This is a genomic window from Paraburkholderia gardini (genome assembly GCF_907164545.1).
Lineage (GTDB): Bacteria > Pseudomonadota > Gammaproteobacteria > Burkholderiales > Burkholderiaceae > Paraburkholderia > Paraburkholderia gardini.
The window spans coordinates 115,344-157,292 of the sequence record NZ_CAJQZB010000009.1; the positions used below are offsets into that span (position 1 = coordinate 115,344).

At 64.1% G+C, this 41,949-nt stretch carries 41 protein-coding genes (1 of these 41 cut by a window edge); 13 read left to right on the forward strand and 28 right to left on the reverse strand.

Features of this window, described 5'->3' with window-relative positions:
- On the reverse strand, positions 1–116 hold the 5' portion of the coding sequence (locus LPA37_RS09240; RefSeq protein ID WP_228883678.1) for a hypothetical protein. 70 nt of this gene lie to the left of the window's left edge; 116 of the gene's 186 nt are visible here — the first part of the coding sequence; it begins with the start codon at positions 114–116; its stop codon lies beyond the left edge, outside the window.
- A 464-nt stretch (positions 117–580) separates the two neighbouring features.
- Complete coding sequence (locus tag LPA37_RS09245; protein ID WP_229012361.1) at positions 581–1,501, reverse strand: DMT family transporter; 921 nt, start codon at positions 1,499–1,501, stop codon at positions 581–583.
- A gap of 119 nt (positions 1,502–1,620) precedes the next feature.
- Here LPA37_RS09245 and LPA37_RS09250 point away from each other — a divergent pair, with 119 nt between their 5' ends.
- From LPA37_RS09250 to LPA37_RS09275, 6 genes are all read left to right on the forward strand, one after another.
- A complete protein-coding gene (locus tag LPA37_RS09250) occupies positions 1,621–2,547 on the forward strand; it encodes a LysR family transcriptional regulator (protein ID WP_229012387.1) in 927 nt (308 codons plus the stop codon).
- A 119-nt stretch (positions 2,548–2,666) separates the two neighbouring features.
- The gene (locus tag LPA37_RS09255) at positions 2,667–2,843 is read left to right on the forward strand and encodes a phage integrase Arm DNA-binding domain-containing protein (protein WP_229012362.1); all 177 of its coding nucleotides are present in this window, start codon (positions 2,667–2,669) and stop codon (positions 2,841–2,843) included.
- 168 nt (positions 2,844–3,011) lie between these two features.
- Entirely contained in the window at positions 3,012–4,076 is a 1,065-nt protein-coding gene (gene selD / locus LPA37_RS09260) for a selenide, water dikinase SelD (RefSeq protein ID WP_229012363.1), read from the forward strand.
- A gap of 132 nt (positions 4,077–4,208) precedes the next feature.
- Positions 4,209–5,276 carry a tRNA 2-selenouridine(34) synthase MnmH gene (gene mnmH / locus LPA37_RS09265; RefSeq protein WP_229012364.1) on the forward strand — a complete coding sequence of 356 codons (1,068 nt, stop codon included), beginning with the start codon at positions 4,209–4,211 and terminating at the stop codon, positions 5,274–5,276.
- A 24-nt stretch (positions 5,277–5,300) separates the two neighbouring features.
- Positions 5,301–6,356 carry a permease gene (locus LPA37_RS09270; RefSeq protein WP_228983326.1) on the forward strand — a complete coding sequence of 352 codons (1,056 nt, stop codon included), beginning with the start codon at positions 5,301–5,303 and terminating at the stop codon, positions 6,354–6,356.
- 262 nt (positions 6,357–6,618) lie between these two features.
- Positions 6,619–7,242 carry a LysE family translocator gene (locus LPA37_RS09275; RefSeq protein ID WP_229012365.1) on the forward strand — a complete coding sequence of 208 codons (624 nt, stop codon included), beginning with the start codon at positions 6,619–6,621 and terminating at the stop codon, positions 7,240–7,242.
- A gap of 5 nt (positions 7,243–7,247) precedes the next feature.
- Here the strand turns inward: LPA37_RS09275 and LPA37_RS09280 are convergent, their stop codons facing one another.
- On the reverse strand, positions 7,248–8,654 hold the full coding sequence (locus LPA37_RS09280; RefSeq protein ID WP_229012366.1) for an aminotransferase-like domain-containing protein: 1,407 nt from the start codon (positions 8,652–8,654) through the stop codon (positions 7,248–7,250).
- 158 nt (positions 8,655–8,812) lie between these two features.
- Here LPA37_RS09280 and LPA37_RS09285 point away from each other — a divergent pair, with 158 nt between their 5' ends.
- Complete coding sequence (locus LPA37_RS09285; RefSeq protein WP_228983335.1) at positions 8,813–10,141, forward strand: aspartate aminotransferase family protein; 1,329 nt, start codon at positions 8,813–8,815, stop codon at positions 10,139–10,141.
- 45 nt (positions 10,142–10,186) lie between these two features.
- On the opposite strand, the gene LPA37_RS09290 is transcribed toward LPA37_RS09285, so the two are convergent.
- Positions 10,187–10,711 (reverse strand): DUF6496 domain-containing protein, encoded by a 525-nt coding sequence (locus LPA37_RS09290; RefSeq protein ID WP_228983336.1) that lies wholly within the window; start codon positions 10,709–10,711, stop codon positions 10,187–10,189.
- 245 nt (positions 10,712–10,956) lie between these two features.
- On the opposite strand from LPA37_RS09290, the gene LPA37_RS09295 reads away from it, so the two are divergent.
- Positions 10,957–11,208, forward strand: coding sequence for a hypothetical protein (locus tag LPA37_RS09295; RefSeq protein WP_228983340.1), 252 nt, complete (start codon positions 10,957–10,959; stop codon positions 11,206–11,208).
- Positions 11,209–11,288: 80 nt separating this feature from the next.
- Here the strand turns inward: LPA37_RS09295 and LPA37_RS09300 are convergent, their stop codons facing one another.
- From LPA37_RS09300 to LPA37_RS09350, 11 genes are all read right to left on the reverse strand, one after another.
- On the reverse strand, positions 11,289–12,497 hold the full coding sequence (locus LPA37_RS09300; RefSeq protein ID WP_229012367.1) for an ABC transporter substrate-binding protein: 1,209 nt from the start codon (positions 12,495–12,497) through the stop codon (positions 11,289–11,291).
- A gap of 105 nt (positions 12,498–12,602) precedes the next feature.
- Positions 12,603–16,241 (reverse strand): molybdopterin cofactor-binding domain-containing protein, encoded by a 3,639-nt coding sequence (locus LPA37_RS09305; RefSeq protein ID WP_229012368.1) that lies wholly within the window; start codon positions 16,239–16,241, stop codon positions 12,603–12,605.
- A complete protein-coding gene (locus LPA37_RS09310) occupies positions 16,238–16,759 on the reverse strand; it encodes a (2Fe-2S)-binding protein (RefSeq protein WP_229012369.1) in 522 nt (173 codons plus the stop codon). Before LPA37_RS09310 ends, LPA37_RS09305 begins: the two co-directional genes overlap by 4 nt.
- Before the next feature lie 13 nt (positions 16,760–16,772).
- Positions 16,773–17,972: an amidohydrolase family protein gene (locus tag LPA37_RS09315; protein ID WP_228983352.1), complete on the reverse strand. Its 1,200-nt coding sequence runs from the start codon at positions 17,970–17,972 to the stop codon at positions 16,773–16,775.
- A 53-nt stretch (positions 17,973–18,025) separates the two neighbouring features.
- Positions 18,026–18,739: an ABC transporter ATP-binding protein gene (locus LPA37_RS09320; RefSeq protein WP_228983353.1), complete on the reverse strand. Its 714-nt coding sequence runs from the start codon at positions 18,737–18,739 to the stop codon at positions 18,026–18,028.
- Positions 18,736–19,533: an ABC transporter ATP-binding protein gene (locus LPA37_RS09325; RefSeq protein ID WP_229012370.1), complete on the reverse strand. Its 798-nt coding sequence runs from the start codon at positions 19,531–19,533 to the stop codon at positions 18,736–18,738. Before LPA37_RS09325 ends, LPA37_RS09320 begins: the two co-directional genes overlap by 4 nt.
- A complete protein-coding gene (locus tag LPA37_RS09330) occupies positions 19,530–21,470 on the reverse strand; it encodes an ABC transporter permease (protein ID WP_229012371.1) in 1,941 nt (646 codons plus the stop codon). The genes LPA37_RS09325 and LPA37_RS09330 overlap by 4 nt, the downstream gene beginning before the upstream one ends.
- 87 nt (positions 21,471–21,557) lie before the next feature.
- Positions 21,558–22,142 (reverse strand): amino acid synthesis family protein, encoded by a 585-nt coding sequence (locus LPA37_RS09335; protein WP_229012372.1) that lies wholly within the window; start codon positions 22,140–22,142, stop codon positions 21,558–21,560.
- 35 nt (positions 22,143–22,177) lie between these two features.
- Positions 22,178–22,768 carry an amino acid synthesis family protein gene (locus LPA37_RS09340; protein ID WP_229012373.1) on the reverse strand — a complete coding sequence of 197 codons (591 nt, stop codon included), beginning with the start codon at positions 22,766–22,768 and terminating at the stop codon, positions 22,178–22,180.
- Complete coding sequence (locus LPA37_RS09345) at positions 22,744–23,712, reverse strand: UPF0280 family protein (protein WP_229012374.1); 969 nt, start codon at positions 23,710–23,712, stop codon at positions 22,744–22,746. Before LPA37_RS09345 ends, LPA37_RS09340 begins: the two co-directional genes overlap by 25 nt.
- A 36-nt stretch (positions 23,713–23,748) precedes the next feature.
- Positions 23,749–25,359: a 6-hydroxynicotinate reductase gene (locus tag LPA37_RS09350; RefSeq protein WP_228983371.1), complete on the reverse strand. Its 1,611-nt coding sequence runs from the start codon at positions 25,357–25,359 to the stop codon at positions 23,749–23,751.
- A gap of 280 nt (positions 25,360–25,639) precedes the next feature.
- On the opposite strand from LPA37_RS09350, the gene LPA37_RS09355 reads away from it, so the two are divergent.
- The gene (locus tag LPA37_RS09355) at positions 25,640–26,350 is read left to right on the forward strand and encodes a TetR family transcriptional regulator (RefSeq protein WP_229012375.1); all 711 of its coding nucleotides are present in this window, start codon (positions 25,640–25,642) and stop codon (positions 26,348–26,350) included.
- Between the two features lie 6 nt (positions 26,351–26,356).
- Here LPA37_RS09355 and pcaC read toward each other — a convergent pair whose 3' ends face one another.
- The 5 genes from pcaC to LPA37_RS09380 form a co-directional block, all read right to left on the reverse strand.
- A complete protein-coding gene (gene pcaC, locus LPA37_RS09360; protein ID WP_229012376.1) occupies positions 26,357–26,755 on the reverse strand; it encodes a 4-carboxymuconolactone decarboxylase in 399 nt (132 codons plus the stop codon).
- Between the two features lie 2 nt (positions 26,756–26,757).
- A complete protein-coding gene (pcaD, locus tag LPA37_RS09365; RefSeq protein WP_229012377.1) occupies positions 26,758–27,543 on the reverse strand; it encodes a 3-oxoadipate enol-lactonase in 786 nt (261 codons plus the stop codon).
- Positions 27,544–27,548: 5 nt separating this feature from the next.
- Entirely contained in the window at positions 27,549–28,928 is a 1,380-nt protein-coding gene (locus LPA37_RS09370; RefSeq protein ID WP_229012378.1) for a 3-carboxy-cis,cis-muconate cycloisomerase, read from the reverse strand.
- 104 nt (positions 28,929–29,032) lie between these two features.
- On the reverse strand, positions 29,033–29,695 hold the full coding sequence (locus LPA37_RS09375; protein ID WP_228983383.1) for a 3-oxoacid CoA-transferase subunit B: 663 nt from the start codon (positions 29,693–29,695) through the stop codon (positions 29,033–29,035).
- A 13-nt stretch (positions 29,696–29,708) separates the two neighbouring features.
- The gene (locus tag LPA37_RS09380; protein ID WP_228983386.1) at positions 29,709–30,398 is read right to left on the reverse strand and encodes a 3-oxoacid CoA-transferase subunit A; all 690 of its coding nucleotides are present in this window, start codon (positions 30,396–30,398) and stop codon (positions 29,709–29,711) included.
- Between the two features lie 373 nt (positions 30,399–30,771).
- Between LPA37_RS09380 and LPA37_RS09385 the strand changes: the two genes are divergently transcribed.
- Complete coding sequence (locus LPA37_RS09385) at positions 30,772–31,692, forward strand: LysR family transcriptional regulator (protein WP_228983390.1); 921 nt, start codon at positions 30,772–30,774, stop codon at positions 31,690–31,692.
- 65 nt (positions 31,693–31,757) lie between these two features.
- Positions 31,758–32,384, forward strand: coding sequence for a GTP cyclohydrolase I FolE (gene folE, locus LPA37_RS09390; RefSeq protein WP_228983391.1), 627 nt, complete (start codon positions 31,758–31,760; stop codon positions 32,382–32,384).
- 14 nt (positions 32,385–32,398) lie between these two features.
- Here the strand turns inward: folE and LPA37_RS09395 are convergent, their stop codons facing one another.
- The 4 genes from LPA37_RS09395 to LPA37_RS09410 form a co-directional block, all read right to left on the reverse strand.
- Positions 32,399–33,310, reverse strand: a complete 912-nt coding sequence (locus LPA37_RS09395; protein ID WP_229012379.1) for a DMT family transporter — start codon at positions 33,308–33,310, stop codon at positions 32,399–32,401.
- 120 nt (positions 33,311–33,430) lie between these two features.
- Positions 33,431–34,249, reverse strand: a complete 819-nt coding sequence (locus tag LPA37_RS09400; RefSeq protein WP_229012380.1) for an AraC family transcriptional regulator — start codon at positions 34,247–34,249, stop codon at positions 33,431–33,433.
- A gap of 60 nt (positions 34,250–34,309) precedes the next feature.
- Positions 34,310–35,236: a serine O-acetyltransferase EpsC gene (gene epsC / locus LPA37_RS09405; protein ID WP_228983394.1), complete on the reverse strand. Its 927-nt coding sequence runs from the start codon at positions 35,234–35,236 to the stop codon at positions 34,310–34,312.
- A gap of 113 nt (positions 35,237–35,349) precedes the next feature.
- A complete protein-coding gene (locus tag LPA37_RS09410; RefSeq protein ID WP_090538000.1) occupies positions 35,350–35,583 on the reverse strand; it encodes a hypothetical protein in 234 nt (77 codons plus the stop codon).
- 295 nt (positions 35,584–35,878) lie between these two features.
- Between LPA37_RS09410 and LPA37_RS09415 the strand changes: the two genes are divergently transcribed.
- Both LPA37_RS09415 and LPA37_RS09420 read left to right on the forward strand, forming a co-directional pair.
- Entirely contained in the window at positions 35,879–36,334 is a 456-nt protein-coding gene (locus tag LPA37_RS09415) for a DUF3005 domain-containing protein (protein ID WP_228983396.1), read from the forward strand.
- 158 nt (positions 36,335–36,492) lie between these two features.
- A complete protein-coding gene (locus LPA37_RS09420) occupies positions 36,493–37,098 on the forward strand; it encodes a short chain dehydrogenase (RefSeq protein ID WP_229012381.1) in 606 nt (201 codons plus the stop codon).
- Between the two features lie 115 nt (positions 37,099–37,213).
- Here LPA37_RS09420 and araD read toward each other — a convergent pair whose 3' ends face one another.
- From araD to LPA37_RS09440, 4 genes are read right to left on the reverse strand one after another with little or no spacing between them, the layout of a single operon-like run.
- On the reverse strand, positions 37,214–38,947 hold the full coding sequence (gene araD, locus LPA37_RS09425) for an L-arabinonate dehydratase (protein ID WP_229012382.1): 1,734 nt from the start codon (positions 38,945–38,947) through the stop codon (positions 37,214–37,216).
- 55 nt (positions 38,948–39,002) lie between these two features.
- Positions 39,003–39,923 (reverse strand): ABC transporter permease, encoded by a 921-nt coding sequence (locus tag LPA37_RS09430; protein ID WP_228983400.1) that lies wholly within the window; start codon positions 39,921–39,923, stop codon positions 39,003–39,005.
- Complete coding sequence (locus LPA37_RS09435; protein WP_228983401.1) at positions 39,923–40,801, reverse strand: ABC transporter permease; 879 nt, start codon at positions 40,799–40,801, stop codon at positions 39,923–39,925. Before LPA37_RS09435 ends, LPA37_RS09430 begins: the two co-directional genes overlap by 1 nt.
- Complete coding sequence (locus LPA37_RS09440) at positions 40,798–41,877, reverse strand: ABC transporter ATP-binding protein (protein WP_229012383.1); 1,080 nt, start codon at positions 41,875–41,877, stop codon at positions 40,798–40,800. The genes LPA37_RS09435 and LPA37_RS09440 overlap by 4 nt, the downstream gene beginning before the upstream one ends.
- Positions 41,878–41,949: the final 72 nt, after the last annotated feature.

Sequence of the window (41,949 nt, forward strand, 5' to 3'; positions counted from 1 at the left end):
ACGGCCTGGATGATGTTCACGATCTGTTGCGGCAACCTGCCGCCGCTAACCGCGGTCATTGCAGTACGATCCATCTCAACGGCTACGGGAAGGTCTTTGATTACCAGCGTGTTCATTTCGATTCTCCAAGGGTAAATGAGTCAGTCAGGAATGTCAGAGCTTGTTTTGAGGGTGTCCCCACTCCTCGATGAGAATCAACGCAAAGTGCGTGCCAAACGGTGGCGCCGCGGTCAGCGATCACACAACTAGTTGAAAATACTGGATTTTTAATGGCGACCAGTGCGAATTGGCAGGCAGACGTGCGCGCTGCGGCCGGTGGCTCGGATCCAACTTTCCGTCTGGCACTGTGGGTTAGATCGCGACACATGCGGTCCGCCTGCGTATCCCGTGTTTGTACGATGTCCTCGAGGCGTGGAATCCGATCGAAGCCTGACGACAATGAGTCTGTCGCGGACAGTCTCGCTTTCCTGCTGGACTGCTATGGCCACACATGCTGCTGTGGCCTGCGATGGGGAAACTGCGCTCAGGCTCCTTCCTCATCGAAAAGTCCGCCGAAAACCCGCTTACATCTGGGGGCCACTCACTGGTGCTGCGCGACGACCCCGGGAGTCACCGTACGCGCACCCCAACGCACCGTCGCGAGAAGAGAGGCTACGACGATCAAACCACCTCCAACCCACGCCCCGACCGACAACTGCTCGCCCAGCCACACGCATGCGAATAGCGCACCGAATGCTGGCTCACTTCCCATCAACAGCGCTACACGGGTCGGGCTGCTGCGCTTGACTGCATGGTTTTGCGCAAAGAACGCGAACAGTGTGCAGGCCAGCACCAGATAGAACATGCTCGCCCAGAACATGCCGTGGCCAGCCAACGTCGGCAATGGTTGCCACTGCCGAGGCGCAAACAGTAACGCAGCGATCAGGCTGCCACCCGCGACTGTGCCAGCCTGCACGACCGTCACAGCCAACGGAGCAAGCGCAACGTCGCGCATGACACGCCTTGTCACGCAGACATTCAGTGCCCTGAGAAACGCAGCCAGAAGAATCAGCGCGTCACCGGGTCCCGGCTCGGCCACGCCACCGCTGAGTAACCATGCGCCCAGCAACGATAGCGCCACAGCGCCCCATTCCGCGCGCAAAGGCTTTCTTCGCAGGAGGGCCCATTCCACGAGCGGCGTTAGCACCATGCACAGGCTGATAAGAAACGCAGCGTTTGATGCCCGTGTCAGTAATATCCCAAACGTCTCGGCCAGAAAAATCCCCAGCAGCAATCCGCCAGCGCCGAATGTGCCCGCCAGCGTTGACGCCTTTACGTACCGCAGCGAGCGCAAGGCGGGCGATAGCACCACAAAGGTCAGCCCGAAGCGCAACGCAAGCAGTCCCAGGACCGGATAGAACGCGAGCGCGCCTTTGACGACTCCATAGCTCGTGCCCCACACCATCGCGACCACCAGCAGCATCAGGTCGGACAGCCAGAGTAGACGGTTTTGTTTCCGCATGGCAGACCTCGTTATCGGCAAGGTCTGAATTGTCCAGTTTTGCGTTTGAAATGATAATTGCGGTTGAACGCACATGTTTTATGTCGCATCCGCACAAATTCCGCCCCAACGTGATAATCATGCATCCAACCCAGCTTTTCGCGCTGTTACCCGACATGGCGACCTTTGCCCGTGTTGTCGATGCGGGCAATTTCTCCGTGGCGGCACGCCAGTTGGGCAGCACACCGTCCACGGTGAGCCGCCAGATCAAGCGGCTTGAAGAAGCGCTCGGCACACGACTGCTGGAACGCTCGACGCGCAGTGTGCGAGTGACCAGATCGGGCACGCAGGTTTACCGGTATTGTCGCGACATGCTTGGCGCCGCATCGGGCGCCGTTGATGCGGCTGGGCAGACCATCGGTCAGCCACGGGGGAGAGTCAGCGTCAGTGCGCCGACGGCTTTTGCCAAAACAGTCATCCATCCGCTGATTCCGGGGTTCCTGCGTACGTGGCCGGATGTGGATGTGCAACTGGTATTCGCTGACCACGAAGTCGATCCCCTGCGCGACGATGTGGATTTCGTGATCCGCCTGACCAACTCGCCCCCGCCAAATCTTGCAGCCCGACAACTCGGTACGGTGAAATGGGTGCTCTGTGCGTCGTCAGCCTATCTCAACGCACACGGCACACCGGCCGAACCTCATGATCTCGCGCAACACGATTGCCTGTATCTCGGCGAAACCGTTGACGACAATCGCTGGCATTTCCGGCGTGGTACCGATACCCAGATCGTGGAAGTAAAGGGCCGCTATATCGCCAATCACGCGGGCGCGCGGCTCGATGCTGCGTTACAGGACTGGGGCATTGCAAGCCTGCCTGACTTTGCCGCTGCCGAAGTGTTGCTACGCGGTGGGCTGGTTCAGGTTCTCGCCGATTGGGTATTCGAGGCGCGTGTGTACATGGGCCCGGTGTGGTTGCTGTATCCGCCCAACCGTTTCTTGCCGCCGAAGGTTAGAGCGCTGATTGACTACCTGGCCGAACATCTACGCGAGACACTGGGCGAATGACCGCCTTCTGCCGGTCCGAAGGACCGCTACAGGTCGGGAGGGTGAGTTCGCTGATGCAGGAAGCCGCCACCGTCAGCAACCGTTCGCCCGCGCCTCGTGCAACGAATCCCACAATAAATATGGCTGCCAGACCACGCATACGACGTCGCGCCAACTGGCCCGACAACCTGCACGAGCCGCGTCCGGGCTATTACACCCGGCGCGATCCGCGCGACGGGAAGACGCACATCCCCGGCCGGATTGACCTCGCGCTCGCGATCTTCGAAGCGCAGGAAGTCAACCGTCGACAGTCGTAAATACCGGGATCGAGTAATCCGCTTCGGCGGTGCCGCACCTATCTGGGATCGGCGGCTGACAACACCTTTGCTTCCCTGTCAGGACCTGTCTGTGGAAACTGCGCCCCAGCGCCGCACACGAACAACCTTCATAATTGCGGCCATCCGAAGCCCAGGAATCGCGCCATCATGACCGACACCCACGTCCGCCCCCATCAATCGCCCCGACTCACCAGCCTGTCGCACGGCGGCGGCTGCGGCTGCAAGATCGCCCCCGGCGTCCTCGCCGACCTGCTCAAGCGCAGCGCACCGCTGCCGTTCTTTCCCGATCTGCTGGTCGGCAACGATACCGCCGACGACGCCGCCGTCTACAAGCTTAACGACGAGCAGGCAATCGTCGCCACCACCGACTTCTTCATGCCGATCGTCGACGATCCGTTCGACTTCGGCCGGATCGCCGCCACCAACGCACTGTCCGATGTCTACGCGATGGGCGGCAAGCCGATCATGGCACTCGCCATCGTCGGCATGCCAATTAACGTGCTGCCGCACGACGTGATCGCGGCCGTGTTAAAAGGCGGCGAGTCCGTGTGCGCCGAGGCCGGCATTCCGCTCGCCGGCGGCCATTCGATCGATTCGGTCGAGCCGATCTACGGTCTCGTCGCACTCGGCGTGGTCGATCCGAAGCGCGTCAAACGCAACGCAGGGGCTCAAGCCGGCGACGTGCTGGTTCTCGGCAAGCCGCTCGGCGTCGGCATTCTGTCGGCGGCGCTCAAGAAGGACCAGCTGGACGCCGCCGGCTACGCCGCGATGATCGGCGCAACGACCAGACTAAACCGCCCCGGCGTAGAGTTGGCGAGGCTGGACGGCGTGCATGCGCTGACGGATATCACCGGCTTTGGGCTACTCGGCCATACGCTCGAACTGGCGCGCGGCTCGAATCTGACTGCCCGCGTGCGCTACGCGGATCTGCCGTGGCTGCCGGGCGTGATCGACCTCGCGGAAGCGGGCATTCTGACCGGCGCATCGGCGCGCAACTGGGCCGCCTACGGCGAAGATATCGTGCTGCACGCGGCTCTGCCGTCGACGGCGCGCACGCTTCTGACCGACCCGCAAACCTCGGGCGGCCTGCTGGTTTCGTGCGCACCCGAAACGGTCGACGAAGTGCTTGCGTTGTTCCATGCCGACGGGTTCGGCGACGCGCGCGTGATCGGCGAAATGGTCAGCGGAGAAAGACGCCTCGAAGTCGTTTAACGTGCAAGCGGACGCCGCGCGAAAGCGCGGACCGAAGCATGGGACGAATCAATCACGCATCACACTGGGTCCCGGCCTGGCCGCGCATGCGATAATTTCGCTCTTTCCGCCGAGCCGCTTTGTCTTTTCCTCTTGAAAAACCTTCTCGTCAGCCTCGAAAAAGCAGGTGATTTCGATGAAATCATCGATGTGCGCACGCCTCTCGAATTTGCGGAAGACCACATTCCGGGTGCGCTCAACGCGCCGGTACTGAGCAACGAAGAACGCGTTCTGGTCGGCACCACGTACAAGCAGGTCTCGCCGTTCGAAGGCACGCGGATGGGCGCGGCGCTGGTCGCGCGCAACATCGCGCATCACCTGGAGACGAGCTTCGCCGACCGGCCACGCAACTGGCGGCCGCTGATCTACTGCTGGCGCGGCGGCAAACGCTCGGGCTCGGTCACGACACTGTTCAACATGATCGGCTGGCAGGCGCGCCAGCTGGATGGCGGCTACAAGAGCTACCGGCGCGCCACGCTCGAAGCACTCGATACACTTCCGAAGACCCTGAACTACATCGTGCTTGTCGGCCCGACCGGCAGCCGCAAGACGCATTTGCTGTCGGCCCTGAACCAGGCGGGCGCGCAGACGCTCGACCTCGAAGCGCTGGCCGCGCATCGCGGCTCGCTGCTCGGCGCATGGGCAGGCGTGCCGCAGCCCTCGCAAAAGCGTTTCGACACCCTTCTCGTCAGCGCGCTGCGCGAGTTTGATCCAGGCCGGCCGGTGTTCGTCGAAGCGGAGAGCCGGCGCATCGGTTCGGTGGCTCTGCCGCTCGCGCTGCTGGACACGTTTCATCAGGGTGCGTGCGTGAAGGTGCTGTCGAGCTGCGAGGATCGCGCGACGTTCCTGCTGCACGACTACGCGCATCTGTTCGATGACCCCGAGGCGCTCAAGGCGCTGCTGGAACGGATGATCGGCTTGCATAGCCGCGAGCGCGTCGTGGGCTGGCAGCGGCTCGTCGACGAAAACCGGCGCGCCGAACTGGCCCACGAGCTGATCGAGCGGCATTACGACCCGGCATATGCACGCAGCAGCCATCAGCATTTCACGCAGTTGCCGCACGCGCTGCAACTGACTTTCCGCCCCAACGACGCCGATGTCGTCGAGCAGGCAAAAACACTGCTTGCCCAGCTCGACAGCCGCGCGCCCACTGTCATCTGATTAAAACCATCGCTTGAGACCTTCATGCAATCAACCCTTCGACAACCTCGTGTCGCGCCTGGCTGGGTCGTATTCCTGCTAATCGCGGTGGTCGGCCTCTTCTACGTGAAGTGGTTTCCGTACTACAACCGCGCGTTCGTTGCCGCGAGCCAGCACTCCATCGGCAAGTCGATCCTGATGGGCACGTCGGCGAGCGCGCCGGACGCGTCGTGGCAAGCCGCGACCGATTACGCGCTCGCTTATGGCAAAGCAATCTGGCAAGCCATGGTGCTCGGACTGCTGCTCGGCTCGGCGGTGCAGGCGCTGATTCCGCCGCAATGGGTCGCGCGCGCGCTCGGCCGCACTGATTTCACCAGCGTGGTGAAGGGCTGCCTGATGTCGTTGCCGGGCATGATGTGTACCTGCTGTGCGGCCCCGGTCGTCGCCGGTTTGCGCGCGCGCCAGGCGGCGCCTGGCGCGGCGATCGCGTTCTGGCTCGGCAACACTGCGCTGAATCCGGCCACGCTGATCTTCATGGGCTTCGTGCTAGGCTGGCAGTGGATGGGCTTGCGGCTCGCGCTCGGCATTGTGATGGTGTTCGGCCTCGGCTATCTGGCGAACCGCATGGTCACACCGAAAGAAGCCGAAGCATCGCGCGAAGTCCTCTCGCTACTGGTGTCCGCCGACGACCCCGGCTCCGCTTTCACGCGCTGGGTGAAAATCCTCGGCAGGATGACGCTGCGTCTCGTACCCGAATATATCGTGCTGGTTTTAATTCTCGGCGCGGCGCGTGCGTGGCTGTTTCCGCACATCGGACCGAACATCGATAACAGCCTCGTGTGGATCATCGCGTTGTCGGTCGCGGGCACGCTGTTCGTGATTCCGACCGCCGGCGAAGTGCCGATCATCCAGGCAATGCTGTCGTTCGGCATGGCAGCCGGTCCCGCCGGCGCATTGCTGCTGACATTGCCGCTGATCAGCGCCCCGTCGATGGCCATGCTCGGCCGCTCGTTCCCGAGGCGCGTACTGACGGTGGTGGCACTGGCGGTGGTGGTATGCGGCGTGGTCAGCGGCTTGCTGGCCATCGCTTTGGGCTTCTGAATCCAGGCTACCGAGTTTGAAACGTATCGCTGCATTCGTTCTGACTGTTACTAGTGGCGTCAAATTCGTCTAAAACGGACGGTTTGAAATTCAAGATGAAGTGATCGCGCGATGGTGGGATCAAGGTTCAGGCGGGTTCCGCGCGGCTGGCTTCAGTGGCCAATCCGCCAGCCGTACCGGGCAGCATCTCTCAATTTGTACCGGTACTGTACCGGACTCCTTCGATAGACTGCATCATCCGTCACCGAATCTGGAGCCCGTCATGTCACTCGACTCCCCGCTGACACTCGGCGCCCTGCCCGCCGGCATCCTGTTCGCGCTCGTCACCAGCATCACGCCGGGTCCGAACAACACGATGCTGCTGGCGTCCGGCGTCAACTTCGGCTTTCGCCGCACGATGCCGCACATACTCGGAATCGCCGCCGGCGTCGCGCTGCTGATGCTTTCCGTCGGCTTCGGCCTTGGCGAAGCGTTTCGCCGTTTTCCGATGCTCTACACCACGCTCGAAGTCGCAAGCGTCGTGTACCTGCTGTATCTCGCCTGGAAAATCGGCACGTCGGGTGAAATCCAGACCCGCAAGGGCGAGCGCCGGCCGATGCGCTTTCATGAAGCCATCGCGTTCCAGTGGATCAATCCCAAGGCGTGGATGATGGTGCTGACGGCCGCAACCACGATTCATCTGAGTGCCGATTTCGGCTTCAACTCACTGATGATGGCAGTGTTGTTCTACGTAACCGGATTGCCCTGCATCTGCCTGTGGGCCGCATTCGGCACGAGCCTGCGGCGCCTTCTGTCGAATCCGCGCTGGCTGCGCGCGTTCAACATCGTGATGGCCTCGCTGCTGGTGCTGTCGATGTACCCGGTCGCGCTGCATCTGCTTGCCTGAAGCCGCTACCGGATACCGGCGATAAACCGCCACAACGCGTCGTCGGTTGAATAGGGTACGTTGAAGCGGAACCACGCGGTGGGAGCGTCGTCGGGGCGGAAATACGAACCCGGCGCGAGCCAGATGCCGTCGCGCAGCGCGGCCGTCGCGATTTCGGCGGCACGCTCCGGCTCGACCGGCAGTCTGGCCCACAGGAAAAGACCCGCGCGTGGCCGGTGAAACAGTTCGAGGCCAGCCGCATCGATGCGTTCCTCGACCTGCACGTGCGCCGCTTTCAACTGTTCGTTGACCGTCTCGACGTGCCGCGCGTGACGCCCTTCGAGCAACACCTTGTCGACGATCCGCTCGATCGGTTCCGACGACGTCAAACCCACCGCCATCTTCGTGCGCGCCAGTTCGCGCAGCACGTCGCGCTCCGCGACGACATAACCGCAGCGCAGCCCCGGCGTGACCGTCTTCGAAAAACCGCTCACGTACAGCACGCGATGCAGTCCTTCCATCGCGGCGAGCAGCGGCGCGCTGGCCGGTGCAAGTTCGCGGCTGACGTCGTCCTCGATCACCCACATGCGCTGCCGTTCGGCAATCTGCAACAGCCGGAACGCCGACGCCATGCCAAGCGTGGTGCCGGTCGGATTCTGCAGCGTCGTGTTCACGAACATCGCTTTCGGCCGATGTGCTGCGACGAGCCCTTCGAGCGCGTCGGCATCGAGCCCGGCCGGCGTGCGCGGCACGCCCTGCACGTTGAGCCCGGCCAGCTTGAGGATCTGCAGCAGGTTGCAGTAGCCGGGATCTTCGACCAGCACGGTATCGCCCGGACGCAACAGGGTGCGCACGATCAGGTCGAGCGCCTGTGTGGCGCCCTGCGTGAGCAGCACGTTCGACACATCGACGGGCAGGCCGTGCCGGTCGAGCTGTTCAGCGATGCGCTCGCGTAACGGCGCGAACCCGTAGGGATGGCCGTAATCGGCGAGACGCCCGGGCGGCACGCGGCTCGTTGCGCGCAGCGCGTGCTGCAGCCCGGAGCCGTTGACCCACTCGTTCGGCAGCCAGCCGCACCCGGCCTTGATCGGCACCGAATGATCCGCGTACACGTCCGAGAGCAGCCACGTCGCGGTCAGGCTGGGTGGCTGCCAGTCGCTCGCGCTCACCCGCGCGGGGGGCGCGTCGAGCGTCGCGACCCGGTAGCCGGAACCGCGCCGCGCCACCACGAGGCCCATCGAAACAAGACGGTTGTAGGCCTCCGTGACGGTGAACGTGCTGAGACGCTGCGTCTGCGCCAGCTGCCGCACCGAGGGCAGCAGCGCGCCGGCGCGCAGCGACTGCGATTCGATCGCCGCCGCAAAGCCCTGTACGACCTGCTCGACCAGCGTCGATGTACTACGGCGGTCGCGTTGCAGCTGAAGTTCGATCATGGCGAAGAAGGGGCAACGAGCGATAAAGGACCACGCATGCACCACTACAGTCGAAGCGGATTAACCAGCACAGTTGCCAGTGCAGATGAGCCAACTGTCTATGCCGCCATTAGACCGCGAGCGCTACAGTTTCGCTACCACTTCGAGGAGAAAAACCCATGACTTCGCGCCCCGTCATCGACGATCTGTCGTCTTTCTGGATGCCCTTTACCGCCAATCGCCAGTTCAAGGCCGCGCCGCGCCTGCTGGAATCGGCCAAGGGGATGTACTACCGCACGACGGACGGTCGCGAGGTGCTGGACGGCTGCGCGGGCCTCTGGTGCGTGAACGCCGGCCACGGCCGCGACGAGATCGTCGCCGCGATCACGAAGCAGCTCTCCACGCTCGACTTCGCGCCGACGTTCCAGATGGGCCATCCGCTCGCCTTCGAAGCGGCATCGAAAGTGGCCGAACTGATGCCGGAAGGACTCGATCGCATTTTCTTCACGAACTCGGGTTCGGAATCCGTCGATACCGCGCTGAAAATCGCGCTCGCGTATCACCGCGCGCGCGGCGAAGGCCAGCGCACGCGCCTGATCGGTCGCGAACGCGGCTATCACGGCGTGGGCTTCGGCGGCATCTCGGTGGGCGGCATTTCGCCGAACCGCAAGACGTTTTCGGGCGCGCTGCTGCCCGCGGTCGATCATCTGCCGCACACGCACAGCCTCGAACACAACGCGTTTTCGAAGGGACAACCGGCGTGGGGCGCACATCTGGCCGACGAACTGGAACGTATCGTCACGCTGCATGACGCCTCGACGATCGCCGCCGTCATCGTCGAGCCGGTCGCGGGTTCGACCGGCGTGCTGATTCCGCCGCAAGGTTATCTGCAGAAACTGCGCGACATCTGCACGAAGCACGGCATCCTGTTGATCTTCGACGAAGTGATCACCGGTTTCGGCCGCCTCGGCAAGGCCACCGCAAGCGAATACTTTGGCGTCACGCCCGATCTGCTGACGATGGCGAAGGCGATCAACAACGCAGCGATCCCGATGGGCGCTGTCGCGGCAAGCCGCACGGTTCACGACACGATCGTGAACAGCGGCGCGCCCGGCGCGATCGAACTCGCGCACGGCTACACGTATTCGGCGCACCCGGCCGCCACCGCCGCGGCAGTCGCGACGCTCGACCTGTATCGCCGCGAGGACCTGTTCGCGCGCGCCGCATCGATGGCGCCGAAGTTCGAAAGCGCCGTCCATGCGCTGCGCGATGCGAAGCACGTGAAGGACATCCGCAATCTCGGCATGATCGCCGGCATCGAACTCGACACGCGCGACGGCGCGCCGGGCGCGCGTGCCTATGAAGCGTTCGTCAAATGCTTCGAAGCGGGCGTGCTGATCCGCTTCACGGGCGATATCCTCGCGTTCTCGCCGCCGCTCATCATCGAGGAAGCGCAGATCGACCGCATTTTCAGCACCGTTCGCGAGGTGCTGGCGACGGTTCAGTAACGCGTGACGTGTAGCGTATAACGCGCCGCGAGGCGCGCTACACGGCTAGTGATGCGCGCGGGCGGCCCTCGTATGGGCCGCTTTTTTTGCGGCTGCTGAACGGCCGCTCGCGCCTTTGGTCTGCGCGGCTTTCTTCGCTGCCGCGGAGCGGCTCGCTGCCGGACGATGGCTGGCCGCCGACTTCGCCTGTTTCGACAAGGCCTTCTTCGATGCGCCCTCGCCGCTCTCGCGCCTGAGCGCCGTGGTCGTGGCGCGTGAACGTGTCGATTTCGATTCCTTGCCGGCCGGTTTCGCGGCCGTTGGCCGGCGCTTGCCGGCGGCGCTGTCCTGAGCCGCCTTTTTGCGGGTTGCCTCAGTGGTCGCGCCCTTCTTTGGCGCCTTGAGCGCCACGCCCGCACGGCGCGCTTTCGACAAACCGATCGCGATGGCCTGCTTCGCCGATCTGACACCGTGTTTGCCTTCCCGCACGCGATCGACTTCTTCCTTCACGAATTCGCCGGCCTGCGTGCTCGCCGATTTTCCCGCGCGTTTGTCCGCTTGAGCGCGCGCGACAGTTTTTCTTTCTGGCATGACAGTTCCCCCAGGTAACGGTTGCCTCTGCGGGGAAGCAACGCGTGTGCCCGTGACCGCGACGGGTCCTGATCCCGCGACCGGCGTGACGCGGCATGAGCTTGCGGGATACCCGGCGGCGCACGCCGGCTCAACAAAGAATGCACTGACCTGTCGCAGCGCCTATTGTTAAAGGGAAGCTCATGAAAAATGGGGGACACGGGAAGAAAAGGCGCTTCAGACCATCTCTATCGGGAGACGCAACCATGAAACCACCGTCTATACGTGCCGGCACGCATATTGAAGGGGTCCACTGGGTCGCCGAATACATCGAAACGGCCCACGAGATCCGCCTGTATCGCGAGGGCCAGGAAGTGGACGTGCATAACGCGCCGTCCGCGCTGTTTGGCGACGAAGAGAACGCCGGTTCGAAAAACGGTGCCGATCATCGCGCCGCCGAAGCGGCCGTTCTCGCCTATCTGCGCCACTTCGTCGCCGAGCACGACCACGAGGAATAGAGGAATAACCAGCGGGCATTACGCAGAAGGCGTTCGCTGCCTCCGCGCAATGCCATGCCGCATGCCGCGCTGACGGTCGCCTATTCCGCGGGGCGCAGCTTCTTCACCTCCGCATCGGACGGTTGCACGCTTGCGCCGTCGATGTAGCGATACGACGTCATCACGCCCTTGCCGTCCTTTACGCCCGTCACGCCGACATACGCGCCCATCGTCGACTGGTTGTCCTGCGCGCGGAACGTAATCGGCCCGAACGGCGTATCGACGCCCAGTCCCTTGAATGCCGCAGCCAGCTTGTCAGGATCGGTTGAGCCTGCTTTTTTCAACCCGTCCGCAATCGACATCAGCGCCGAATAACCCACCACCGATCCGAGCCGCGGATAGTCGTGATACTTCGCCTGATAGGCATCGACAAACTTCCGGTTTGCCGGCGTATCGATCGAATACCACGGGTAGCCGGTGACGATCCAGCCCGTCGGTGCTTCGGCGCCGAGCGGATCGAGATAGTCAGGCTCCCCGGTCAGGAGCGACACGACACTGCGATCCTTGAAGAGGCCACGCGTATTGCCTTCGCGAACGAACTTGCCGAGGTCCGCGCCGAACAGCACGTTGAAGATCGCATCGGGCTTCGCATCGGCGAGCGCCTGCGTCACCGCACCCGCATCGAGGTTGCCAAGCGGCGTGGCCTGTTCGGTCACGAACTCGACATCCGGTTGCGCGGCCTTCATCAGCTTCTTGAACGTGGCCACGGCCGACTGCCCGTATTCATAGTTCGGATACACCAGCGCCCAGCGCTTCTTCTTCAGCTTCACGGCTTCCGGCACGAGCATCGCGACCTGCATGTACGTCGAAGGACGCAGACGGTACGTGTATTTGTTGCCGTCGGCCCAGACGATCTTGTCGGTCAGCGGTTCGGCGGCCAGGAAGAAAATCTTGCGCTGCTTCGCGAAGTCGGTCAGCGCGAGGCCGGTATTCGACAGGAAACCGCCGAACAACAGTTGCACCTGCTCACGCGCGATCAGTTCCTGTGCGACGCGGATCGTGTCGCCAGGGTTGCCGTTGTCGTCGCGCGAGACGACCTCGAGCTGTTTGCCGAGCACGCCGCCCGAACCGTTGATCTGGTCGAGCGCGAGATTCCAGCCGTTCTTGTACGGCCCAAGAAACGCGGGCTGCGCCTTGTAGCTGTTGATTTCGCCGATCTTGATGGTCTGCTGCGCGCTCGCGCCGAGCGCGGCCACCGAGAGCGTCAACGAAACCGTCATGCGAGTGATCCATCCTGCGCGCGTGGTCATTACCTGTTCTCCGTTATCGAGGAATTGCGTGATGCTGCGAATTCAGGTGTGCTGCTAAAGGCTGCTAAATACTGCTAAAGCCGGTTTGCCACATCGGCATCGCGTTCAGTTCAATGCATGGGTGCGGGTGTCGGCGCGGATACGTGCAACCGTCGCCTCGACGTTCCGCCATGCCGGTCTGCCGCCCGCGAACTGCCCGCGCATGTACGACACGATTTCGGCGACCTGGGCATCGTTGAAGCTGTCGCGGTAAGCCGGCATCGTACCGAGTTCCGGCCGCGCAGGCGAGACGATGCCATCCAGAATCACGCGAATCAGGTTATCCGGCGCGGTACTGTGCACATTCGTATTGAGCGCAAGCGACGGATGCGCGCCGAACAGTTCCGGCCCGCTGCCGGTGTGATGGCACGCGGCGCAGGCGCCGTCGAAAAGCCGCGCGCCGGCGCCGGCCGCTGACGCAATATCGCGTGTGCCGCTGGCCCTTTCGTATTCGCGGGCGAGCGCCTCGGGATTCGCATTCGGCTGGGCCGGCGTCATCGAAGCGAGGTAGGTGGCCATCGCGCGGACATCTTCATCGGGCAACGCCGACAGTTCGCTGACCACCGCGGCCATCGGGCCGGCCGCGACGCCATGCAGCCTGGCGTGACCGGAACGTAGATAGCTGAAAAGTTCGTCTTCGGTCCACGGCACCGGGGCATCCGACAGCGACGTCAGCGCGGGTGCGTGCCAGCCGTCCGCCGTGCCGCCTGCCAGAAACGCCGCGCCGGTTTTTTCGGCACCCAACGCGTTGCGCGGCGTATGACACGCGCCGCAATGGCCGAGTCCGTTCACGAGATACGCGCCGCGATTCCATTGCACGCTTTGCGATGCATCGTGCGTGACCGTATTGCGTTGCAGGAACAGGCCGTTCCAGACGGCCATCAATGGGCGCACGCTGAGCGGGAATGCGAGCTTCGTTTCAGGCGGCCGCGCATGCACCGGCGTTTGCGACATCAGGTACGCGTAGAGCGCTTTCAGATCGTCGTCGGATACGTTCCTGAACGACGTGTAGGGAAACGCGGGATAGAGACGATGGCCGTCGCGATGGATCCCCTCGCGCATCGCGCGCACGAACGCTTCGAGCGACCAGTTACCGATGCCCGTCTGCGCGTCGGGCGTGATGTTCGTGCTGTAGACCGTGCCGAACGGCGTGTCGAGCGGCAGGCCGCCCGCATTCGGCACACCGTTGCGCGCGGTATGGCAGACCGCGCAATCGCCAGCGGCGGCAAGTACCTTGCCACGCGCGATCAGTTCAGGCGCGAACGTGCCTGCAAGCGGCGCCGTGACCGGCGCGAGGGCAGCCGGTGCCAGCGCCAGAGCGCCTAGCCACCCAGCTGCACCCGTAGCAAGCGCGCCGAAAAACCCCAGGCGCCAGCGCTTCTTCCGGCGCGCGGCTTTCTCTTCGGCCTGTGCATCGGCAAGCGCGGCGCGAATCACGTCCGGCGTAAACGGCGGTCGCCGGAAGCGCACACCCGTCGCATCGTATAACGCGTTCGCGATCGCGGCGGCGCCCGGCAACGACGCGGATTCGCCGGTGCCCATCGGCGGCTCGCCGTGACGCGGCATCATCACGACTTCGATCACGGGCACTTCACGGAACGTGAGGATCGGATAGGCGCCCCACTCCTGACTCGTCACCGACGTGCTGCCGAATGCGACCCGTTCCTTGAGCGCGCGGCTTGTCGCCTGGATGACGTTGCCGTGGATCTGGTGACGCACGCCATCGGGGTTGATCATCGTGCCGGCGTCCTGGCCGACGACCACGCGCGTCACCGCAAGCTCGCCACTCTTCCGGTTGACCTCGACATCGGCAACCCACGCGGCCCACGCCGCGCCGAAGCCCGGAAACCGGCTATGCACGTAGCGCGCGTAGGCGAAGCCGCGTCCGCGCATGATGTCGCTCGCGTCGGGTTCCCTGTCTGGTCCGGGTGTGCCTTCAACGGTCACGCGCGGCTGCCAGCCGGCCTTTTCCGCAGTCGCTTTCACGAGGTCGATCGCGCGGGGATCCGTGAGATGATTCAGGCGAAACTCGACGGGATCGACGTCCGCTTCAGCGGCCAGTTCATCGATGAACGATTCGTGAGCGAAGCTATTCGGCAGTGCGGAGACGCCGCGCAACCACGACGCGCGCACGATGGGCGGCATGTCGTCGCAAACAATGCGCATCGTCCGGTAGTCGTACGGCGGCACCGCCGTACGATCGCCCATTTCGAACACCTGGGGTTGCGGTGCGATGGCGCCGGTGAGCAGCAATGCGAGCGTCGGCGCATCGTTGGACGGGTAACGTGTCGCGAAGTCGTAGCCCGTCAGCGCGCCTTCGGCATCGACGCCGCCGCGCACGTCCATCAGTTGTGCCGCGCCTTTCGGCTCCCACGCGTGTTCGTCCTCGCGCGAGAGCTGCACGCGCACCGGCTTGCCCACCGCACGCGAGAGCAGCGCGGCGTCCGCGGCGACATCGTCGGCGCAGTTGCGGCCGTAGCATCCGGCGGCCTCCATGCGCACGACCTCGATGTGCGCTTCGTCGATGGCGAGCAGCAGTGCCAGATCGGCGCGTAGCGAATGCGGATTCTGCGTGCCGGACCACACCTTCAGCGTATCGTCGCGAAAGTCGGCGACAGCGCACGAAGGTCCGACCGACGCATGCATCTGAAACGGCCAGACGTAGGTGCGCTCCAGCGTTTTTCCGCCCTGCGCCAGCGCGCCGTCCACGTCGCCTTCGATCACGAGATCGCGGCGCGTCGACGGATTCGCACGCAGCGCGGCTTCGACCGCTTCGCTCGTGTCGAGCGCGGGCAGAGGGTCGACGGGTTTCCATTGCACGTCGAGCCGTCGCGCGGCGTTGTGCGCGATTTCCTCGCGCTGCGCCACGACGCCGACAAAATCGCGAATCACCACGACCTTCACGTCGCCCTGCAATTCGCGCAGTGACGATTCATTCACCCGTAGCAGGCTGTTTCCAATGAAGTCGCCCTGCGCGATACCGGCATACGGCGGACGCACCACGCGCCCATGCAACATGCCCGGCACACGCACGTCGTGGACGAACACGAGTTCGCCGGTGGCCTTGGCGGGAATATCCACACGCGGCGTGCTCTTGCCGACGATGCGATATTCGTCGGGCGATTTGAGCGGCGTATCCGGCGCGAGATCGAGTTCGATGCGTCTTCCACCGATCAGCTCCGCATAGGCAAAGCCCGCTGCGATATCGCCATCGCGGCGATGCACGATGCCATCGCGCACGTCGAGCAGTTCCGCGCTGACGTTCCAGCGCCGCGCTGCTTCATCGACGAGAAAATGCCTTGCCTGCGCGGCCGCCTGACGAAGCGGCACGGCTGAAATCTGGATCGTCGCGCTGGCGATCGTCGGTCCCTGATTCGGCGCTTCGGCCGTATGACCGAGCACGACGCTCACGCGCGTGAGCGGCACGTCCAGTTCTTCCGCGACGATCTGCGCGAGCGCCGTGCCGATGCCGGTTCCAAGATCGACGTGCCCGTTGAACGCGACGACTCCACCGTCGCCCCGCACCGCAAGGAACATGTCCTTTTCGGTCGGCACATGCGAGGAACGCGAACCGGGTTGACCCATGGCGGCTCGCGGCGATGCCTGCGGCGGCCGCGTGACGATCAGCACGTTGGCACTGTCGAAGAGTGTCCGCCGCGATTCAGCGTCGCGGCTTCGATCGACGCTGAAGTCCGGCCCGGTCATGGCGGGTCTCCGGCAGGTACGGCAGCTACGTCATGCCCGCCACGTTCAGCGAGCAGGACCGCGGCGCGCTGCACGGCACGCAGAATCTCAACGTGCGTGCCGCATCGGCACAGGTTGCGCGAAAGCTCACGGCGAACCGCCTCGGCGTCGGGATGCGGATTTCGATCGAGCAGTGCTTTCGCCGTCATGATCATGCCGTTCAGACAGTAGCCGCACTGGGCGGCCTGTTCGTCGATAAACGCCTGCTGCACCGGATGCAGCGCGCCCCGTGTACCCAGACCCTCCAGCGTCGTGATCTCGCGCTCCAGCGCGACCCGCGCGGTCGTCACACACGCGCGGGTCGGCGTGCCGTCCAGCAGCACCGTGCAGGCGCCGCATTCGCCAAGCCCGCAGCCGAATTTCGGGCCGTTCAGCTCCAGATCGTTGCGCAGCAGATAAAGCAATGGCGTGTCGATATCCGCGACGACACGATGCGTCGCGCCGTTCACGTGCAAGGTCAGTGACACGGGAGCAGCCATGGCGTGCGCGCGTTCAGACCACAACCGGTACTTCGGTCGCGGGGGGCGTATTGCGGCTGCGACGGCAACGGATCAGGCCATCGATCATCACCATCCCAACGCCGGGTATGTCACCCAGTTGCACACTTTCGAGCAGCGTCGCGCCGGCGGTATGCTGGGCGCGATCCATGAAGACGAGATCGGCGGGACGTCCAGTCTCGATCAAACCCTGCTTCAGGCGGCGCTGGCGCGCGGTGTTTCCCGTGGCGAAGCAGAACGCAATCTCAGCAGGTATGTCCGCAAGACTCGAGATCAGCGCGATCATGCGCAGAATGCCGAGCGGCTGAACGCCGGAACCCGCCGGGCTGTCGGTGCCGAGAATGATGCGATGCGGACACTTCAGTTCGATTGCATGGCGTGCCGTCAGCAACGCGATGCGCTCATTGCCGTTGTGCACGATCTCGAGCGCACGGGTGGATTGCTCGCACAGGTCGCACACATGTTTATACGGTAGCGACGTGTGACCGCCGTTGATATGGCCGATGACGTCGGCATCGGCGGCGAGTACGACGTCCTTGTCGATGAGCCCGGAGCCGGGAATCGAAGGGCCGCCCGTGTGGATCGTGCTCTGGATGCCATACTTGCGCGCCCACGCCACCATCTGGCCCGCCTCCTCGCCCGCCTTGACGCTGCCGAGGCCGACCTCGCCCAGCAACGTCACGCCTGCCTCGGCGAGTTCCCTGAAGTCGGCTTCGACCATGCCTTTCTCGATCACGGGCGCACCGGCCAGCACTTTCACTCCACCGCCAACGCCGGCGCCGCGCATGCCTTCGAATGAACGCTGCGCTGTGATCGCCAGCGCCTTCACACCCGTGATGTCTTTGGGGCGGCCCGGCAGATGCACTTCGCCGGCGGAAATCATCGTCGTGACGCCGCCGTTGAGATTCGATTCGATCCAGCCCATCTGGTTCTGACGCGGCGTCCAGTCGCCGAACACCGGATGAACATGCGAATCGATCAGGCCCGGCGCGACGGTCGTCCCGTTGCAGTCGATCGTGGTGCGCGCGCCTTCGAGGTCGCAGTCCTTCGCGTGGCCGATCGCGACGATCACGCCTTCATCGATGACGATCGTATCGGCGTCCAGAACCGGTTTGTCGATGTCGCCGGACAACAGCAGGCCGATATTCCCGACGACGACCTTGCCCGATGTACCCGTCAATGTCTCTGCTGCCATCTGCTTCTCCCTTCGACGTGAGTGCTGCGACCGGAGCCTGCATCCAGAAACCGTCAAACGCTCAGATACGCGCGCCTGACGGTTTCGTTCTTCGCGAGTTCGCCGATCGTGCCGCTAAACCGGATCTGTCCTTTTTCAAGCACGTAGGCGCGATCGCTGACCAGTTCCGCGAAATGCAGGTTCTGTTCCGACAGCAGTATCGACAGCCCGTCGCGCTTCAATTCGAGAATCATGTTCGCCATCTGTTCGACGATGACGGGCGCAACGCCTTCCGACGGTTCATCGAGCAGCACGAGATACGGATTGCCCATCAGTGTGCGCGAGACCGTCAGCATCTGCTGCTCGCCGCCGCTCATCTGGCCGCCCGGCCGCCTCGGCATTTCGCCGAGATTCGGAAACAGGCGAAAGAGCTTTTCGGGCGTCCAGTGCGGTGCGCCTTCGCGCGGCGGCTGACGGCCGGCATCGAGATTCTCCATCACCGTGAGATCGCTGAACACGCGCCGGTCTTCCGGCACGAAACCCATGCCGAGGCGGGCGATGCGATACGGCGGCAACGTCGTGATGTCCGCGCCGCGGAACGTCACCGAGCCCTGCTTGCGCGGCAACAGCCCCATGACCGCTTTCATCGTGGTCGATTTGCCTGCCCCGTTGCGGCCCATCAGCGCGACGACTTCGCCACGCGCCACTTCAAAGCCGACGTCGAACAGAATGTGAGCGCGACCGTAGAACGCGTTCAGGCCGGATACTTTCAGCACAGGTTCGCTCATTGCGGCACTCCCGCTGGCCCGTTTCCCGCAAGCGACGCGCGCGGCTGAAACGTCTTGCCGGTGCCGAAATACACTTCCTGCACGTGCGCATCGTTACGTATCGTATCGGCGTCGCCCTCCGCGATCAGCTTGCCGCGCGCGAGCACGATCATCCGGTCGGCGCTCGCGAAAACGACATCCATGCTGTGCTCCGTGAACAGCACACCGATCTGGTGGTCGGTGGCGAGACGCCGCGTGAGCGCCATCAGATCGCTGCGTTCTCCCGGCGCCATGCCGGCGGTAGGTTCATCCATGAGCAGCAGCTTCGGACGGTTCGCCAGTGCAATCGCCAGCTCGACGCGCTTGACGTCGCCATAGGCGAGCACGCCGCATGCGCGATGCGCGTCGTCGGCCATGCCGACCTGTTCGAGCAGGTGCAGGGCTTCATCCGCGAACCACGACGAGGCTGCTTTCCATAACCCGAAGAGCTTTCGTTCGCGGGAAACGAGCGCCATCTGCACGTTTTCGAGCACCGTCATCGAATTGAAGGTCGCGGCGATCTGGAACGTGCGGCCCACACCGAGCCGCCAGATATCGCGTGGCCGCCTGCCGACGAGTTCATGTCCGTCGAACACGATCGATCCCGCCGACGGCCGGAGTTGCCCGTTGACCATATTGAAGCAGGTCGATTTGCCCGCGCCGTTCGGACCGAGCAACGCAAGCAGTTGCCCCGCTTCGAGATCGAACGAGACATCGTCGACGGCCTTTAATCCGCCGAACGACCGCGAAAGGCCGGATACGCGCAGCAGGCTCACAGACCCTCCTTCATCGCGGCGCCAGGCGCTTTAGTGGTCGCCGTGCCGTTTCGCGTGCTTTCGTCATCGTCGCCAAAGCGGTCGCGGATAAAGCCGACGATGCCTTGCGGAAACGCGATCACCAGCAGCAGGATGGTGACGCCGAGCAGCGCCTGCCAGTAATCGGTCTGACGCGCCACGGTGTCCTGCAGCCAGGTGAATACGGCCGCGCCGACGATCGGCCCGGTCAACGTCTGCAGACCGCCTAGCAGGACCATCACGAGGCCGTCGACCGAGCGGCTGATGCTGATCACTTCCGGTGAGATCGTGCCTTTGGAAAAGGCGTACAGCGATCCCGCAAGACCGCAGAAGAGCGAGGCAATCACGAACGCGACCCATTGCACACGCTTCACGTCGATGCCGATCGCCTCGGCGCGCAGCACGGAATCGCGCGATGCGCGCATCGCGTAGCCCAGCGGAGAAAACAGCATCCTGCGCAACAGCCACACGCCGATCGCCGCGCACACCAGCGTGAGGTAGTAATACGCCACGGGCGACGACAGCCAGTTCGACGGCCACAGGCCCAGAATGCCGTTGCTGCCGCCCGTCACGTCGTCCCACTGAAAGACCACGGACCACACGATCTGTGCGAATGCGAGCGTGAGCATCGCGAGATACACACCGGAGAGCCGCACGCAAAACCAGCCGAAAACGAGCGCGCCACCCACGGCAAGCAATGGACCCAGCAGCAACGCCGCTTCCATCGGCAGATTCAGAACCTTGAGAAAGAGCGCGGCGCCGTAAGCGCCGAGCCCGAAATACGCTGCGTGACCGAACGAATGCATGCCGCCCGGTCCCATGATGAAATGCAGGCTCGCCGCGAACAGCACGGCGATCAGGATTTCAACGAGGAGTACCGGCATATACGGAAACACGCCGGCGCCAAGCGGTGCGACGGCAAGTACGACCAGCGTAGCGATAGCCAGCACGCGCAGGCGCCTGCCCGCCGGGCGTATCGGCGCCTCGGCGGCGGCCATTCCGCGCACGGCTGCCGTCGCACGCCCGAACAGGCCCCAGGGGCGCATTACCAGCACGATCGCCATCACGACGAAGTCGGCCACCAGCGTGAACTTGCTTAGCGAAAGATCGATGCCGCCGATCGACACATGACCGATCCCGATACACAGTGCCTTGATTTCCGCGATCAGCAGCGCCGCGACGAACGCACCGGGAATGGAGCCCATGCCGCCGACCACCACGACCACGAACGCGTTGCCGATGGTTTCAAGGTCCAGCGAAAGATTCGCCGACATGCGCGGCACCTGCAACGCGCCGCCAAGGCCCGCGAGAAACGCACCGACAAAGAACACGCCGGTAAAGAGCCACGCCTGATTGATGCCGAGCGCGCCGAGCATCTCGCGGTCCTGCGTCGCGGCACGCACGAGCGTGCCCCAGCGCGTGCGCGTGAGGCCATACCAGAGCGCCAGCAGTACAAGCGGACCGGTCACGATCAGCGCGATATCATAGGTTGGCAGCGGATGCCCAAGCAGATCGACGGCACCTGCCAGATGCGGTGCGCGCGGACCGAACAGATCCTCCGGCCCCCAGAGCCACAACGCGGCGTCGCGAAAGATCAGCACAAGGGCAAACGTCGCGAGCAGATGAAACAGTTCGGGTGCGCGATAAATCCGCCTGAGCACGATCATCTCGACCAGCGCGCCGAGTACGGCAACGACCAGTGCGGCCGCGACCACCGACAGCCAGAATCCGGCCGACGTCGCGCCAAAACGGCTCGCTATGCTGTACGCCACGTAAATGCCGATCATGTAGAACGAGCCGTGCGCGAAATTGACGATGCGCGTCACGCCGAAGATCAGCGACAGTCCCGCCGCGACGAGAAAGAGCGCTGACGCATCGGCCAGTCCGTTGACAAGTTGTACCAGCAGATTCGAAAGCATCGTCGCCCTTAACGGCCTTGCAATTCAGCGCCATTCAGACGCATCGGGAACATCCCGTTTCCCCCGACACGCTAACAGCGAAATTAATCAGCGCAAACCGTCTTCGCCCTTGATCTCGCTAACCTGCAATCCGCCGATGCGGGCAAGCGGACGCCCTGACGACGTCACCGCGACGGCCACGACGATTTCATTCGCGCGCGGCGCATCCGGCACACGCGCTTCGATGGCATCGAAATGACTGCGCACGTAGGCGGCGTCTTTATGACCGAGCGGCACATCGATCGCGGTGCCGAGCGTGCCCATCTTTTTCGCCGACGGCACGAGCGCCGCGCCTTTTCCCACCGCGACGCGCAACGGCGCGCCCAGTTTCGGATGAAGCACCGCTGCCGCGTGTTCGAGTTCACCCGCTTCGCCGACGATCGCGGCTTTGCCATAACTTTGCGCATCGCCTGGGCTGATGCCGAGCGCCTCGACACACTTCTGGCCGAGCAGGCCGCCCAGTTCCTCGCCTGCGGCGATCAGCGCATCGAGGTTCTGTTCGTAACGTCCCGCATACGGATTTTCCATCACCGCGATCGCAACCGCGCGACGCGTGGGCGGCTCGACCGCCTGGCCCATTTCGACACGCGTTTCCTCGACCTGCACGACCAGCTTGCGAAGCTTGACTGTCATTTCGATCTCCATCGATGCGTCTGATCCAGCGCTGTCTAGCGCAGTCCGTCTTTTCCCGCGATCGCCTCTTTGGCAAGACCGCCGACTCGTGCGTGCACACGCTGCCCCGTGCTCATCGCGAGGATATAGACGATTTCGTTTGCCGCCGGCGAACCCGGCACGCGCACTTCGATTGCATCGAAATGGCTGCGCACGTAGCTGGCGTTGACGTGTGTGAGCGGTACATCGAGCGCGGTGGACGGCGCACCCACTTTCTTGGTGGAAGGCACGATCGCGTTCGTCGGCACGCCGTTCTTCTCGAGCAGTTCGCGCATCGCGTAACCGCCCGGGACGTGCCATAGCGCGCCATGTTCGAGTTCACCCGCCGCGCCGACGATCGCACCCTTGCCATAACCTTCAATCGACGCATGCGGGACGTTCATCGCCAGGAGCAGCCGTTGTGCGAGATCGAAACCGATCGGCTTGAGCGCTTCCATCGCGTGCTGGATTTCCGCTTCATAGCGGCCGGCGAAAGGATTCGTCATCACCGCGGCAATCGCGCCGCGGCGCAACGGCTTCGCCGGCGCGGGACCGAACTCGTGGAAAATGTCCTCGACGTGCGTCAGCACGCGGCGTATTTCGAACACGGGGCCTCCGTCTCTGGAATGATGTGTGGCATGCCATTCGTGCAGGCGACAGGCACGGCTGGGGTCGACGCGCCGCGATCCATCACGCCTACGACTCGCGCGCGTCGTTGCAGAAATAGCGCCGCGCTTACGATCAAACCGCACTCGCGCAGACGCGCCGCTTCGCGTGCGCCGCTCGCGAGTGCGAAATCGATCAGCGGTTGCGGCAACGGCGGTACGCCGGCCGTAACCAGCATGTCGCCAAGATCGCTGTCGTCCTTTAGCGAGGACGCCGGACGCCGCATGATACCGGCATGATCGAGATTGACCGCGTTGGCGATCATCGTGGCCGCGGCATCGGCATCGGCCGCCGTGCGGGCTAGCACCGTCACGCTGTCCGCGATGCCAAGGCTGAAGCTGCGGCCGCGCCAGCCGCTCGTTGCGATGCCGCGAACCGGCTGCGTCGCATCGAGTGTGAGATTTGCGTCGAACGATTCACGCGCACCGAGCGGGGTGCCGTCAAACACGGCCAGATCGCTGAAAACGCCGACGCGCCACGTCACCCCTTCGGTCAGATGCAGCGCGATGTCACCCCCGTTGTTGATGAACCCGCGCGAAATGCCCGGCTGCCGGAACGATTCGATCAGCTCGTCGGCCACGCTGCCCGCGACGGCGGCCATCGGCGTGATGTAACGCGCACGGTGCGCATGACATGCCTGCCACATGCGGCGTGCAACGCTGCCTGCGCACGGGTTGTCACTCTCAACGGCATCCGGCGCCAGCGGCGCCCTCAGCACCGCGAGTTCCGACACGAGTTCCGCGAGCACGGTCGAGAACCGCTGCCAGCCCGCCTCGTGCGCGAAGTGCAGCGTAACTTCGTCTCCATCGGCGGCGACGATCAGGTCGATCGGTCCGTGCTGCCAGTGCCAGCGGCGGTCGTCGAGTTGCATGCGGGTTGCGTTCATTGCATGGGTCGCCTGACAGGACAGGAATAAATGCGCCTAACCCAGCATCGGCGGTTTGCCGAGCGGCCACGGATTGGCGGCGTTGCGCGCCATGGTGCGGCGCGCGAGCGGCGCGCCCTCCAGATGATCCGGCCCGTTCGCCAGCACGCTTTCCAGCGACCGGACCGCTTCGAGATGCCCCCCCAGATCGCGATAGGCATCGAGCGTCATCGAAAACTCGATCGGCGCGACGATCGCGGGCGTCGGCACCGTGCCGAACGAACGTTCGGGCATGCGCGCCACGTCCACCATCACCGTGATACCGCCGCCCGGCCACACATAGGCCGGTGCACCGCCGCAGGTCACGTTCACGAGGCGCTGCTTGATGGCGCGCGTCAGCAGCACGGGGTTTTCGGTCGCGCCCGCGCGCAGGCTGCCGCCCGCGCCGCCGATAAACAATACCGTCGCAAGCGATGGCTCGCAGTTCTCGCCGATACGCTCGACAGTGCGCCGCACGACGTCAGGCATCGTTGCGATCCGCGGCACGAGATGCTGATCGAGTTCATACCATTGCGCGTGCTCGCCGGTTGTGGACACCATCAGAAAGCGCATGCCCGGGCGCGCTATCGCGGGATCGAAACCTTCGATGATCGCAAGCGGGTCCTGAATGTCCGTGCCACCCCAGCCCGTGCCAGGATTGGCAACCTGAAAATAGCGGCCAGGCGTCGATTTACGTCCGCGAATCCGGAGGCCCGAACGCTCCATGCCGAGACAGCGGCCGGCCTGGTGTTCCGTGAGCACGCCGGTAATGTGATCGTCGACGACGACCACTTCGTCGACATGCCCGAACCACTGCCTGGCGAAAATGCCGATGGTCGCCGAGCCGCAGCCGACGCGCATCCGCTGTTCCTCCACGCCATCCACGATGGGTGCGGCGCCTGCGCGAATGATGAGGCTCGCACCGCCGTCGATCGCGAGTTCGACTGCCTGTTTGTTGCCGAGCGCGAGCATCATGTCGCATGTCACGCGCCCTTCCTTCTTGCTGCCGCCCGTCAGATGATGCACGCCGCCAAGGCTCAGCATCTGCGAGCCATATTCGGCCGTCGTCACGTGACCGACGATCTCGCCGTTGCAACGCACGTTCGATTGCTCGGACCCGAGAAAGCGGTCGGTGTCGATCTTTACCTTGAAACTGCAGTAGCTGAAGATGCCTTCGGTCACCACGGTGACCATATCGACATCGTCGAGTTTCGACGACACGATGAAAGGCGCGGGCTTGTAGTCAGGATAGGTCGAGGATGCGCCCACGCCCGTCACGAACAGCGCCTGCTCCTGCTCGTCAGGCTGCGCCCCGGCGAGCGACGACGAAGACGAAGCGGCGCCAAACGCGACCGCCGGCTTTTCGGCACCGGATACCGCCGCGCGCGACACGAACACCACCGGATCGACGCGAATCAGTCTGCCCTGCGCGTTCGCGTAACGATCGCACGCACCGGTGCGGCCGTCGGAGATCTGGCACAGCACCGGACACGCGTTGCATTCGATCTTGTTCGACGCCATCCGCTCGCTGCGCGGCGCCGACTTTTCGAGCACGGTGGGACCCGGCGTCGACGCAACTTCGCCATCGACACGCTCTGCACCGAAATCGACCTTCGTATGTTCAGTCATGGCGGAGTTCCATACGACGACATTACAGGGTCCTGCCCGGTTGACGAAAACCCCCTGTTTCAGGGCACTTTCGTATGATGCGCATCCGGTCTGATTGTGTTTGATGTTGCGTTCACTCACCGTTCGTGTAGTATCCGCTACACCAATTCTGGTTGAAATCTACCTGATCAAAATTGACTGCGCAACGCCTTTTGCCCGCAGCGAGGGTTGTTGCAGCGCGCCATCGCAGTCACGACTGACACCCTTGCTTACATTCTGATAAGCCCTGACGAGCTTGCCCATGAGCACACCCGCTGCACGCAAACCGGGCGCGACCGGCATCCGCGCAAAACAGGCGCAGGACACGCGCGCGAAGATTCTTCGTGCCGCCATCAAGGTGTTTGCGAAGCAGGGCTATGCGAGCGGTCGCATCGAAAGCATTTCGAAGACCGCGAAGTCGCACGACCGGATGATCTACTACTACTTCGGCAGCAAGGAGCAGTTATTCGTCGAAGTGCTGGAGACCATCTACTCGCAGTTCAACGAGGCCGAGAGCAGGCTCGATCTCGATCTGGACAACCCGGCGCGCGGACTCGCGCAGATGATCGAATTCGTCTGGCAGTATTACCTCGATCATCCGGAATTCGTCACGCTGCTGTCGAGCGAGAACCTCCATCAGGGCAAGCATTCGAAGAAGTCGTCGAAGCTGCGCGAGATTTCCGGTTACGCGATTTCCGTTGTCGCCAGGGTACTGGACGCCGGCAAGGCGAAAAGCGTGTTTCGCGAGAGCGTCGAAGCGCGCGACGTGTACATCATGATTGCATCGCTGGGGTATTTTTATAACGCCAACCAGTACACACTCGGCGCGTTTCTCGGCGAAGCGTTGATGGACAAGGCAAAACTCGCGCACTGGCGCGAGGTGATCACGGAGACCGTATTGCGGGCGGTGCTGATACACGTGCCGGTCGAAGATGCGGCACCTACGGCGGCGGCACGGACGCCCGCCGCCTGATACGCGTTACGGTTTTGCCGCAGCGGCGGCATCTTCCTCGCCGAACAGCTTGTCCGCGAGATGGAACGCGGAATTCGCGGCCGGCACGCCGCAATAGATCGCCGTCTGCATCAGCACTTCCTTGATCTCGTCGCGCGTGACGCCATTGTTCTTCGCGGCGCGCAGATGCAGGGCCAGTTCTTCGCCGCGGTTGAGCGCGACCATCATCGCGATCGTCAGCAGGCTGCGCGTGTGGCGCGGCAATCCTTCACGCGTCCAGATTTCGCCCCACGCATAGCGTGTGATGAGATTCTGGAACTCCGAAGTCAGCTCGGTGCGGTTCGCCAGCGACCGGTCGACATGTGCCTCGCCCAGCACCGCGCGCCGCACATCGAGGCCCGCTTCGTAGCGTTCGTCATCGGTCATGGTTACTCCGCCAGAAAGTCGAGCACGGTCTTCGTGAAGACGTCGGCCTGCTCGATGTTGGAAAGATGCGAGGCGTCGAGCTCGACGTAGCGCGCACCCGGGATGGCTCCGGCCAGTTCGCGTCCCTGCGCCGGCGTCGCGGCAAGATCGTGCGTGCCGGAAATCACCAGCGCCGGCACCTTGATGCCGGGTGTTTCCGGACGCAGGTCGGCGGCGTCGATCGCCTCGCAGTTCGACGCGTAGCCTTCGTTGTCCGTATGCACGAACACATCGCGAATCTGCGCGAGCACCAGCGGCTCGCGCTCGAAAAAGCCCGCCGTGAACCAGCGCGGCAGCACCGCATCGGCGAGCGCCAGCATGCCTTCGCCACGCGCGCGCGCCGCACGCGGCACCCACACCTCGGGCGAGCCGATGCGCGCCGCCGTGTTGCACAACACGACGCGATCCAGACGGTCGCCGTGCCGCGCCGCGAGACCGACGCCCGTCAGGCCGCCCATCGAAAGGCCGCAGAAATGCGCGCGTTCGATCTTGAGCGTGTCCATCAGGCCGAGCGCGTCGCCCGTCAACTGTTCGATCGTGTACGGACCTTGCGGCGCAGCGGAGTGACCATGACCGCGTGTGTCGTAACGCAGCACGCGAAAGTGCTTCGAGAACGCGCCAACCTGTGGCGTCCACATCGACAGGTCGCTGCCGAGCGAGTTGGAAAACACGATCCACGGGGCGTTGCTGTTCTGCTCGCCGTCCACACGATAATGAAGCTCTGTGCCATTCACTGCGGCGTAGGGCATTGCCGTTACTCCTGATGGTTGGCGCGATCCGCGCGCGCGGTGTAAAGAGCCAGCGCGGCGTCCACATACGCGTGCGCCTGGCCGACATACTGTGCGGGATCGAGCAGCCGTTTCAGCTGCGCGACCGGAAGGTGCTGCGTGACGTTCGAATCCGCGGAAAGCACCTCGAAGAGCGACTGGCCCGACTGCACGGCCGCTTTCGAAGCGTGCTCGACGAGATGATGCGCGTCGAGCCGGCCGATCCTGTCGCCGAGCGCGAGCATCACCGCTTCGCCGAGAATCAGTCCATGCGTGACTTCGAGATTCGCCGCGAGGCGTTCGATGTTGACGTCGAGGCCCGCTGCGATCTGTTCGATGTTCGCGAGCGCGCCGCCCGCGAGGCGCGCGAGGTCGGGCAACGCGTCCCACTCGGCCTGCCAGCCGCCGAGCGCGCGCTCGTGTTCCTGAACCATGCCGGCCAGCACAGTGGCGACGAGCCCCGGCGCGCGCGCGGCGGCCGTCAGCACGGCCGCGCAGCCGACAGGATTGCGCTTGTGCGGCATCGTCGATGAGCCGCCTTTTCCTGCTGCAACCGGTTCGCCGAGCTCACCCAGTTCGGTCTGCATCTGCAGCGAGATATCGCGTGCGATCTTGCCGAGCGTGCCGATCAGCATGCCAAACACGGAAGCCGTTTCCGCGATGCGATCGCGTTGCGTATGCCACGGCAGCGTGGGCACCTGCAAGCCGAGGTCTTTCGCCAGCGCCTGCGTAACAGCCGGCGCCGCGTCGCGCAGACTCGCGAGCGTGCCCGCCGCGCCGCCGAACTGCAGCACGAGCACGCGCGCGCGCAACGCGTCGAGCCGGTCCTGATGACGCAGCAACGCATCGAGCCATTGCGCGAATTTCAGACCGAGCGTGATCGGTAGCGCCTGTTGCAGCCACGTGCGGCCGATCATCGGCGTCGCGCGATGCGTGCGCGCGAGCGCGGCGACCGCGTCACAGGTCGGACGCAACGTCGCGTCGAGCAGGTCGAGCGTGTCGCGCAGTTGCAGCACCGTCGCGGTATCGATGATGTCCTGACTCGTCGCGCCCCAGTGCACGTATTTCGACGCTTCCGCATCCGCCGCTTTCACACGTGCGGTGAGCTGCCTGACGAGAGGAATCGCGAGATTGCCGCCGAGCGCGGCGTCGCGGGCGAGCGCGTCGGCGTCGAGCTGATCGGCGTGACACGCCGCTTCTATGGCGGCCACGGCCGCGTGCGGAATGACACTATGGGCCGCCGACGCGCGCGCAAGCGCCGCTTCGACGTCGAGCATCCGCTGTAACGTGGCGCGCGGCGACCAGAGGTCGTTCATCGGCTGCGTACCGCAGATAAGGCCCGTCAGGCGGGCGCTGGCTTCGAGCATGGTGGCGTCAGCAATCGAAGAAGAGAACGAAAACCGCGGTGCAAGCAACACGCGCGGCGCGAGGCGTCATTGTCGCCGGGCGCCACGCGACCGTCACGCCGTGTTTACGCTGCGCTGGCGGCGGCCCGCGTGGCGTCGATGAGCGGAACGCCCGTCAGCTTCTCGAGTTCGTCGAAGCCGATATCGGAGCAGATCTCGCGCACGGCAAGCCCTTGCGGCGTCACGTCGATCACGGCGAGGTCCGTATAGATACGGTCGACGCAGTTCACGCCCGTCACCGGATACGTGCATTCGGCGGCGATCTTGCTCTCGCCCTGCTTCGTCAGATGTTCCATCATGACGTAGACCTGCTTCGCGCCGATCGCCAGATCCATCGCGCCGCCCACGGCCGGAATGGCGTCGGGTGCGCCGGTGTGCCAGTTCGCGAGATCGCCCTTCGCCGATACCTGGAACGCGCCGAGCACGCAGAAGTCAAGGTGGCCGCCACGCATCATCGCGAACGAATCCGCGTGATGGAAATACGCGCCGCCCGTCAGCAGCGTGACGTGCTGCTTGCCGGCGTTGATGAGTTCGTCGTCTTCCTCGCCTTTGGCGGGCGCCGGGCCCATGCCAAGCAGACCGTTCTCGCTGTGCAGGAAGATTTCCTTGTTCGCGTCGAGGTGATTGGCGACGAGCGTCGGCACGCCGATACCGAGGTTCACATACGCGCCTTCAGGAATATCCTGCGCGACGCGCTTTGCCATTTCATCGCGGGTCAGTCGTTTCATGTTGTGTCTCCTCTCACGCCGCGGCGGTTTGCCGGGCCGCTTGCGGCACCGCGATCACGCGCTGCACGAAGATGCCGGGTGTCACGATCACTTCCGGATCGAGCGCGCCGAGCGGCACCACTTCCGATACCTGCGCGATCGCGACCTTCGCCGCGCTTGCCATGACCGGACCAAAGTTGCGTGCTGTCTTGCGGTACACCAGATTGCCCCAGCGGTCGCCCCTGAGCGCCTTGATCAACGCGAAATCGGCATGCAGCGGCGCTTCAAGCACGTAATGCCTGCCGTCGATCAGACGCGTTTCCTTGCCTTCGGCGAGCTTCGTGCCGTAACCCGTCGGCGTGAAGAAACCGCCGATGCCCGCACCCGCCGCGCGGATACGTTCGGCCAGATTGCCCTGCGGCACCAGTTCGAGTTCGATCTCACCCGCGCGATAGAGCGCGTCGAACACATACGAGTCGGTCTGGCGCGGAAACGAGCAGATGATCTTGCGCACGCGCTTTGCCTTCAGCAACGCGGCGAGGCCGATGTCGCCATTGCCGGCGTTGTTGTTGACGATCGTGAGTTCGCGCGCGCCCTGCCCGATCAGCGCGTCGATAAGCTCGGACGGCATGCCCGCCGTACCGAAGCCGCCGATCATGACCGTGGCGCCGTCGTTGACGTCGGCGACCGCCGACTGAAGTGATTCGAAAATCTTGTTGATCATGCCAGTTCCCTGTTGGACGCCTTGCGCCGCGCTGCTTCAGGAAGCTGCATGGCACCGTCTCCGCGTCGTGTTGACTGCGCGCCGCCGGGTTCCGGATACGCGCCACATGCCCGCTATGTGCTGGTCTGTCCGTGACTGCTGTTTTACCGATTTGTTCTATATACGAACAACGATTCGTTTAGCGAACGTTCTGGCGCATTATGGCCGGCATCCCGCAGGCCTGTCAAGGCGGGGACTTTCATCATCTACCTTGCGCGGCAAAAGGCAAGGCAGCGCACCGGGCAGGCGCGGCGTGGGCGCTTCCCCCAATATGCGGCAAGGCGATTTTGCCGTTATCGTGTATGCGTTATGCCGATAATGGTCCGTGGCCGTCATGCCTGAACTCGATCTGAACCTGATTCCTTATCTCGTCGCGATGGAAGACACGCGCAACGTGAGCCGCGCCGCCGAACGCCTCGGCGTGAGCCAGCCGCGCGTGAGCACGGCGCTCGGACGTCTGCGCGAGTACTTCGGCGATCCGCTCTTCGTGCGCACGTCGCGCGGGATGGAGCCGACGCCCCGCGCGCTCATGCTGATACCGGCCGCACGCGAGGCGCTGAGCCGCATCGAAAGCGGACTGATCGATTCAGAGGAGTTCGACCCCGCCACGTCGACGCACACGTTTTCGATCGCGCTCTCCGATGTTGGCGAAATCGTGTTTTTGCCGCGTCTTTTGCAGCTGTTCGCGCAGCGCGCGCCGCACGCGAACCTGCGTTCGGTGACGCTTACGCCCGCTCACGTCGAGCGCGGACTCGAATCGGGCGACGTCGATCTGGCCGTCGGATTCTTCCCGGATCTGTCGGGGAACAACTTCTTTCAGCAACGGCTCTTCACGCACCGCTTCATCTGTCTGATGCGCACCGGCCATCCGCTCGCGAAGACGCTGACCGTCGAACAGTTCATTGCGTGCGGGCATGCGGTCGTGCGCTCCGAAGGACGCAGCCAGGAAGTGCTCGAGCAGTATCTGGAGAAAAAGCGCATCCGCCGGCGCGCCGTGCTGGAAACACCGCACTTCATGAGCCTGCCGTTCATTCTCGCGCGCACCGACCTGATCGCGACGGTGCCGCACGCGATCGGCTTCGCGTATGTGACGGAGCACGCGTCGATCACGATCGTCGAGCCGCCGATGCCGCTACCGCGTTTCGATTTGCGGCAACACTGGCATCGCAAGTTTCATAACGACGCACGCGTGGGCTGGCTGCGCGGCGCCGTATCGGAGCTGTTCAACGATGCGATGGACGAATGGCCCAGGTAACCGGTGACGGCCTTTCGCAAAACATGGAACAATGACCGGCAGACATGAACTGACAGGAGCCGCGGATGACCAGAACAACGAAAACTGACGAAGCCTCCATTCGTCCCACGCGCGAGGAAGCGGAAGCAGCGGTTCGCGTGCTGCTGCGCTGGGCCGGCGACGATCCGGCGCGTGAAGGCCTGCTCGATACGCCGGCGCGCGTGGTGCGTTCCTACGAGGAGTTTTTCGCCGGCTACACCGTCGACCCGAAAGAACTGCTGGCGCGCACGTTTTCCGAAGTCGACGGCTACGACGAAATGATCGTGCTGAAAGACATCCGCTTCGAAAGCTACTGCGAACATCACATGGTGCCGATCATCGGCCGCGCGCATGTGGCGTATCTGCCGGAACGTCGCGTCGTGGGCATCTCGAAGCTCGCGCGCCTCGTCGATGCATTCGCCAAGCGTCTGCAGATCCAGGAAAAGATGACCGTGCAGATCGCCGATACGCTCAACGAGGTGCTGCAGCCGAAGGGTGTCGGCGTGATTCTCGAAGCGTCGCATCAATGCATGTCGACGCGCGGCGTCCACAAGGCAGGTGTCGCGATGGTCACGTCGCGCATGCTCGGCACGTTCCGCACCGATCCTTCGACACGGCGCGAGTTTCTGTCGATTGTCGGAAATGCGTCGACGGTCAGCGTGGCGAATACCTGAGATTGACGCGGTGTTCACGCGCTTGCGCGCCTTCGTCCACGCACGAGGCCGTCCATGCTCGCCAGCAACACCGCACCCAGCACGCACGCCACGCCGCCCAGTTGCGCGACGCTCACGGGCTCGTGCAGCAGCCACGCAGCGAGCGCGACAGACGACACCGGCACGAGCGCTGTCGTCAGGCTCGCTTCCGAGCCGCTGATCCGCGCGGCGCCCGCGTACCAGAGCACGAAGCCGGCCACGGTCGGCACGAGCGCGTAGTACACGACGCCGGCAATCGCCGCGCTGTCGACGTGCCCGCGCCAGGGCGCTTCGAAGAGCGCCGGCACGACGGCCACCGCAAAGCCGATCCCGCTCATCAGCGCCGATAGTTGCAACGCCGGGACCGGCGTTGACAGCTTGCGGTTGAGCAGGATGAACAGCACTTCGCAGAAAACCGCCGCCAGCACGAGCGCATCACCCACCAGCGCGCGGCTGTTCCTCGCCCCTTCGATGTCGTCGAAACGCACCGTGCAGGCCAGCACGCCGGCCGTCGCGAGCAGGATCGCGCCGATCAGCGCGGGACGCGGTCGCTCGCCGAACGCGATCATCGCGACGCCCGCCGTGACGGCAGGCAGCGTGCCCGCGATAACGCCCGCGTCGGCGGCCGAAGCGAGCTTCATGCCGCTGATCAGGAACACCGTATAGCCGACGCTGCCGGCGCCCGCCTGCGCGATCACCAGCATCGTGTCGCGCCGGTTCAGACGCGGGAACGTCGCGCCGCGCATGCGCATGATCGCGGCGAGCAGGGGAAACGCAATCGCGAAGCGCAACGCCGTAGCGCAGAAAGGCGGCAAGCCGGCCGCGATGGTCTTGCTGACCACCACGGTGCTGCCCACGCCGATCATCGCCAGCGCGCAAAAGAGATAGCCAGTCGATCGTGAATTCATGCTGCGTCCTTGTCCGCTGATTGATATGACGCAGCGTAGGACACGCGCGAACGCGCGTCTTGAATGAAATTGCAGCGTGAGACGAATGGATGCGCGGCAGCACGCCGCGCGGTATGACGCTCAGGAACGCCGCATCGCCGCCGCGTAACTCGCGGGCGTGACGCCGAGCAGGCGCACGAACGCGCGCGTCATGTGGCTCTGATCGGCGAAGCCCGCGCCAGCCGCGGCATCGGCGAGCGCGCTGCCGGTCGCGATCAGCCGCCGCGCGAGCGCCACGCGCCGCTGCATCCGGTAAGCGTGCGGCGGCAGGCCGAGTTCCCGCGCGAAACCGCGCAACAGCTGGAAGCGGCTCATCCCCGCTTCGGATGCCAGATCGGCGAGCGTCAGCGCGGAAGCAGGATCGTCGTCGATGCGCACCTTCGCGCGTGCGATCGGCGCGGCCGCGAGGCGCGGCGGCGTGAGCATCGTATGATGCGCGCCGACATGGGCAAGCAGCGCGACGAGCGCCTCTTCGCGCGCCATGTCACAGGGACTCGCGGCATCGTCGACAGCGGCTGCGAACAGGCGTTCGAACCGTATCTTGAGCAACGGATCGTGCGTGACGGGCTGCGTCAGTTCGACGTCGCGCGTGAACGTCTGCGTCAGTTCGCCCGCTGCCTCGAACATCAGCGCAGGCGCGAAGTAAAGCATGTGCCACGCACGGCCGCGCGCGTCGAGCGGACTGCCGTCGTGGACTTCGCCGGGATTGCAGGTGATCACGTCATTGGCGAGCGCCTCGACCGGACCGCGTCCGCTCGCCGAACGCTGCCCGCCGCGCACGATCACGCCGATACCGAAACCGTCGTGCGAATGGCGTGGAAACGCATGCGTCGTTTCGGCGACCGTCGCTTCGAGGCCGTCGATTGCACAGCGAACCATCTGGACGCGGCCGCGCTGCATGCCAGTCTCAGCCGCGAGGCCAATGCGACGCGCGAATGCATGCGGGCAGGCGCGGCGACATCAGCGTTTGCCCTCGTCGCTGCGCTCGCCTTCGCGGATCTTGCCCTGCGACACGCTGCTGCCCGGCGGCACGCTATGCGTGAGCCACACGTTGCCGCCGATCACCGAGCCCTTGCCGATCGTCACGCGACCCAGAATCGTCGCGCCTGCGTAGATCACGACGTCGTCTTCGACGATCGGATGGCGCGCATTGCCCTTCACGAGCGAGCCGTCCACATCCGCCGCAAAACTTTTCGCACCGAGCGTCACCGCCTGGTACAGGCGCACACGCTCGCCGATGATCGCCGTCTCGCCGATCACCACGCCCGTGCCGTGATCGATGAAGAAGCTCGGCCCGATCGACGCGCCCGGATGAATGTCGATGCCGGTGGCCGAGTGCGCGATCTCGTTGATGAAGCGCGCGAGCAGCGGCACGCCGAGCCGGTGCAGCGCGTGCGCGAGACGGTGATGCGTCATCGCGCCCACGCCTGGATAGCAAAGCAGGATTTCGGTGATGTGCTGCGCGGCAGGGTCGCCCGCGAACGCAGCGTGAATGTCGCTCACGAGCAGCGCGCGAATGCCGGGCAACTGCTTGCCGAATTCGCGAGCGACATCGAATGCATGCACGCTGAGTTCGACGTCAGGTGTCTGTGCGTATTCCGGCAGAAATCGCAGCGCACGACGGATCTGCTCGGCCAGCAGCCGCAGCGTGCTTTCAAGCGTATGGCCGACGTAATAGTCGACGCTTTCATCCGTCAGGTCGGGCGCGCCGTAGTGCGTCGGAAACAGCGCCGCGCGCAGGCCCGCGACGATATTGATCACGCCTTCGCGCGAGGGCAGTTCGCGGATGCCGCGCGGGTGGCGCGTTCGATGCAGTTCTTCGCGCGACGCCCGCAATTCGGCGACGATCTGTTCAAGGCCCCAGTTATGGGAAGACACGTTTGACATGAGGACGGCACCCGCACGGGAGTGCGGTTCGAAGTGAAGTGTCCCCAAGATTACCGCGTTTTTTGTCTGCCCGCGTAACGCGCCCCGGGACAGCGCACCAGGCCGCGCGGCAGTCAGATCGTCACGCTGCTCGCATCGATCCAGCGCACGGCCCAGTCGCGAGCGTGTGCGATCGCGGAAGCTTCGTCAGAGAAGCGGAGATCGACGGGGAAAAAACGGTTGGCGACGAGCTCGCCGTCGCTCGAGCGCGAGATCACGACATAGGGTTGATACATGCCGTCGCCGGAACGCGCCGGCGCACAGTTCAGCAAGTAGCCACGATGTGTGAATGCAGCATCGAAGTGCATGAGTCACCCGCTCCTGACTGCCTCGTAAATGATATGAGCGACGACGCGTGGTGTTCTGCTTCCGCCAGACCACCGGCGGCCGTTCTTCAATACGCCAATACGCGCCATCTCGTTCGGACTAAGATCATACTCTGTAGAAAATGCGTGTTCTACGGAAAAAAAGCAAAAAGTTACGGCACACGCGGATGACCCCGGCGGCACCCTTACCCACATTGAAAGTGCGGCTGCCGGAACGGGTCTTGCTGACGGAACAGCCAGGTATTCCACCTGATCGTTCCTGAATGGAGGTAGCGTCATGAACAGCACCGACGTAAAGAAACCGCAGGGCGACACCGCGCATGCCGCGGCAAAAAGGCCGCTCAGCGCCGAGATGCATAACGATCGCACACACGACAGCACCGTCGACACCGACGGCAAGAATCATGAAGCGGCACGAATTGCCGGGCACGGAGCGATCAGCCCGGACGAAATGACCTGTAGCAATGCGTCACTCGACGACAGCGTGCCGGACATGCTCGGCGACATCGCCGGCTTCGATAGCCGCGTCGGCGGCAATCATCTTCTGCTGGCGCTCGAACCGGGATGCACGCTCGTCGACAAGGGCATGGTCGCACCTGAAAAAGCCTATGACATCGACTATCAGTTCGACGACCCACGCACGGTTGCAGAACGTCGGCAGCGCGGACGCATTCACTACGCGTTGAATCATTTACGGCCGGCGCGTGTGATCGAACTGCAGCGTGGCAAGTAGACTGCATCCGTCTGTTGTGTTTGATTTGCCCGCGTGTCGCTTGCGGCACGTGGGCTTTACGTTTTACCCGTGTTTGATTCGTGCCCGGTGTCGATTGCCCGCGTCATGGCGGAATTGATATCTCCCGGTTTCCCATTCCCCATTTGTGGAGTATCAGCATGAACAAGGTTGTCGTCATCGGTGCAACGGGCACGCTCGGCCAGGCGGTCGCAAGCGAACTGAAGACACGGCATGAAGTCGTCGAAGTAGGCGCGACGCGCGGCGCGTATCGCGTCGACAGCACGGACCCGGCAAGCGTCGAGAAGCTCTTTCGCGAAATCGGCAAAGTGGACGCCGTGATCACCACGACCGGCAAGGTACACTTCGGCCCGCTCACGGAGATGACCGTGGAGCAGTTCTGGACCGGTCTGCGCGACAAGCTGATGGGCCAGATCAACGTCGTGCTCGGCGCACATCAGTACATCAACGATGGCGGCTCGTTCACGCTCACGAGCGGCATCCTCGCCGACGAACCGATCCGCCTCGGCGCGAGCGCGACCTCGGTGAATCTGGCACTGGAAGGTTTCGTGCGCGGTGCGGCAATCGAGCTGCCGCGCGGCATCCGCATCAACGTGGTAAGCCCGACCGTACTCGAAGAATCGATGGAAGGCTATGCGCCGTTTTTCCGCGGCTTCGAACCGGTAAGCGCGAAACGCGCGGCGCAGGCCTATCTGCGTAGCGTCGAAGGTGCGCAGACCGGGCAGATTTATCGCGTCGGCTACTGAACCGGCGCGGCGTGACGTCGCGCGTTTTTAGTCATGTAGTTCACGAGACGGCGGTCGTATTCCCATGAGGGATGCGACGGTCGTCTCGCGTAGCCGTGCATCGCGTGAACGGCGCTCAGTGAATCTCCGGCTCGCCATTGGGCTTCGCGCCGCCGCGTTGCAGGAAGTCGAAGTCGCAGCCCTTGTCCGCCTGCAGCACATGAACCTGATGCATCGCTCCGTAACCCCGCTCGAAGCGCGGCGCCGGCTGGACCCACGCGGCCTTGCGGCGCGCGAGTTCATCGTCCGGCACGAGCACGTTCAGCTTGCGTTGCGGCACGTCGAGTTCGATCAGGTCGCCGGTCTGGACCAGCGCGAACGGTCCACCGATGAACGACTCCGGCGCGACGTGCAGCACACATGCGCCATAGCTGGTGCCGCTCATCCGCGCGTCGGAGATGCGCACCATGTCGCGCACGCCTTTCTCCAGCAGCTTCCTCGGGATCGGCAACTGGCCCCACTCCGGCATGCCCGGTGCGCCGACCGGCCCCGCGTGCTGCAACACGATCACGCTGTTTTCGTCGATATCGAGCGCGTCGTCGTCGATGCGCGCCGCCATGTCGTTATAGTCGCGGAACACGACCGCGCGGCCGGTGTGCACGAGCAGCTTCGGATCGGCCGCACCCGGTTTGATCACCGCACCGTCGGGTGCGATGTTGCCGCGCAGGACGGCAAGGCCGTTGCCGGGCAGAAGCGGCGCGGCGCGACTGCGGATCACGTCTTCGTTGAAAATTTTCGCGTCCGCGATGTTCTCGCCGATCGTGCGGCCATTGACGGTTTTCTGCGAGCCGTCGATCAGGTCGCCGAGTTCGCTGAGCATCGCCGGCAGGCCGCCCGCGTAGAAGAAGTCTTCCATCAGGTACGCGCCGGTCGGACGGATGTTCGCGAGCACCGGCGTGCGGCGCGAGATGTCGTCGTAGCGCTCGAGCGTGAGTTCGATGCCCGCGCGTCGCGCCACCGCGATCATGTGGACGATCGCGTTCGTCGAGCCGGATAGCGCGAGACACGTCGTCACCGCGTTGTCGATCGAACCGGTCGTGAGAATGTCCGACGGCTTCAGGTCTTCCCACACCATCTCGACGATCCGCATGCCGGTCTTCGCCGACATCTGCGCATGACGGGAGTCCGGCGCGGGAATCGACGCGAAACCCGGCAACGTGAAGCCCAGCGCCTCGGCGGCGCTCGTCATCGTCGATGCCGTGCCCATCGTCATGCAGTGGCCCGGCGAGCGTGCGATGCCGCCTTCCACGCCCTGCCAGTCTTCTTCGGTGATCTTGCCCGCGCGCAGGTCGGCCCAGTATTTCCACGTGTCGGAGCCCGAGCCGAGCGTCGCGCCGTTCCAGTTGCCGCGCAGCATCGGGCCGGCGGGCAGGTAGATGGCGGGCAGGTCCATCGAGATCGCCCCCATCAGGAGCGCGGGCGTGGTTTTGTCGCATCCGCCCATCAGGACGACGCCGTCGGCGGGGTACGAGCGCAACGTCTCTTCGGCTTCCATCGCGAGGAAGTTACGATAGAGCATCGTGGTCGGCTTCTGGAACGGCTCGGCGAGCGTCTGCACCGGTAACTCGATGGGAAAGCCGCCGGCCTGCCAGATGCCGCGTTTCACCTCTTCCACACGCTGTTTGAAATGCGTGTGGCACGCGTTCATTTCGCTCCACGTGTTGAGGATCGCGATCACCGGCTTGCCGGCGTATTCCTCGCGGCTGAAGCCCATCTGCGCCGTGCGCGAACGATGGCCGAACGACCGCAGGTCGTTCACGCCATACCAGCGGTGGCTGCGCAGTTCTTCAGGTGTCTTTCGTCTGGCCACGCTCTCTCCAGCAACGTCCTGACTACGTACGGCGCGGCGCGTGCTGGAGCGGCCGTCAGGCCTTCTGCTGCTTCCCACGCGACACGATCTGCGTCGGGCTCACGAACTGCAATGCGATCAGTACCCAGATCAGCGTGATCGCCATGTAGATCATCGCCATCGCATCGATCGATTGCGGCGCGCGAACGCCCGTCGAGAACACAGCGTAATACAACGCGACGACAAGCGTCTGCGTGGCGGGCCCCGCTGTAAAGAACGTCAGCTCGAACATGCCGATGGTGCGCACCAGCACGAGCAGCCCGGCGGCCAGCATGCCGGGCACCAGCAGCGGCAGCAGCACGTAGCGGAAGTAGCGGAACGTGTTCGCGCCAAAGATGCGCGCCGCCGATTCGAGGTTCGGATCGATCTGCTCGATGAACGGCGTCATCACGAGAATCACGAACGGCAGCGCCGGCACCAGATTCGCGAGAATCACACCGGAGAGCGTACCGGCCAGACCGACCTTGTACATCACGGTCGCCATCGGAATGCCGTACGTCACGGGCGGCACCATCAGCGGCAGCAGGAAGATCAGCATCGCAACCCGCTTGCCGGGGAACTGGACGCGAGCGAGCGCATAGGCCGCCGGGACGCCGAGCGCGACCGACAGCAGCACCACTGCGCCCACGACCTCGACGGTCACCCACAACACGTTGGCGAGCTGGAAATCGCTCCACGCCTGCGCGTACCAGTGCAGCGTGAAACCCTGCGGCAGCGGCGTGCCGAACCAGCGCGTGGCGATCGAGTTGACCGCGACCGTCGCGATCAGCAGCACGACGTTCAGCAGGAAGAACACCATCGCGCCCCATACGAGCACTTTCCACAGACGATCGGGCAGACTCGTGCGCTGCCGGCCCGAACGCTGCGTGCCGTCGTTGCCGCTCTTGCGGTTGCCATCAGCGGGCCACGGATGCGTGGCGTGGTGATCGGTCGTCATCAGCCCTTCCCTCCCGTCACCGGTCCGCTGTAGAAGAAGCGGCGCGCACCGAGCATCCCCGCGACCACCAGCAGCTGCACGAAACCCATCACCATCGCGATGGTGGAGGCAAGCGAATAGTCATAGCTTTCGAACGCCGCTTCGGCCGCGGCAATCGACATCACGCGCGTGGGCCCCGCGGGCGCACCCAGCAGCACCGCCGACGGAAACACCGAAAACGCCTGCACGAACGACAGACACGCGGCCATCGTGAGGCCCGGCACCAGCAAAGGCAGATAGATCTGGCGAAACTGCTGCCACGGACTCGCGCCGAGCGTGGCCGCGGCGCTCGCGAGCCGCGGATCGATACCTGTGACGTATGACAGTGTGAGCAGAAACGCGAACGGAAAGCCCGATACGATCAGCGAAATCAGCACGCCCCAGTAGTTATGCGTGAGCCGCACTTCGTCGGAATACAGATGCATGCCCTGCAACGCCTGCGGGAACCAGCCGTTCGGGCCGAAATACGTCAGCATGCCGTCGGCGATCAGGACCGTGCCGAGCGTGACCGGAATCACCAGCAGTGTCGTGACGAACTTCTGGTAGCGCGAATCGCGACGCAACGCGAACGCGACCGGAATCGACGCGCCGACGTTGATCAGCGTCGCGGGCACCGCGAGCTTCAGCGTGACGATGATCGTCGGCCACATCGACGTGTCGGTGAAGAACGTCGTGTAATTGGCCCACATGCTGCCGCCGTTCGTCGGCTGGAACGACAGCACCAGACCGTACGCGAACGGATAGATGAAGAGCGCGAGAATGAATATCAGCGCGGGCGTGACGAGCCACGCGCGGGTATCGCGCGGCGCGGGTGGCGGTGAGAGCGTGACCGCGTTCATTGCACCGCTCCGTCATACACGAGCGTTCGCGAGGGCGGCACACACAGGCTGATGCGCTCGCCTTCGGTGAACTCACCTGCGAGTCGCGCCCACAGTTCACCGAACACCGTCTTCACACGGATCAGCGAATCGCGGCCGCCGTATTCGACGGTCAGCACGTCGGCGTCGAACGCGTTCGGCGTGCCGGGCGCGGCGCGCTCCATATCCTCCGGACGCAGCGCGACGCTCACGCGCTTGCTGTTGAACGCTTCCATCGGCGTGCCGATGAGCCGCACGCCGTTCGCCGTCATCGCGACGCCTTCGCCCTCCATGCCTTCCAGCGTGAACTCCGCAACATTGCGATAACCCATGAAGCGCGCGACATGCAGATTCTTCGGCCGTCCGTAGACTTCCTTCGGCGTGGCGACCTGCTGCACGATGCCTTCTCTCATCACGACAATCCGGTCGGCCATCGAAAGCGCTTCGTCCTGATCGTGCGTGACGTAAATCGTCGCGCGTTCGAGCTGGCTGTGAATGCGGCGGATTTCAGCACGCATCTCGATGCGCAGTTTGGTGTCGAGATTCGACAGCGGTTCATCCATCAGAATGAGCGGCGGCTCGATTACGATCGCCCGCGCAATCGCCACACGTTGCTGCTGGCCGCCGGAAAGCTGTCCGGGAAGCTTGCGCTCATGGCCGACCAGCTGCACGAGTTGCAGCGCTTCGCGCGCCCGTCGCACGGCTTCGCTCTTCGCGACGCCGCGCATCTTCAGACCGAAGCCCACGTTCTCCAGCACCGACATATGCGGAAAGAGCGCGTAGTTCTGGAACACCATGCCGAAGCCGCGCTTTTCGGGCGGCAACACGTCGATGCGCCGGTCGTCGAGCCAGATGCCGCCGGCCGTCAGCGGTTGAAGCCCGGCGATGCAATTGAGCGCGGTGGATTTGCCGCAACCGGAAGGCCCGAGCAGCGCGATGAATTCGCCACGCTGGATGTTCAGGTCGAGCCCCTGCAACGCAGCAACCGCGTGACCCTCGGCGTTCGTGAAGCTGCGGCACACCGAATCGAGGCGCAACTGCTCAAAGTGATACTTCATGACAATTTCCTGAAGCTGGCGGCGGGGCGGGCGCGGGGGGGGGCCCGCCCCGCCGCAGCATATGTACCGTCG

Bases quoted from the DNA above. Each gene is read 5' to 3' on its own strand.
- LPA37_RS09395 (WP_229012379.1), bottom strand. From the start codon at position 33,310: ATGAATTCACGATCGACTGGCTATCTCTTTTGCGCGCTGGCGATGATC.
- selD (WP_229012363.1), top strand. From the start codon at position 3,012: ATGACCGACACCCACGTCCGCCCCCATCAATCGCCCCGACTCACCAGC.
- pcaC (WP_229012376.1), bottom strand. From the start codon at position 26,755: ATGACCGATGACGAACGCTACGAAGCGGGCCTCGATGTGCGGCGCGCG.
- LPA37_RS09295 (WP_228983340.1), top strand. From the start codon at position 10,957: ATGAAACCACCGTCTATACGTGCCGGCACGCATATTGAAGGGGTCCAC.
- LPA37_RS09420 (WP_229012381.1), top strand. From the start codon at position 36,493: ATGAACAAGGTTGTCGTCATCGGTGCAACGGGCACGCTCGGCCAGGCG.
- LPA37_RS09315 (WP_228983352.1), bottom strand. From the start codon at position 17,972: ATGGCAGCAGAGACATTGACGGGTACATCGGGCAAGGTCGTCGTCGGG.
- folE (WP_228983391.1), top strand. From the start codon at position 31,758: ATGACCAGAACAACGAAAACTGACGAAGCCTCCATTCGTCCCACGCGC.
- LPA37_RS09410 (WP_090538000.1), bottom strand. From the start codon at position 35,583: ATGCACTTCGATGCTGCATTCACACATCGTGGCTACTTGCTGAACTGT.
- LPA37_RS09280 (WP_229012366.1), bottom strand. From the start codon at position 8,654: ATGATCGAACTTCAGCTGCAACGCGACCGCCGTAGTACATCGACGCTG.
- LPA37_RS09350 (WP_228983371.1), bottom strand. From the start codon at position 25,359: ATGACTGAACATACGAAGGTCGATTTCGGTGCAGAGCGTGTCGATGGC.
- LPA37_RS09345 (WP_229012374.1), bottom strand. From the start codon at position 23,712: ATGAACGCAACCCGCATGCAACTCGACGACCGCCGCTGGCACTGGCAG.
- LPA37_RS09330 (WP_229012371.1), bottom strand. From the start codon at position 21,470: ATGCTTTCGAATCTGCTGGTACAACTTGTCAACGGACTGGCCGATGCG.
- LPA37_RS09305 (WP_229012368.1), bottom strand. From the start codon at position 16,241: ATGACCGGGCCGGACTTCAGCGTCGATCGAAGCCGCGACGCTGAATCG.
- LPA37_RS09275 (WP_229012365.1), top strand. From the start codon at position 6,619: ATGTCACTCGACTCCCCGCTGACACTCGGCGCCCTGCCCGCCGGCATC.
- LPA37_RS09250 (WP_229012387.1), top strand. From the start codon at position 1,621: ATGCATCCAACCCAGCTTTTCGCGCTGTTACCCGACATGGCGACCTTT.
- LPA37_RS09430 (WP_228983400.1), bottom strand. From the start codon at position 39,923: ATGACGACCGATCACCACGCCACGCATCCGTGGCCCGCTGATGGCAAC.
- LPA37_RS09310 (WP_229012369.1), bottom strand. From the start codon at position 16,759: ATGGCTGCTCCCGTGTCACTGACCTTGCACGTGAACGGCGCGACGCAT.
- pcaD (WP_229012377.1), bottom strand. From the start codon at position 27,543: ATGCCCTACGCCGCAGTGAATGGCACAGAGCTTCATTATCGTGTGGAC.
- LPA37_RS09270 (WP_228983326.1), top strand. From the start codon at position 5,301: ATGCAATCAACCCTTCGACAACCTCGTGTCGCGCCTGGCTGGGTCGTA.
- LPA37_RS09285 (WP_228983335.1), top strand. From the start codon at position 8,813: ATGACTTCGCGCCCCGTCATCGACGATCTGTCGTCTTTCTGGATGCCC.
- LPA37_RS09255 (WP_229012362.1), top strand. From the start codon at position 2,667: ATGGCTGCCAGACCACGCATACGACGTCGCGCCAACTGGCCCGACAAC.
- epsC (WP_228983394.1), bottom strand. From the start codon at position 35,236: ATGTCAAACGTGTCTTCCCATAACTGGGGCCTTGAACAGATCGTCGCC.
- LPA37_RS09375 (WP_228983383.1), bottom strand. From the start codon at position 29,695: ATGAAACGACTGACCCGCGATGAAATGGCAAAGCGCGTCGCGCAGGAT.
- LPA37_RS09290 (WP_228983336.1), bottom strand. From the start codon at position 10,711: ATGCCAGAAAGAAAAACTGTCGCGCGCGCTCAAGCGGACAAACGCGCG.
- LPA37_RS09320 (WP_228983353.1), bottom strand. From the start codon at position 18,739: ATGAGCGAACCTGTGCTGAAAGTATCCGGCCTGAACGCGTTCTACGGT.
- LPA37_RS09355 (WP_229012375.1), top strand. From the start codon at position 25,640: ATGAGCACACCCGCTGCACGCAAACCGGGCGCGACCGGCATCCGCGCA.
- LPA37_RS09370 (WP_229012378.1), bottom strand. From the start codon at position 28,928: ATGCTCGAAGCCAGCGCCCGCCTGACGGGCCTTATCTGCGGTACGCAG.
- LPA37_RS09335 (WP_229012372.1), bottom strand. From the start codon at position 22,142: ATGACAGTCAAGCTTCGCAAGCTGGTCGTGCAGGTCGAGGAAACGCGT.
- LPA37_RS09440 (WP_229012383.1), bottom strand. From the start codon at position 41,877: ATGAAGTATCACTTTGAGCAGTTGCGCCTCGATTCGGTGTGCCGCAGC.
- LPA37_RS09385 (WP_228983390.1), top strand. From the start codon at position 30,772: ATGCCTGAACTCGATCTGAACCTGATTCCTTATCTCGTCGCGATGGAA.
- LPA37_RS09400 (WP_229012380.1), bottom strand. From the start codon at position 34,249: ATGCAGCGCGGCCGCGTCCAGATGGTTCGCTGTGCAATCGACGGCCTC.
- LPA37_RS09380 (WP_228983386.1), bottom strand. From the start codon at position 30,398: ATGATCAACAAGATTTTCGAATCACTTCAGTCGGCGGTCGCCGACGTC.
- LPA37_RS09245 (WP_229012361.1), bottom strand. From the start codon at position 1,501: ATGCGGAAACAAAACCGTCTACTCTGGCTGTCCGACCTGATGCTGCTG.
- LPA37_RS09415 (WP_228983396.1), top strand. From the start codon at position 35,879: ATGAACAGCACCGACGTAAAGAAACCGCAGGGCGACACCGCGCATGCC.
- LPA37_RS09435 (WP_228983401.1), bottom strand. From the start codon at position 40,801: ATGAACGCGGTCACGCTCTCACCGCCACCCGCGCCGCGCGATACCCGC.
- LPA37_RS09300 (WP_229012367.1), bottom strand. From the start codon at position 12,497: ATGACCACGCGCGCAGGATGGATCACTCGCATGACGGTTTCGTTGACG.